Raw genomic sequence first — 57671 nt, forward strand, 5'->3', positions numbered from 1 at the left:
GTCTTGTTGTAAATTAATAAGATTTGCTGATGTATTTCTTTGTACAAACTGTCTTACATTGCCGTGTATATCATAATCATAAAAAATAGCATTGTCGTATTTGTTAATATCTACTAAGGTAGAAGCTTTATCAATATATAGAACTGCTGTAACTCTTTTTTGGTTATTATCTTCATGGCTTTTTCCTATATATTTTAGAGCATCTGGATGTTGTTCGTCATACAGGGTATGGGTAACTTGTTGTTTTAAATATAATGATTCATTGTCTTGTTCGAAATTATTAATAGCAATGCCTGATTTTAATAATCTTCCATTTTCATCAATGGTAAAACTAGAAGGAGCAATAATTTCTCCTGCTTGGTAAATTCTACCTAGACCATCATATTTTGTAAAACTAAAAGCGGTACAAATACCATTTGAACATGTTATACTTTTCTTTTGATTAGCATTTTGGGAAGCAATAATTCGTCCTAAAGCATCGTAAGCAAAACGTGTTTCACCTCCATCAGGTGTTTTTTGCCATACTAATTGGTTTAAGGAATTGTATTTGTATTCTGTATTAAAACTATGATTAGCTTCTATAGCTGTTTGTGATGCGTTTTCTGGTGTATCATTTTTTTCTCTAAAGTTGTTGATATTGATATTTAATGGATCATTATCTTTAGTGATTCCTAGCCTACTTACCCCTTTAGGAGGTATAGTTTGGGTTAAATTACCAGCTTGATCATAATAATACAAGGTGTATTGATATTCTTGATCTTTTGCTTCTTTTGTAAAAGTTTCTTTTAGATGATCAATTGCTTCTTTGATATAGTTCGTTACAAATTCTTCTTTTTTTAAGGCTTTTTCTTGACTTGCTAAGACATTTGTATAGGTTTTAGTAATAGATTCATGAAAGATTTCGCAAGGTGTTTTTGTTTCATTAACTGTAAATTTTAGATCTGGAACCATTGGAGCTGGTGGACACACTTGGTTTTCAACTACGTATATATTATTAATGTAGTTATTCCATGACATACTATAATCGTTTGATGATATGTAAAGAGCATAACTATCTATTGCGCTTATAAGATCTTTATATCCGTAGTTTAGTTTGGTAGCCCCAAATTCAGCTATACTAATGTATTTATAATTGGTAACATCCGAAATAAAGAATTTCTTTAAATAATATAAATACGGAGTTGTTATATAGGCAAATTTAGCATTACAAAAATACTCATCATTGGCTGCTAAATATTCTGGCAAAGTATAATTGGGTAGTTTTGCTTTCATTCCTTCAACATACTCTTTCCATTTTGAGCCACAAGCTAAAGGCTCTACTTCCTGAGGGACACATTTTACACAAGGAACTTCTTCTTCTTTTGTACAAGAAGGCGGTAATTTTAAACAAGAAATTTTACCTTTAAAGTTTCCAAAAGGTGCTAAATTTAATTTTTTAATTCTTTGAAATCTAAAATAATATCTTAATTTTACATTAAAAGTAGTATAGGTATCATCATCAAAAGTTAGATCATATAAACTTCCAAGATCATAATCGTCTGATAGTCCATTTAATTCTAAATTAACACCGCAGGATGAATTTTCACCAAACGCAAACGATATTTCATCTTCATTTAACATTAAATTTGATATGACTCTATTTTCAACAGGTAGCGTTAAAGGTAGAGCCAATAACGAGTTAGGGCTTGTATTTTCAGGACTTTTATTTCCTCTTTTATATAGATGATATCCCAAAACAATATTTAACAATTTAGTTAAATTAGTTTCTACATCAATTTTTTCTTTGCAAAACTCTAAACAATCAATAGATCCTGTTATTATTTTATAACCAGCCGGTTCCATTTCCATTGATGTCCCTTTGTATTGATAAGAATACGTTGGCACTGATTCATAAGGATTATTATGAGCCCAAACTGTAAAGGTTTTATTATCAGTATTTAACTTAAAATTAGAAAAATGAGTAATTGCATTAAAATAATTTCTATGCGTCTCATAATTTCCTGAATTTAAATAACTTAGTATTAAAGAAAAATCACAATTAGCAAAATTATATTGCATCCCTTGAACTTTACTACTGAATTGAGAGTCTTTAGGAGTAATCCATTCTGTTTTAAAATTATCAATGGTTGAACCATTAGGAATGATATAAGGGTCTACTTCTTGCCATTCTTTTGGATTATATGATGCGTTATTATTAGGTAATTGTCCTTTATTATTTTTTTGAGTTGACCATAAATGGTTAATCAATTTTAAAAGATTAGCTTCTGCTATCTCTTTTATAGATAGCTTTTTTGTACAAATACATTGAAAATCTTTTGTTGCAAGTTTTCCTTTAACAGAACTGATGATACCATTATTATTGATAGAGAAAAATTGAATATTATAACTATTATCAATTTTTATACTTGTGATTCTATCTGTTGGTAAATTACCTTGTAAATCCGTAACGTTGATTAAAACCTGTCCTGTAGTTGGTAATATAAATTGAAAACCATCTATCGTTTTTTTGTATTGTGCTGCAAATTGAGTATCATTTAAAAATTGTTGAATAAAATTATTTGCATAAGGATAGATGCCTGAAGCCGGTGGCGATTGAGTTGAATTATAGCCTGTGTTTAAACGGATACCTGTTGTACTATTAACTGTTTTTTCAGAAATTAATTTATTAATTATTTGTAAAAGGTTTCTTTCAAAATACATTTTATTGGTACAACCAGCAGTTGCATCAATAGTTGCTTGACCATTTACATTAATAGTTCCGTCTTCGGTACAGGTATCAAGAGGAGCTTCTGTGGTTCCTTCAATAAGAATTTCTTCAAAACATGTTTTTAAAGGATCAGGATCAAAATCAGCCTTTGCGATAATTTTAAATTTATAATTTTTCTTTTCTCCTCCAGGAACTGCATATATGTCCTTAAATTCAGTTATATAAAACTGGTTGCCATACATAGACCAGTCTGGGGCTGATGCACTGGTACCTCGTACCGTTGGACAAGAAGTAATGTAGGAGGTTGGGTTGATTATTTCTAGTTTAATTTTTTTATTACTAGCGTTTTCGTCTTCAATTTTTAAATCTAAGACTGTATTTGACACGATATAGCCTTTTATTTTAGGAATTGACGTTAAATCCTTTATAAGTGTTCCTGCTCCTAGGCTTTCATATAATTTATTAGTTAGTTGAGCTATTGTATTGGCAGGAATTTCTTCTGTATTATAGGTAGGCAACTTTCCTATTGGATTATAATCTTTTTGAATTAATCCATTTAAAAACGACTGCATATCTAAAAGTAATGGGCATTTTTTGGTTTCTAGGTATAGGCTATTATTAGCTGCTGTAATGCTGTTGTCTAAATTTTGATCATCACTGGCCCCTGAATCATAAAAATAGTCTGAATCTATAAAACGTTTTTGTTTGTCTTTATAAAAAATTCTTACGTCTGAATTGTCTATTGCTAAAATATTTTGTGGATAAACACTTACATAAGATGTTTTATAAACCTTTTTTAAATTGTCTATTGCATCGGAGAAAGGTGTAAAAGGATTTCTTTCATCTATTTCTTTTGCAATAGTATTATATTTCGCATACTTTCTTAAAGTATATCTAAATTTTTCTGTGTTATTAATATTTCCTATATAGCCATTGTATCCTTTATTTTTTATGCTATAAATATTTGAAAAAACAGTTTTTATTTTATTTTTAAAACTGGTATAATAGTTTTTGTAAGTAAGCCAGATTCTATCTTTTTGTTTTTCATTAACATTATTATTAATGTAGTTAATTAATGCGCTATTATTTTTAACGTTATGAAAAATACTTATTGGTGCTAAACCGTTTCCAAATAAAACCGTGTATGCAGCGGCTTGAAACATATTCATTTTATAATCTTGACCTTGGTATTTATAGGTCATTCCTTCATAATTTTCAGTTAGAGCCTCAATAATCAGGTTTTTTCTTAATGAACTCTGAGTTGTACTCTCTACTTTATTGTAATTTAAATTATAAAAAGGATCTTCTTCTAAAATTTTTATACCTGTAGGGGAACTTGGATTTTCGATTAACTGTTTGTTTTGACTAGCTATTTTATAGGTTTCTATTTCATTTAGAGCTAAATCATAATTATCAGTATTATTTCCGTATTTGATTAAAGTATTCTCGCAAAGTGCTTTATTATATTCGTAATAATAATACTCTGGGTGATAAGCGAGTAAAGATTTTGCCCAATTTTGTTTCCAATTTTTAATAAAATCGGCTATGTTATCAAGATATTGAGGGGATACTAGGTATTCATCTTCATTATCGCCTTTTTTCATCCCTCCTAATCTATAGTTAGAGGTTACTGATAAAATATCTGTATCGGTGATATTTTCAGGAAGTAATGGAGTATTAGGTTCAATAGGAGGCAAATAAGTGTTTTCTGCTATTTTTTTAACTGTTACCCACGCAATAGATCCATCTGCATTTTTATACACTCCATCTGATGGGTATTTCCAACTAAATTGTGATTGTTCTTTAGTTACTGTTTTATTATCTCCATACGCATCTTTCCCTATAGGATAGCTACCTCCTCTTAATAGGTAATTATATTCATTAAACACACTCAAATCATCATTAACGACTTGAATTGTATTATTAGAAGGATCTGGTGTGTTAGTATTTGTATTAGTTGATGTATTTGAATCGGGATTACTAGCATTAATTACAATATCAGTAGTACTATCATCCATATCAGGTTTAAAAATAATTCCTTTTATTGAACCGTACTGTCCATTTGGGCTTAGATCTGACAGCAAAGTTGTTTCCATAATATGACAACTTGTAACCATTTTAGGACAAAGATCACGACAAGTTTGCAATGAGAAATCAAATTCTTTTTTAAATAAATTCTCATCATTATTTATTATTATAGGATTTAATGAAAGGTCTTGATAATTTAATTTTCCTAAGGTATCATAGGTAAAGATGGTAGGAGCATATCTGGTATTTAATTTATCTAAGACATAACCGTATTTAGCAATAGCTGCATATTGATCAAAAATAGGTTCCGAACATGTTTTATTATTGTTTTTATCAAAACAATTGCTAAATTCTATTTTTTGATTTTCTTTTAAATAGTTTTCTACTAATGTCTTTTCACATAAACCACATGTTATTTCACAACCGTTTACATCGATTTGAACATTAAATAATTCTGTTTTAGGATTACAGATATTATCTTGTTTTGAAATTTCGTATAAATAATCTTCAGCATAAGCGTCTAAAGCATCTTTGTTAACAACTAGTTCTTTTGACAACAAATAACTTCCTTGTGACAAATTTTTAGCTTCTAATTTTTGAGTATTATAAGCTATTAAGGGTAAATTTCCTTTTGGATTTTGTGTATTGACAGAACCTATTGTTTTGATTGGATTTCCTTCAAAATTGAGTCTTTCATTAGCACAATCGTCTTTTAAACTTATTTTTAAATCATAAACAAAAGGATATGATTTGTTTGTTAAGCAATTTGGTTGAAAGGTATTTTTGCTATGTTCAAGACCGTAATCAAATTTAATGGTAGAGGGTAAATTTCCAACAACTTCTAATTTAGAGGTTAAATCTATTCCGTCTTTTAAAATACCAAAACGGCCACTTGATTTTTTTTTGTTATTAACTAATAAGTCTGTTTTTAAATTGCCTTCTGTTGCTAACTCGGGTAAAGGATCTAAATTTTCTGGTGATTGTCCCACTAAAGCTGTTGCTATTGTTTTTCCTTTAGGATCTATATAACTAACACTCGCTTGACCATTAGGATCTATAACTGTGTTTTTTTTATATTTATTTGCAAAACCTACTTTATACCCAAAAATACGATTTAGTTCTTCTTGACTTGGTGTAGAATAAAAATAGGTCATTTCATGACCTCGTCCTATTTGATGATCCGAGCCTACGCCTCCTTTTTTATAAATTCGCCCTGTATTATCGGGTGTGTACACTATTTGAGAATAGGGAAATCCTTTAGCATCAGGTACGTAATCCTGAAAATTATTAGATACTTTAGCAGCTGCGGAATAATAGTTACTAGCCCCCGAACTGGTATTCATTTTATTAGATGTAGATACGCTACAATCTGTTTTTTTAGGATCATCCCAATCAAAATCTAAGTGAGAAAAAACCGTAGTTTGATTTTTATTTAGTGAGTCAAAATATTTTATAGCACTATTTTCTAAAGGCACGGGTAGTACTTCTATGGCAGGACGTCCTTGATTATCATATATTACTTCTCCTACGATAGATTGGTTATTGGTATTAACTTTTGTTACGGTTTGTCTATTTCTAAGTGAACCGTCAAAATAACTTACGACTTCTTTTTTCTTACCATCTTCAGCAAATGAAGATTGGTACTGCCAATTTTTACTATCTTTTTCGTGTGGAACTACAATTTCAATTTTATCTTGCCAATCACTTAGGTTTTGAAATTTTTCTGCATTTGTTGTAGACCATTTTCCGAAATAAATTTTTGATACGTCATCTAAAAAACGACCAACAGGTCTAACTCTATATAAGAGGTATCCTTTTGAAAATATTAATGGAATTCTATAGCTCAGTTCTTTCGTTTGAATTCGGGAGCTATTGCGCTTAAAGTCTTCTTCTGTAAAAGGAATATTATTAGGCGATTTAGGTTCACTCCCTTCTCCATAATTATCAATCCAAGTCCATTCTAGCTCATATTCAACAGCTGGAAAATTAGGATCTTTGTTCCAACTAATTTGAATTTCATGTTCTCCTTTTGCTTTATCTAAAAGTGTAATTTCTTCTTGAAATCCTTTGTAGGTAACTAAACTAGCATTGGGTTTTACAGCTGTGTCTTTTATGTTAAAATATCTTTCTGTACTAAAAATTAATTCAACAAAGACATTGCTTGGACTAGTTAATGTAATAGGTTTGTCATCTAGATTGGTATACATTACTGATAATACTTTTATCTCTGCTTTATGAGTCCCTGCAAGTTTATATACCACAAAATCATTGTGTTTAAGATTTTCTGTGGTCTTATTATGGGTTATAACAAATTCTTTTATTTCAGTATTTTGAACGTTGTTTGACAGTACTCCGCTATTAGCATATCGTTTTATTTCTAATTTTACAATAGCTTTATAACTTACATTAAATTGAGATTTTACACTGGTGGAAGAAGAGGTCTCTCCAATACCATAAGCGGATTCGTCTAACCCAATGTGTATATTTATTGCCGAATTAATAGATGTAAAATCGGATAATTTAGATTCATTAGAATTGGATTTATTTAATTCTGAGAATTTTGAATCTGTAATACTTAAGGTAGGCTGACCGTTTAAAGCAGTTCCTATTAATCTATTGGATTTTTCCTCAATATATTGTGACCATCCCGCTGTAATATTTAGAATTAAAAATAACTGTAGTAAAAATTTTAAAACATTCATTTTTGAATGTGAGGCTATCTTTACTGAAGTTTTCTTTATTTGAATTGTACTCATCGCGTATTCTTTTAATAGACTTAACATACGAATTAGTTTCTATGTTTTTTAGTTTATAGTTTTGCTATTTCCTTGAATCAAAAATCTTATATGACTTGTATTTTGGTAAGGCTATAGCTGTTTTATTATTAATTTTTACATACAAATCTGAATTAATCAAATCTAACTGTACATTACGGTTATAATGGTTGTAAATCATTTCTAACCTTGGAAATTCAGACGAATCTTTTTTATAATCTCTTGAAAAGTTATATTTCGTATTATAATAAAAAACTTGTTTTTTGAGTGTATAATCTTTATTAATTTTCAATAGAATTTTTGAATATAATAGTCCTGAAAATTGTTTCGGAACATAGGTTATTTCCCAATGATCTTTATAATCTTTAAAGGAATTTTCTTCACAAAGACGCACAAGATTTTCTATATCTTTAGTTAAATTAGATGAAGATTTTGGCGCATTATTTATCAACATTGTTTTATGTTTATGATCAACTTGTATCACATACTTTGTAGTTGTAACAATATCATTATTACCTACTTTCATTAAAACTTCATTTTTTGAGTTCTTCATAAATGATCCTAAATAACTCTCATGAATTACATTTGTAAGGTGATTTTTATAAAGGTTATACTTTATTTCAAACTTCAATGGTTTAGGTTCTGTGTATTTAGTAATCATAGATTTCATTACTTGATCACTTGTTTGACACCATATAGACCATGAAATTAGAAAACAAATATGAATTAGAATATTATGTATTATTTTCATTAATTAACTTTTATATAATTACCTGAACGGGTTTCTTGTATGGTCTTAATTCCTTTTAAGGTTTCTTTTTTTACTCTAATCAAACCTCCTTCGTTATCATACTCATAAAATGTAGCATAATTATTTTCGTCTAATTCGGACATCAATTTGAAATTTCCTGGATCATATACAAAAGATTTCATACTACCATTAGTAGGATGTATACGGATATCATCAAAGAAAACAGGGGTTCCTTTACTATCGTTAACTAATTCTATAATCATGAATTCAGATCCAACAGGAACATTAAATTTTTCATTTATACGTTGCCATCCTTCTACGACTTCTCCTTTTGGTTTAAAAGCATAGGTTATTATTTTTTTTCTATCTGCATTTTCAAATGAAACTTGAATTTTTACATTGGTAAATTCTTTAACTTGAGTATTTGTATCTTCTCTTACCCAAGCTCCTAAAATATAATTTTTTGAATCAAGAATTTTTGTTGACTCTACAATTCTACTAGGTTCGGGCTGAAACGAATAACATTCACTACATTTTGTTTTTCCTCCTTCATAAGGACAGCCAAGATCTGCCAAAACAATACCTTTAGATAAAAAATCATCATTAACTTCTTCTCCTAAAAACTTGAAATCAGGTAATGGAAAGTAGTCTAATTGAAAATTAGGGTTTTCATTTGGTTTAAAGTAAGAAGGAAATATACTCGAGTTTTTTGGAATTCGTGCATTTTCAAGATCAAATAAATATTTTAACGATAAAGCTAAAGATGATGTAAGAGCTCCTTCTTGTGTGGTACCAGCAATCGACTGTTTCAATTTATTTTCTGAAAAATTAAGGGATTCTACTGAATTATCTTCTTCTAATAGATTTACTTCGCTTATATTTTCGTTCACGCTATTAGTTTCCTCTTGAATATCATTTTGAACGACCACAGGTTTTGATGTTGTATAATTAGGGTCTTTTCTCTTTAAAAGAGGGAGGGTTGTTTCTTTATTATATACATAATAACCATTCTCTACTCCTATAACAAATAGATGTGGTTTTTTTTCTTGACCACCCGACAATTTGTGTAAACTTTTGTTGTTAAATTTAAGCATTGTAGCTTGCAATTTATCTAAATCAGTGGTTTGTGAACCATCTGTAATCATTATAACCATATTTAGTTTTAAATATGATTCTTTAGCAAGAAATAAGACTGTTTCTAAACCACTTCTCCAAAAATCAGATCCTTCACTTAAGCCTGTAACATTGTCTTTTTTATTGTATTTTTTACAATAATTTGAGAGCCATGGTAAAAAGTGTGACTTCAAGTTATTAGTGTCAATCTTAATAGGTGCAATATAATCATTACGCCAAGTGTTTGGAAGTGTATTTACTGTAACTTCGCCTTCATCTGTATTAGACATTCCAATTACGGACAGATACATATTTCCTCCCTGTTTTTCGTTTATTTCTGCTTGTTGGGTAAAATAGGCTGATAATTGTCTTTTCAACTGTGCTCTTTCTCTTTCATCTAATGAACCTGACTCATCTAAAACTAAAGCTACATGATTTTTACATTTTTCGAGGAGTAATTGTTCTGGACAAAAATTAATATGACGTATTTCTACTTTGCCAGGTTTTGATCCATCTGACAAAATGAGTTTACCATCTAAATTAAGATAATCAGATGATGTATATCCCAACAAATCAAGATCGGAAAAACTGAGATCTTTATTGGTTGTATTCCAATCAGCAGCTATAAAATCAGGTTCTTTATCTATAAATTTCAAAGGACGAAACCAGAACTTCATACTTTTATCATCCATTGAAAACCCATAAATCCTAGGTAATGAATAAGTAATATAAGGTTTAAGATCAATTAATTCGTCGCAAATATATCCTGAAGGAATACTTTCTCCATTAAGTGTTTTTTGACGTAAATGATTCAATAAATTCAGAACAAGTTTTTTTACTACAGTAGAATTACCATTGGCAGTAATACATGATTGAAAACAATCTTGTGCTTCAAAAGGATAAAAGAATTCAGAAATACAACCTTCGGCAGTGGTTATTTTAAGATTTAATCTATAACTTCCCACTTTAGTAGGGGTATATTGATAATACCCTTTCATTTCTGTAACCTTATCAACAACTACCCCCGAAGGATCAACCATGCTCCAACTATATTCTACATCCTTTGCCGAAGCGGAAAAAGTAAAATGAGAAACCTTTCCAACACAGTTTACATTCATCTTTTTTAAAAGAGCTTGTGTTTTTTCTTTAGTTTTATTCAATTCTAGATCTTTGGTCGGATTTTGTCCTTTTTGAATAATGCTACACCATTCAACTTCATTAATGCGTCCTATCATCTTTCCTTCTAAATATTGACATCCATTTTCAGAACCACCCGTATAGAATTTTTTTAAATTATCATATTGGTCAACATACTCTACCCATGAGTTTACTGCTGGATTATGCTCTTTATTAGTAATACTCCATAAACTTTGGAAACTTCCTTGTGAAAAAAATTCATCATTAGTTTTAGGTTCAAAATTCAATATTACGCCAGGAAATGGGAGATCACAACATTCTACAACCTTTACTTCTAAAGGATTAATTACTTTTGAGCAACCATCTAAAGTTACCGTTAACTCAATGCTATTTGAACCCGGCATACTAAAAGTAACACCTGCATTAGGTGTATTAACAGTACTAATAATCTGACCTTTAACATCTTTGAATACCCATTGATAAGTAGCCTTACTTAAATCAATATTCTTATCATCAGGTTCAAATCTTAAGTTCTCTATAACTTTATTACCACATTTGTAATCCGTTATTCCCGAAGCAACAACAATCTTACCTTCGGGTCTCGGACCAATAACAATTTTACCATCAGGTATATTACAAGGGCATTTCTTTACCTCTGTAGTACTTTTATAATCATACACACAACCTGTGGTGGTGGTAAATTTTAATTCAATTGTATTGATTCCTACTGTGGTTAAGGTGTAATTTAAATTCTTATCAGAAGTGGTATAAACGATGTTTCCATTTGGATCTTTTATGGTCCAAAAATAAGTCCCGCTATTGAGCTGATCTATCGTTGATTGCAATAAGTCTGTTACTATCAATCTTGAACTAATAGGATTATCACCACAGGTATACGTACAGGATGGTTTGCACTCACTTCCATCATCCATATAAAGACGTGCAGCTAACGACTTACAATTGGTCACATTGAGCGTGATGGGGTTTCGTTCTAATACTAGATTCTTATGATCAACATCTGAAATTGTTATAATCGGATTTTTTGATCTACAAATATAAACTCCTGCGTCTGATGCTTTAATATTTGTAAGCTTCAATTCTCTATTATTAACGGAATCGTCTGTAATAGGCATACCATCTTTAAACCACTGAAAAGTATCTTCATTAGGTAAATATCTACCATCTTTACACATTGTAAGCGTTATATTTACTCCAATATTTGCATTTATAATCTCCACAAAATCTGTCCTTTTTTGAGGAGCATAAGAAAATCCTTCATTACGATTAGAATCATATATATTATTACCAACAGAATTCTGAAACGAAGAAAAATTTCTTTTGAAATCTATAAATCTTAAATTATTATTATCACTTAATAAAGCATGCAAGTTTTTTTTAGACACATCTGGAATTTCGCCATAAAGATCATTATTATGAAAAGTTAAAGTTGTTAATTCTCTACAATTAATCAAAGATTTTGGTAATCTTCCCGACAAATTATTTAATCCTAAACATAAACTTCTCAATGGTGAGTTTAATGGAATATTTTCAGGTATACTACCTATAATTTTATTATTAGCTAAATCGATTCCTCTTAGGCTTACCCCTTGAAATAACTTATTTGGTAATGGTCCGTTGAGGCTATTATAGGAAAGATCAAGAAACCTTAATGTAGGTGAATCAAAAAAATGCTCAGGAATTCCTCCAATAATTGCAGTTCCTCTAATTTGAATTAGATCAATCTTTTCCAATTCACCAAATTTTCCCTCAAGTGTACCATACAATTGATCTTCATTATTTAAACTCAAAATAAAAGTTTCTAAATTAGATAAGTTACTAAAACTAGGTAATTCACCTGAAAAATTAGATCTGATAATTATTCTCTTTAATTTTGATAGGGCATTTATAGATGCTGGAATAGCGCCTCTATAATTAGATCCCTCAAGTATTATTTCTTCCAAACTAGACAAATTTCCAATATTTGGAGAAATAGTAAACGGAAGATTTTCACAATGAAACACACTTAAGCTTCTTAGTTTTTTTAAATTATATATTGAATTAGGTAAATCTTTTCTTAATTTATTACATTGTGACAAATCAAGGAATTCTAAATTTTCTAAGTTATTAAAGACATCAGGTAATTCACCTTCAATATCTAAATTTGTATAATAATCTAACATACCCAATTTCAGCCCAATAACTTTTCCATTTGCAGTAAAAACTCCTTGCCAATTTGAATTTCCATACGAATCAATTACAGGTGAGTTGAAATCCCATTTATATTTCAAATTCCTATTCCATGAAGAACCATTAGTAGCATCAAAAATAGCACGCAAAGCTGATCGTTCAGCAGTAGATACGTCAGTATATATTTGTCTATTTAAGAATTTCTTTTCTTTTCCATATTTCTTGATAATATCATTTACTAACTGTTTCTCTTTTAAGATAGCATCAATTTCTTTGTCAATTTCAGATTGCGCATTTATAGAAGTTCTATTATTTGTTTTTCCTAGGTTTTGTTTATTTCTAACGAGATCAAATCCTATTTCAGCGTCGTTATAATTTTGAGCCACAACGCCAAAACCATTTAGTAGAATAAAAAGATAGAGATATATGTTCTGTATGAGTTTCATAAATTCGATTTTTTTTCAGTGGTACAACAGGAAGATCACTATTAGATTATATTTATAATAACGATATCTATATTGTATTATATGTATCTGAATTATTTTGTACTTTTTGGAACCGCTGGACCGTTACAGTTTATTAATTTTTTAGTTAGTGTTGCCTTGGTTTGAGCCTCCACACGAATACTTTTTTTACCTGTATGTGCTTGTTTATCAGTTATAGTAATACGCTCTTTTTTCAGGGCTTCTTGCCAATTAAAATGAGATTTTATTGGATTGGTACTCTCGTTAAAGTCATAATCTTCAAAACCATCAAAAGCAAGTTCTTTGTATCGGGTATTAGATCCTACAGCTATAGGAAAACGGTTGTTATAACCATATAAAGCCGTAGAATATCGATTCAACGCATCTTTGTTTTCAATTTCTTGTCCCCAAGGATTAAACTGTGAAATTTCCGAAGCAAAAGTCCAGGATTTATATCCTTCTGTAGATATTTTCCAAGTATTGGTTCCTGGGTCATATATATAAAAGGATTTAAAATCATTAAGGAATCCAGAATGCCTAGGATGATGATCTTTATTATTTCTACCTGTAAGGTAAGCGTAGGACTTTATGGGTCTGTATATACCCAGTATATTATAACAATATGGGTTGTATGATTTTTCTTCTAAAATATCAAAATCTAAATTAGAATTATCTTGATTGTACTGGAATACAAGTTGATTATTTGCATCAAAAATCATTCTAGGCATATTTCCATTGCATTGAGCTGGCCAAATATCATTATACTCTATAGCCGAAACATTAACAATTTTGTAATCATTCCAGTTTTTAGATAAAAAAGGATTGGTTCCTAACGATGTTTGATTGGTTACAGGATCTTTTACTAAGTTTTCTAATGGATTTTTCATTAGCGTTACGCTTTGCATAGAAGCACTCGCCATATTAGCATACCCTGAACGAATAACCTTAAATTTTCCTTGATCTACTACTTTTAAATTAGAATTATCATCGCTGATTTTATCACTTACTTTAACACCTTTTTCGTCAATTAGATCAAAAGTACTTTTATTATTAATAGTATTAATATTAACCACCCATGCTCTAAATTCTTTGTTTTTAACCTCTTTTGGAGAGGCAGGAGTAACCCAAACTTCATCGCCTTCAACTAGATAATTAGAGGCAATTTCACCACCTGTTAACTCATATTTCTTACGAAATGGATCAAATTGTAAGTCCCATTCTAAGCCTAAATTTAGCGAAGCTTGGTTCATACGTTTGTAAGCCCAATAAGCAGGAAAATTAAGCGAATAATACTTATCATTAAACTCATTAATGGTTTCTGTTAATATAACTTCACCAGTGTTAGCATCCCAAGCAAGATTACGTGTACTTACTTGAGAACCTAAGTCGTAAGCAATGGTTTCCCTTAAAATCCCTGTAGAGTGCACTACTTTTGTTGTAACTACAGTTTTTAAAATATTTTCATGATGAGAATATATAGGTAATGGAATGGGGACAAAAATAGGAACTATAACAGGCAACATTTCGGTATTAAAATGTATTCCTATATTTTGTGTTTCTGATTGATTAATTCTAAAATCATTGATTACATCATAATCTACTCCTACAATGTTTTTTTCTACCTTTCCATTTTCATCTATAGTAGTAATTTCATTATTAAGATTTCCTTGACCTGAAACTTTTTCTGTCAAGTTGTCGTAAATATAATCCATACCTGAAATTGGGGTGTCTTGCCCTTCTGCATACACTTTTTGGCTTTTAAGTTTTCCATCCATATCATTAGTATGAACAAAAAATCCTTGACTTAAAGATAAATGTGTTTTTACATCTAGATTTAATAATGTACCAATATCTGAATGATCCCATTCAGGAGAAATTTTTGTAAAATCAGCAATAGTAGGATACTCTCTTGAAGTATAAAACTCAGAGACTACCTGCCCTGTAGCATGTTTTTTAACAACTATTTTTTCTGAATCTGATATCTTTTTTTCTCTCGTAAGATTTTTTACGGCTACTCTTGCATAGGTAATTTTAGGAGATGGATAAAAACATTCTCCCAAAGGCATTTCAACATAGTTTTTCACATCGCCCCCTAAAAGTGTTTCTTTATGAGCGTGATCATAGAAAGGTAAGACTAACGGATTTTCTTTACACCCAATAGGTTCATAAGTAGCTACTCCTGATGAATTTCCTTTTTGATCTTTGTAAATATATTCTTGACCATAGGCCTGCATATAAGCTTCCTCATTTTTATGTTCAGTCATTACATCCCATCTGTCTTTTAGCTTTATTTCTTTTACTCTTGCTCCTCCCCCAAATTTTCGTCCATCAGGCTGCATTAAACGAATCCATGATTTGTTTGGAATAAAATACATAGCAATGCCTTTTTCTATAAGTTGGGCGTTGGGGCTTTTAAAAATATCTGCAATTTGAGGAACTAACATCATAAGATCCATTACAACCCCTTTAACATCATCTAGTTGTCTATCTTCTTCTCCTGTATTATTATAGATTAATTTATTCAAGTGTTGACGACCAAAAAACCATCCTGCCTTAGCAATTGGATTTACAGGTAAAGCAGCAGTTAAACCATCTCCTTTAGTAACTGTTTTGATTTTAAGTACTCCATAACTTACATCTCCAATTCTTACTGTATTATGTCCAGATGATTCTATATTGATATATCCTGTAACATAATCATATTTATCTTGTCCAAATCGAACATTATTCATATTGAGTAAAAATCTAAAATAAATATCTTTATCTATTAATTTTTTAATATACTTCTCCTGAAATTCTTCAAGTGTACATACTTTATCTAACCTGATGTATAAATAATTTTTTAAATTTACAAAGTCAGGCGTATAAAGCTCTCTACTATTTATTTCAGACGCGGAAGGATTTGATTTACTTCCTACACCTACCACTTTAAACATTTGCATGACTTCTTTATCTTGCACATATTTATAATCATCTGATTCATATTTTATGTCTAATATGCCTCCCGAAGGGAGTTCTACTGAATTTAGCAACCAAGCTGATGTATATAAATCAGCATTTTGTTGACTCCTTTGTTCTACATACGGATATTCAGCATTAGATAAAGGATCATATGGGCTATATCTAGAAGCCTCCTCTGGTTTATAATTGCCCCACACATCATTTGCCCTTTGATCATATTTAGGATTATATCCGTAATTAAATATATAGGGAGTATGTTTCCCCATATTTGAGTTTCTATAGGTAAAATAAATTTTTTTTAAGGTTAATTTTCCTCCTTGGTTTTCAATTTCATTAGGTTCATTGGCTGAGACTTTATTATTATTTGGTACGTCTTGACACAATGAATAATCATATACGAAATTAGCTACTTTTATAGGAATAGCATTTTCTCCTTTGGCACTATATTCTGGTTTTGAATATAAGGCAATCTTGTCTAGCTTCCACATTTTAGACCAAGGATGATTTGGATTATCATCGCGCCCTCCATTTTCATCCATTACACCATGTCCGTCTTTTCTTGCAGATATTGAAAAAATAGCTACATGCGTTTTGGTTTCTATTTTTTGAAGATAAACCATTTCTTTCTCTCCATAGAGATAATTTCCTTTATTATCTTTATCTAAAGATTTTAGCCCTTCATCATAATTTGCAAGTGCTTTTTCGTAAGGAACTCTCCATTTATATGTATAAAGTTTTCCATCTAACTTTCCTTTATTTTCGTATGAAAATTTAGTGTAATTCCCTAAATCACCATCTGTAGGCCCTTTTTTCCCATCAATATCTCTATAATCTGAAGACAAAACAGAAGTTAAAAGATAAGTATGTGCATACCCAGGAGTAGTTATTCTATTAAAGTATTGATCTCCTATTCTGTTATTTCCTGTTGAATTATCAATTCCTGGAACATAATTAATAAACCCTCTTTTATTTTTAGTTTCAGGTGTTCTTCCTGAAATATCAAAAGTGACTTCCTTCTTAACAACGTTATAAGCTGTTTTATCATAATTATATCGTTCTCCCCCCTCTTTCGTTATTCTAATAGCTGCGGTATGATGCTTTTTAGATCTTGCGAATGGATTTATTGAAAATTCACCATACTTACGAGCTTCTTCAACTGAAATTTTTTCGATGCTTTGTCCTCTATTTACACGATGATCCCCTCTTTTAATCTGTAATTCTTTTCCTAATGGTAATGTCTTATATAAAAATTTATCATAGTAAAACAAACTAGCATTCCTATTGTATTTAGCTCCTTCTATTTTAAAAGCTACAGGACTATACCCTCCTAGTTTGGTTTGATTGTTAGGATCTGATAGTGTTGAGTTATAAAAAAGTTGCTTCATGTCTTTGTCTACATGAAACCCTCCTATATTTTTGAAAAAAACTTTTTCATAGTTTGGGTTGTTTCCTGATTTTTTTTCTAACAATCTTTTTATTGGAGACGTTTGCCAAAGACCAGAAGAGCTAATGCTTTCTGTGGCATCTATATCAAAGCCAAAATGCGCACCTGAACCTGCGCCAATTTCACCTCCCAAATTTAATCCAAAACTTTCATCAGTAGTATAATTATCATATACAAGACCTACTTGCCCTCTATAAGGTCTAAACATACCTCTAATTCCCTGACCTTGTATATTATACAAATCATACGAATAATTAGTAATGGGTAATGATATAGTATTTTCGTTTAACTCTCGATCCTTTTCACGATTAAAATCTAAGATATCTGAATATCCCGCCAGAGTAGTATTTTCATAACCAAATCCTTTTTCTGTTTTATTTTTTTCAGATTCTTTAATCCCTTGTTCATTTTTATATCCAGAAAATTTTGTTCCTGGGTTTATGCCATACGTAGCAATTTCAATATTCATAGAAAAGGTATAGTTTTTAGAAGACATACCTATTCTTTTAGTGGGCGTAAACGATGTGTTTGTAAACGATAAAGATCCTCCTCCAACAGAACCTGTTTGCCCTTGAGCTTTATTTCCTTCTGTTATACTTCCGTCCTGATTTTTTACTGACCTTTGAGCCTCTTTATCTGTTTTAGTATAAGATGCCGACGCTGTAAAAGTTTCTACTCCTTTTCTACTGTTTAAACCAACTCCTAGGCTTAATCCGACACTTTTACTTTTTTCTTCAACAGTCTTAGTCTTAAGACTAAATGAAGCACTAGGTAAAACACTAACTCCCTCTGTAGAAGAAGAATTCAGATTTAATCCGACAGATAAATTCTTACTAATATCGTAACTTATTCCTCCATTAGTTGAAAAACCAACACCGTCGTAATTATTATACTTTATTCCAAGACCAAAGCCAACTCTAAGCCCTGCTTTTTCTTTTAATCCGAATGGTGAAATAAAAATATTGGCAGAACTACCAATGGTAATATTAGGTTTCATGTTATTTTCATAAGTCATAACATCCCCCTTAAAGTCATCGGGCAATCCACGTACTTGTCGTGAGATTTGACCTACACTCAAATCCCAGCCTAATCCCACCCAAGAAGCTTCTTGATCCATCGTAACTCCTGAATTATAAGCTAAGTTAATAGGATACCCCCCCACATCCATGATAGGAATATTATAATTAAAATCACCACTTGATAAATCCACCATATCTGATGTGGCAATAGGTGTAAAGGAGTTAAATTCAGGTTGTGTAGGACCTGTTGTCAAAGCATAAGCTGCTGTAGGAGTCATCAACTCTACAATTAAATTTATCAACAAGTAATACGCAACAATCTTTGAAAAACGACTTTCTCTAATTTTCCTCATAGCTTTATTTGAGTATCGGCACTATTAAATTTAAATTTTAATGTCCCTTTTTTAAATAATTTATCTTTGTATATTAACTGTACTTCCTCATCAGGTTGTATCCCTGAAAAATACAGCAGTATTTTTTGATAGGGTGTTATTTTGTATGTCCTTTCATAATTTACGCCAGCACAAGGAATCGTATCTTTTTTGGATGTTACTACATAAAAATCTTGATCTATCCCAAAAGCTAAATACTTTAGGCCTTCCTCGTAACTAATTCCCGTAAAAGAAGGATCAAGTAGTTCTTTTTCTTCTTCTTGTTGAAAAACAAACTCCATCACCCGCTCTGTTTTATTAGCCTTATAAATAGAGTCTATAGCCCATAAATCTTGGCTACCTTGATTTTTTAACAAATAGTACTGAATAGGAACTTCTGTAGCCGTAAATCCTATATCGTCTACTTTTTGAGTACGCATACGCGATTTCCATCCACGTCCCTCTAATTGGAAGAGTTGATAACGAATATCAGAATCATCTTTAGGATCTTTTTTACAAGAAATTAAAGAGAAAAAGGGCACTACGAAATAGAGTAGAACCAATTTAATTTCCTTCATATTTTTGATTTGAAAATTGGATTAAATCAAGCGTAATATCTACTTTAGGATTAGCATAAATAACTTGCTGTTCTTGTGTTGAACCTATCACAACTTGATAGTTTTGCTGAGTAGCATATTCTTGAACATACTCTTGAAGTCGTTTCCAAATTTTAGCTGATTCTTCCATAACAAATGCTTGACTTGCTTGTTCGAATTCGTTTCGCTTTAAGATAAATTCTTTGTTTAAATTTTCGTTGTTTTCATTCCCAGGTGTATTAATTTTAGCATATAAGGAGTCTAAAACCGCTTTTTGTGTTCTAAATTCACGATCTCCTGCCTTTTTCATTTCTTTGGTCATATTAAAACCTTCAAAAAGCTTTGCATTATTTACACACACTACATCAGGTGATTTAAACACCTGAAAAACAACTAATAATATTACAACAAAGGATAGAAGAATTAACCCAATAGGTAGTATTTTGTCATTGCATTTTTCCCAACTAAAACGCATTTTCTTATTTTTTCTTACAAAAGTAAGACTTTTAAAGACTTTAGAAAAATTCAAACAACTGTTTTTTATTTTTTTTCTTACAAAAATTTATTTAAAGAAAATTTAATTTAAATTGCGCTTTTTTAATCAATGCTACAAAAACCTTGAAAAAAAACACTTTTAAATTTACTTCTCTACTTTTTATCTATTCTTTATTATGCTCTTTTCAAGACCCTTTTTTGATCAAGAGAATTTCAGATAAGGACTTCCGTTATGAGTTTTTTACAACGAATAAAAAGAAAACGCCTAAAATTAACAAAGACTATTTCTGGTTTAAAGGTGGACTTATACATAATTCTCAATACGGTATTGCTGGTGAATTGTTAGATGGTAAATTTTCAAAATTTTACCATAGCAACCAATTGGCTGAACAAGGAACTTTTAAAAAAGGTCTAAAAATAAAAGAATGGAAATCTTGGCATCCTAATGGCAAAATTGCATTCATAGAACATTGGTCTTCTGGACTAAAACATGGTGAGTATTTTTCTTTTGATACAGAGGGAAAGATGATTGAGCGTGGATTTTATAAAAATGATTTAAAAGCTAAAATTTGGATTCATTTTGAACGAAAAGACACCTTATTTTACAAGGAAGGCAAAATCATATCACCCAAAAAAGCAAATAGGACTACTCAAAAAAAACCTGACACATCTGGTAAAGCTAGTTTTTTCAAACGTCTATTTTGTAAAAAAAACAAAAATCATGATGCTCAAGGCGCATAGTCTTCTTTATGCAATTTATATCTGTTTATTGATTTCCATTATTTGTGGAGCCTTACTCTATTTTTTCAATTTATATAGTTTATTAAACCTACACTATAATTTAGAAGAGGAATTATATATACAAAATCAATCTGCCTTGAATTTTGCATTGGGAAATAATTTGAATGAAACCACCGATTTTCTCACTGATGAAAACAATTCAATTCATAATAGTTATAATACAAAACCGTATGGTTTACTTAACGTAGTTACTACGCAATCTGTCTTTAAAAATGATACGATTACAGCTACCCATTTAATTGGTGGTTACAATCATCTAGAAACAGCACTCTATATTTCTAATTTCACACAAAATATTGGGTATAATGGAATCATAAAGTTACACGGAACAACTTATTTTCCTTCAAATTACATATCCCCTACTTATCTAACCAATGAAATAAACTCTTTCACACATATTGGAAGAAAAGAAATTTCAAAACTTCGTTTACCTGAAATAAATCCTAAATTTAATAAAATTTTAGAGGGATTTACAACGAATAAAAACACTTTAAATAATAACAATAAAGTAAAGGATTCCTTATTTTTTAATTCATTTACCAAACCAACTGAAGAAATAAACATAGATAGTAATTTGAGTAATATTATAATAAAAGGTAATTTTATATTACGCAACAAAGATTCTATTAAAATTACTAAAAGTGCAATCTTAGAAGATGTTATCGTCGTTTCGCCAAGAATAACGATAGAAGAAGGCTTCAAAGGAAATGCTCAATTTATAGCAACCCAAAAAATCAATGTTGGCACTAAGGTAATTCTAAATTATCCTTCCGCACTTATTCTTAAAAGCCAAGAAAACGAAGAAACTAAAATTAAAATTGGAAAAGAAACTAAAATTTTCGGCACAGTAGTTTTATTTGGGAATGGAATAGAAAATATTAGTAAAAATAGCATTAGTATTGAAGATAAGAATTTAGTAGTTGGTTCTATTTATTGTACTGGCAAACTTGATTTACAAGGAACAGTATATGGTTCTGTGTTTACTAATAAAGTTTTTAGACAAACTAGCTCCTCTGTACATGAAAATGTACTACATAATCTCACAATTAATATTACTAAAAAACCTTATTATTTCATGGATTTTCCTTTATTTATAAATCCAAATACAAAATATGGTGTCATTAAAAAACTTAAATAAAGTAAAAGCTAATTCAATTCTAGAATCTGTGGTAGCATTGTGTATCATATCAATATGCTTGTACACAGCTATGTTAATTTTTTCAGCCGTTTTAACTCCAAAGTCAGCACCTAAATACTATCAAACACAACATCAAACTAACGGTCTTTTTTATCTTACACAATTACAACTCGATTCACTTGTACAAGAAGCAGAAAATATTACTATAGAGACGAAACTAATAGATATAAATTTAAAAGAAATAAAAGTTTCATACAAAGATAGCTCTGAAACAGAGCTTACAAAAAAGTTTTACATACTTAATCATGAAGAATAATTATTTAAAAGCTTTTTCTATTTTGGAAGCTATTTTATCTATGGCTATTACAGCAATTATTATAGGACTTACTTTTACTTTATTTTCTATCATAACTGAAAGGATGTTAAATTACAAAGAACAAAATCAGGCTACCCATGACTTAAATAGACTCACATATAGTATTAATAAAGATATTTTTGATAATGATAAGATGGAAATAATTGATAATACAGTGCATTTTTCAAATTATACTGGAATGTATACTAATTATTATTTTGAAAAAGAAAATATAATTAGAAGCAATGAAACTTTTGTAGATACTTTTAAAATTACTGTTCGTCATTTTCAAATTGATTCGCTTCATGATGTTTCTGAAAAAACACATTTTCAAAGGATAAAAATAAAAATCAGTTCAGATAGTATTCTTATGGATTTAAATTTTTACAAACCTATTTTTGCCTACGATTTGATATCAAAAAAATTTAAAAATGAGTTTTGATTTAAAAATCCTTAAAAAAAAGAACACCTCAAATACAAAAAAAGCTTCAGGTGCATTCTCTTTTAGTTTACGTAAAAAAATCTCTGATAAACAAAAAGAAAATTTCTATAGAGAATTAGGTCTTTTACTAAAATCAGGAGTAGATTTCAAGAAAGCATTAGAAATTTTGAGTAATCAATCTACTCATAAAAACGAGAAAGAAATTATAATATCAGTAAAAACTAAGGTAAGCCAGGGAAGAAGCATATACGAATCTATAAAGGAAACAAATCAATTTTCACCTTATGAATATTATAGCATTCAAATAGGTGAAGAAACGAGAAAGTTAGAAGAAATTTTACATGAATTACAAAAATACTTCAACCGTAAAATACAAATGCAGCGTCAAATCGTTTCGGTATTAACCTACCCTGTAATTGTATTGATTGTAACCTTTTTAGTTTTGTATTTTATGCTGAACAAGGTCGTTCCTATGTTTAGTTCTGTTTTTAAACAGTTTGGAAATGAATTGCCTAAAAGCACTCAAATTATTATCAACTTATCTAATAATTCAGGCAAAATATTTAGTGGCATTCTATTGGTAATTATAATTTCATTAATAGCTCATTATTCTTTTAAAAAAAATACTCAATATCGTGCATTTATAACAGGACTCATTTTACGATTACCTTATTTTGGCAATCTAATTCAAAAAATTTATCTATCTCGTTTTTGCCAAGCCATGAGTTTGCTTATCACTTCGCGTACTACTTTGATTAATTCTTTATCACTTACTTCCAAAATGATAGGCTTTTACCCAATAGAAAACGCTATTGAAACCATAAAAAAAGACATTACAAAAGGTGCTTCTTTAAGCGAAAGTTTACAAAAACATCCTGTTTTTGAAGCCAAGATGGTATCTATGATTGAGGTATCAGAACAAGTTAATCAGTTAGACACCATGTTCGAAAAACTAACTGAACAATACAACGAGGAAGTCAATTATCAAACCAAAATGATTGGCGTAATTTTAGAACCTATGCTTATTATCATTATAGGTATTATAGTAGGAATCATTATGGTATCAATGTATGCACCTATGTTTGACTTAAGTAAAATTATCAAAAATTAATAGTCTTCCTTAACATAAATAACAATGAAATTAAATACTGTTTAAACGATAATATATAATACTAGTTGAACAGTGAAAACTAAAAAAATTCTGGCTCAAATTATGCGTTCGCCTTTATCTCAGATTACGCATTAGAAAAACTAATTTTTATAACTCATTGAAATAAAATGTTTTAATTTTTATCAATTCTAGTTTTTAAAAAATTAAAGTATTAGGAAATCAATAAAGTTTTTTTAAAATTCTCTAATGCGTAATTTGAGGTTATAATAAAAATAAAAGGCTCATATAGAGGGCCATTTTTTAACTTGTTTTTTATCAAGAACCTATTTATTTTCTTTTTTAGACTATTCATAACATTTATCAGTTGCTAGATAAAAATCTTTATATATTTTTGTTAAGGCTGTCCAAAAAGTAACAACGTTCTATTTAGCTTGTCTCATTATCAAAGTTATGCAATTCATTTCGGTTGAGTAACTAGATCTAAACAACTGAAACGAGTTAAATAACAATCTTGTCGTTTTGAAACACCTTTAACTAGTATATTTTTCACAATAAAAAACAAACGATATGAAACCGGATTTATTTCAATCACCCGATTATTACCAGTTAGATGATCTTTTAACAGAAGAGCATAAATTAGTACGTGATGCTGCTCGTACATGGGTAAAAAAAGAAATATCACCTATAATTGAAGAATATGCACAACGCGCTGAATTTCCTCATCAAATTATTAAAGGATTAGGTGAAATAGGCGGATTTGGGCCATATATACCTGTTGAATATGGTGGTGCGGGATTAGATCAGATTTCGTATGGTTTAATAATGCAAGAAATAGAAAGAGGAGACTCTGGTGTACGTTCTACTTCATCTGTACAATCTTCATTGGTCATGTATCCTATTTGGAAATATGGATCTGAAGCACAACGTCAAAAATATTTACCTAAATTAGCTACAGGAGAATGGATGGGTTGTTTTGGATTAACAGAACCTGATTACGGATCAAATCCCGGGGGTATGGTAACTAATTTCAAAGATATGGGAGATCATTATCTATTAAATGGTGCTAAAATGTGGATTTCTAATGCTCCTTTTGCTCAAATTGCAGTAGTTTGGGCAAAAAATGAAGAAGGTCGTATTCACGGATTAATTGTTGAACGAGGAATGGATGGTTTTAGCACACCTGAAACCCATAACAAGTGGTCTCTACGTGCCTCTGCAACAGGAGAACTTATATTTGATAATGTAAAAGTCCCTAAAGAAAACTTACTACCTGGCAAATCAGGATTAGGCGCTCCTCTTGGTTGTCTAGACTCGGCTCGTTATGGAATTGCATGGGGTGCAATTGGGGCTGCTATGGATTGTTATGACACAGCCCTACGTTATTCCAAAGAACGCATTCAATTTGAAAAACCAATTGGCGCAACTCAATTACAACAAAAAAAACTTGCTGAAATGATTACCGAAATCACAAAGGCTCAACTTTTAACTTGGAGATTAGGTGTCTTACGTAATGAAGGAAAAGCTACATCAGCTCAAATCTCCATGGCAAAAAGAAACAATGTAGACATGGCTCTAACGATAGCTCGTGATGCTCGCCAGATACTGGGTGGAATGGGAATTACAGGAGAATACTCTATTATGCGTCACATGATGAATTTAGAATCTGTAGTAACATACGAAGGAACTCATGATATTCATTTATTAATTACAGGTATGGATATAACAGGTTTTCCTGCTTTCAAATAGTACATAAATAAAAATCATATAAATGCCTCCCCTATTAGGGAGGCATTTATTATTTTTGTTGAAATTTATTAAAATAATGAGCATAGAATCTATCCATAAAAGTATCCAAACACAAAAGGATATACTATTAAACCATCCTTTGTATTCTAAAATCAAAACATTAGAATCGCTTAATATATTTCTCGAACATCACATTTACGCTGTTTGGGATTTTATGTCTTTATTAAAAGCACTACAAAATCAATTAACGTGCACTAGCACTCCATGGAAAGCCTCCCCTAACCCAGAAACTCGTTATTTAATCAATGAAATAGTTTTAGCAGAAGAGTCTGACTTAGCTCTAGATGGTAGGCGTCTAAGTCATTATGAAATGTATTTAGAAGCTATGTATGACTGTGGTGCTTCTACGAGCGAAATCAAGAAATTTTTGAAACATACTGATGAAACTCAAAATATTTTCAAAAGCATTAATGAAAGTGAATTAGGACAAGCTATAAAGGACTTTTTAAATTTTACTTTTAATGTAATTGAAAAAGGACAAGCTCATGAAATAGCAAGCGCGTTTACTTTTGGGAGAGAAGATCTAATACCTAGCATGTTTACGGCTATTTTGAAAAATTTTAAAGAATCATTTCCTGAAAAAGATTTTTCAAAATTAATTTATTATTTCGAACGACATATAGAACTTGATGCGGACGAACACGGTCCCATGGCTATGAAAATGATTGAATACTTAGCAAACAACGACCCAAAAAAATGGAATGAAATGGAAATCATTGCAATTGAAGCTTTGGAAAAACGAATTGCTTTGTGGAATGCAATTGAGAAAGCAATTGACTCTATCTAAAAAATAAAACTGCCCGAAAAATTTAATTTCTCTTAATTATCCTATTATTCGGGCAGAATAGTTTCTTATTCAGCAGGGGCTAATTCTATTTCTAATCCGTTAATTTCAGGAGTTATTAAAATCTGACAACCTAAACGACTATTTTCTTTTACATTTAAAGCTTCCCAAAGCATAGCCTCTTCATCAGGATTTTTTTCAGGTAATTCTACATTATTCAAAACATAACATTGACAAGAAGCACACATAGCCATTCCTCCACAAATACCTATAGTTCCTTCAGGGGCCAATTCATACGCACGAACAAGTTCCATAATATTCATATTCATATCTGTTGGTGCTTGTACTTCATGAGTTACTCCTTCTCTATCCGTTATTTTTATGATAATATCTAAAGACATATTTTTTTCTTACAAAAGTAACGATATTTATAGAAAAATATTAAATTTGACAAAACTTTGGGGGATTAGCTCATTTGGCTAGAGCGCTACGCTGGCAGCGTAGAGGTGACCGGTTCGAGCCCGGTATTCTCCACTTTTTATTTTTTTTAGAATATTTTTTCTAGAAAGAAAAAAATAATATATTTGACAAAACATGGGGGATTAGCTCAGCTGGCTAGAGCGCCTGCCTTGCACGCAGGAGGTCATCGGTTCGACTCCGATATTCTCCACTAAATTAACTAACCAAAACCAAAAACCGAGAGCGTCTCCTAGAGGCGTTTTTTTTATCTCATAATAAAATGAAAAATAAGACCTTATTTATTTTATTTTTATTTTGTTTCTTAAAAGCTTCTTCTCAAGAAATCATAACAACTCTTCCTGATACTGTAACACATTGGAAGAAACAAAATAAAATTTCTTTAGACATTAATCAAATAAGTTTTATTAATTGGAATGCGGGTGGTAACAATTCTATTTCGGGTCTGATTAAAGGTGATTTCAAAAGAATTTTCCAGCATAAAAACATCAAATGGCATAATGAGCTATTATTTCGCTATGGTATAAACAAACAAGATGGTCAAGAAATAAGAAAAACAGAAGATGTCTTTCTCTTAAATTCTACTTTAGGTTTTAAAAAGGATAGTATTTCTAATTGGCACTATTCCGCTAAATTAAATTTCAATACTCAATTTGCAAATGGATATAAGCATCCTAACTTTGAGAAGCCTATTTCTAGTTTTTTTGCCCCAGCTTATCTATTCATAGGTATTGGTACTGAATATATTGATAAAGATCAAAATTTTAAAATCTATTTATCTCCTTTAACTCAAAAATCTACTTTTGTCTTTAATACAGATTTAGCGAACGAAGGTGCTTTTGGCGTAGAAAAAGGAAAAAAATATCGAAACGAAATTGGAATTCTTCTAACCGCTTTTCACAAAGACGAAATATATCAAAATATTTATTTAGAAAACAAAATTAATCTTTACACAGACTATCTAAATAATTTTGGTAACATAGACGTAAATTGGCAATTACAATTTGATTTCATCATCAATAAATACGTTTCAGCAAACATTAATTCCAATTTGTTATATGATGATGATGTTAAGACTAAAAATGAGATAAATGGACAATTAATTACATCAGGAGCTAAAATTCAATTTAAGCAGATAATTGGTATTGGTTTAAATTATTCTTTTTAGAAAACTCCTAATAAAACTTTCTAAAATCTAGAAATAACGTCTATATATTATTCCTATTTTTATTATTTAGGTAGTAAAATATTTGTTTCAAGAAAATCATTTATCTCAAATTAAAACACATCTTATTTAAGTATTAAATTTATAGCGTTTAAAATTAAAATATACTGGACTAAAAAGTAAAATTCTCGATCTGTTTTTTTTATTTTAAAACAACTCTAACAAATGGTTGAGCATATAACTGAAATCATCGTTAGTTCGAGCGTGAAGCGCATCGAGAACCAACACTATTCTTTATTGCTTTTGTAGGATAGTGTCGAAATGAAAAATTACAAACTTTTTGAACAGTCTCAAGGTTAAAAAAATAGTATTATGAGAAAATTTCAAAGTTTAAATGGTATTATAGCCTCATAAGATTAATTTTAAATTTAAAATATACCTAAACAACATTGTTTTTTTCGAACATTTTGCTTTAAAAAGAAATTAAATTCAAAAGAGACGCTATACAAATAATTAACTAAATATACTTTCTTATTCTAAATCTATTTAATCATACAAAAAAATAAAATGTTTAAAATATCATTTTTATAAATAAAAAAATTATTGTCTAACTACTATCCGTTTTCTTTTTTCGAATTTTACTTCTAAAGAATCTCGGTATATTTTTCTTATTACTACACCATTACACTCTGTATTTAATCGAGTTTTAAATAGGTTATCATTAACTTTTATTAAAATTAGTTCCTCTGCTTTTCCTTGGGTTTTTATGTAACCATAAAATTTTATATCTGGAAAAGGGTTTTCTTCAATTACTTTGACTGGTTTTATAGGTTTTATCTCATTTTTCTTAAGTTTTAATAGGTTTGTCGTTATATTTGTTTGTTGTGGTTTATTATTTTCAATTTTAATAACCTTAACCGTCTTTAAAAAAGGGTCTATTGAAAGAGAACCTAGAAGAAAAGTATCCTTTTCAATTTTATCTGGTAATTTTATAGTAATATTATTTTCAAAATTGTTTTCTATTTGTTTGTCTTGAAAGAAATGGCTTATATATTTATAAATTACAGTTCCCCATAACGCTAAAACACCTATTAAAAGGATCACGTTTATTTTTTTTTTCATCATTAATTTATTAATAAACTATTTGGTTTACTGTATAAAGATCCTATATTTCCTGCTTTATCTTTGGCTTTTACTCTCCAGAAATAAGTAGCTGTAGCAGTAAATATTTTTTGGTAATTTGTCGTAGTTGTAATTTGGCTTTCAAAATTTTTAGTAAAATCAACATCCGTTGCAAACTCAATTATATAATAATCAATAGGTGATTTAATGGTCCCAGAATCAGTATCTAATTTCCAACTAAGTTCTACGGTAGAATTCACTTTACGTGTTTCAGCATTATTAGGTAATAGATTTTGTGGCGCGTTTGGCGGAGTTGTATCTAATGAAAACGTAGATTTATTAAAATCAGTAGATGACGTTGTATTTATAGCTTTTACTCTCCATTCATAAAGGGCATCTGATTTCAAAACAGTTGCATCTAAAACATAAGTTGGTGTTGTTAGACCTTCTTTAGAAAGCAATAATAAATTACTATTGGTCACGTCATATAATTCTAGAGTATAAGTAGTTGCTATTTTTATAGGATCCCAGATTAATATTAAATTATTCCTATTAGTAAAAAAACCATTGGACGGACTTTTTAGAATTACGAGTTGGTTTTCTAAACTGGTTGGTAATTTTATATCGAAGGAACTTGAGATTGTATATTTCGATTCATATCCTTGATTTTCTCCTCTAATTTTAAACTTGTATTTACCAGGTAGTAATGGGAGTTTTAAAGAGTTTTTAGTGGTTATTGTATCTTTTATTACAAGTGCATTTTTATCTTCTATTTGTAACCGATATTTATTGGCTCCTTTAAGTGGTTCCCATTGAAAACTGATTATATTACTTTCTATAACACTCCCCTCTTTTGGTGTTAAAACATTTACGACATCGGTTGTAATGTCTTTTTCTAAAATATCATCACACGCTGTAATACTTATAGCAAAAAACAAAAATAATACGTTATTAAATACCTTCATAATTTTGAAATATAAGTTTTAAATATAATTTTTCTTCTTTATCATTTTTTTGTTCTGTAAAAAACTGTAAACTTACAAGTTTTGAGCTTTGAAAATTATTTTCAAAGTTATAAATTGTGTTTAGTAATTGATTAGTATTTCCTGACAGAACTATACTATTTGTTATGATTGAAAGGTGTTCATCTTTAAAAAAATGGATAGGTTGAATCGAGTGTATCGCAATTTCTGAATGGTTTTTTGCTAAAAAATCAATAATTTCTTGTTGTATAATTTCTTTTTCTTTTCCGCTTTTACCAATTAATAGATCTAATTTGGCAACGTCATTATATAATTTATTTAAACCTGATGTTTTGGCATTTATTTCTTGCGTCTTTTCTATAAGTGCTTTATATTCTTTATATGAGCCTATTAACTGGCTAAAAGAACGTTTATAAGCAGTAATAGATAACAAACAAAGTATTACTAATAATGCTTTAAATTTTTGTTTGAAAGAATACTGATTAAACATGATGTGTTATGATTTTTATTTCAAACTGTAACCTATTTTTTTTATCTTTTTTAAAATTGACAATCTCAAATTTTCTTACCCAACTAAGTTTTTTTATATCAGTTAGCCAATTATTAAAAACCTTTTCTTCTTGTGTATGCCCTTTAATAAAAAAAGTATTAGGAGTCATTAAGATTTTTTTATTTATTTTAATTTCTTTATCTACAGGAGCATAATTTAGCTCATTTAATTTCATATCATTTGGCACTATTTTCAATAAGTCAAACACGTAATGTGATATAAAAATATTTGAAGTTATTCCTGATTCATTTACAATCATCATTTGTTGTTCTCTCCTTTTTTCTAATTTTTTAATTTGTTTATAGGATTGATTTGAATAGATGACTTCTAAATTAAGTTCGCTTATCTTTTTATTAAAATATTGTATAGAGGTATAACTTAAGAGGAGTAAGGTAAAAAAAGAGACTAGCATAATAACAGCTAGTTTATTAAAAGCTTTTTGATAAATTACTTCTTCTAAATTAATTTTATTTTCGGTTTTAGTAATTTCTTCAGGTTGTAAGAAAAAATGTATAGCGCTTGCGTATAGAGGTAAATGACTGCTTAAAAGAGTATCTTCTCCGACTTGAATGGAAGTAGTTTTATTGTTTTTAAGAAAACTTTCAAGTTTATTTTCTTCAAAAATCAATTCTAGTTCACCAGCTTTTATGGTGTTTATGTGTATATAATCTTTTAGAAAGGCTACAGGAAAAGCTCCTATATATACATCTAGTACCTGAAAATGATTTGCTTGAAAAAATTGTATGTTTTCTTCTACCAAAATACTTCTAGAAAAACTCATAAAACGGATTTCTTCATTTTGAAAAGTAGTGTGGTAGATACTATCAAAATTAATTGTTTTTAGCCAATTTATATCTATTTCATTATTGTTATCTACTTTTTTGTTTAATATCCCTTTACCATCAATTGATAGAACAACAGGAATTTTCACATCAGTTGCTTTACAAAGTTTTTCAAAACTATCAAAAGTTCTAGAATTTAATATATTAAGCTTATTTCTTTTTTTGAAGACCGTCAATACATGAAATACGTCAGCATGTTCTTTTTTAACAATGCCAATGATATTTATTTTATTAATTTTTATTATTTGGGTAAGGTATTGTAGCATTAATATACAACGGTTGGTTTAATGAATATATGAAGTTTTGAATCATTTTTTGATTTTTTTCGGCTACTTGTAAACCATTTCAAAACAGGGATTCTTGAAATCAAAGGGACACCTGTTCCTGAATTTTCTTTTTTTAATTCATCTAGTCCTCCAAGTAGTATCATTTCTCCATTTTTAACCCTTACTAATGATTCAAATTTTTGTGTAGCTTTCCCAGGAGGGGCATTTTCTCCTGCTCTACCTAAGAATGAACTTTTTTCAACTGCAATATTTAGAGTTACATTTTCATCTGTAGAAACAAAAGGTTTTATTGATACACTTAAGTTAGCATCTGTTGGTTTCCAAGTTCCTGATTGTAATATATTATTCCCTATATTATTATTACTTAAAATCTGATTATTTTGTTCAAAATAATAACTAGTTTCTCCAATTGCAAGTTTGGCTTCATGACCGCTGATTGTTGCTATTTTAGGTGTTGATTCTACTTTTAGTATTAAATTATTTTCTAGTAATTTTAAATTAGCGTAAAAACTTTCCGTTACTTTTCCTATTTTAAATAAGCCAAAACCATTAAAAGCATTTATTAAACTATTTATTGAAGTACTATTTAATGACATATCGGCTGTAGGATATAAAGTTCCTGAAGTTCCTATAGGAGCTTGTCCTTTTGCTAAAAGTCCTGCTTTAAAACCGCTTTGAATATCATATCCTTTGTTATACTGAGCAATAATTACCTCTATTTGTACCATAGGTACAACTTTATCAATTTGTTTTAAATAAAGACGAAGTTCGTCAATTGCTTTTTTGGATCCTGAAACAATCAAACTATTTAATTCTACAAATTCTTTAATTTCAAGTTTTTCAGCAAAAACTCTTGGTAAAGATTGTTGTACACTTTCGATCGAACGATTTTCTAATTGAATAATTTCAGTAGCTCTAAGTCCTTCAGTAGCATATTCTCCTATCAGATATAAATTATCTTGTTTTTTAAAGGTGTATTTTCTGCCTTTAAATACATGTTCTAATAAATCATCAAATGTTATATGCTCCACAGAAAGACTAGTCTTTTCGTTTTCAGGTTTATTATACAAAAAATAATTAATATGTAATTTTTCAGCTGCTTCTGTCAGAAGATCATTTACATCTGCAAGATCTGCATTTATATTTAAAAAACCTGTTTTATCTAATAAAACATCATAGTATCCTGGTATTCCTCGGCTGGCTTTTGCCTGTTTATTTCTGACATTATTATTTATTCCATAAGCATTTCCGTTATTATTAGGCTCTTTATTTTTTTCTAGAAAGAAAAAGCCATTTTCATCTTTTGAAACAACTAGATCGTTCGATTTAGACATCATTTGCATAACCTGTTCAAAAGGTCTGTTTAGAATGTAAGAAGATACTCTTAGTCCTTTTATATCTGGAGCTAAAACCACATTCTTTCCAGATTTATCTATGATTGCTTTTGCTACAGCAGGAAGAGAATCGTTTTCTAATTTCAAAGAAAGAAAATCATTTTCTTTATTATAAGTAACATCAATGTTTTTAGGTTGTTTTTTCTCGATAATTTTAATTTCTTTTCTCTTTTTGAAAACGATTATATTATTCAAAAAACTTACTTCTAAATCATATTTTTGTATTAAATGTAGAAAAACATCTTTAACTGTTACATCATAGAAATTATTAACTACCGTTTGATTTAGATCAGTATCTACATCAATATTAAGTTGATGTTCTTCTGCAATGGAAGCTATGAAATCATGTAAAGAAAGTCCTGAAACATTAATTTTCAAAACTTCATTTATTCCTTTTTTTTGTTTTGATAGTTCATCCAATTTATAACTTAATTGATTTAAGTCTTGTTGAGCGAAAACTGAATGGGATAAAACAATACCTAAAAGGAAATAAATAATTTTTTTAAACATTTTATTGGGTAATTAAAATTGGGTAAATTTCATCTAACGAAGTTTTTCCTTTTGCCAAAAGGGCAAAGGCTTTATAAGCCAATGTTTGATGGTTATTATTATTTTCAAACACCTCCGTTATATGATTATGTTTTATTGCTGTAGCTAATTTATTATCTATATTAATTACTTCATAAATAGCTGTTCTACCTTTATATCCTGTATGAAAACATTGATTGCAGCCTTGTGTTTTATAATGTTTTTCCAATGGATATGGGAAATGAAAACTTACTGGAAAATCGTCTTTGTCTACTTTTGTTTCTTGTTTGCAATTTTCACAAAGTTTTCTAACCAATCGTTGTGCTACCGATAGATTTAAGGTTTCAGAAATTAAATAGGCTGGAACTCCCATATCAACTAAACGCGAAATGGTTCCGATTGCGGAGTTTGTATGAATAGTTGACAAAACAAGGTGTCCTGTAAGCGAAGCTCTAATGGCCATAAGTGCTGTTTCTGAATCTCGAATTTCTCCCAACATAATCACATCTGGATCTTGACGTAAAAACGATTTGAGAGCCGAAGCAAACGTAAGTCCAATATCTTCTTTCAGTTGAACTTGATTAATTCCTTTAAGGGTATATTCTATCGGATCTTCAACCGTAACAATGTTTCTTTTTGAATCATTTAATAATTTTAAAGTAGCGTACAACGTTGTGGTTTTTCCTGACCCAGTTGGACCACTTATCAAAATTATACCATTAGGTTTCTTTACAGCTTGAAGGTATTTTTGTAATTCATCTTCTTTAAAACCTAAAGCATTCAAGTCAATATTTGAAGCATCTTGCCCTAGCAAACGCATTACTATTTTTTCACCAAAAAGCGTTGGTAAAATTGATACTCTAATATCAAAAGATTCATTTGTAATACGTCCGTCTTGTGGTAACCTCTTTTCAGTAATATTAAGTTTAGCTTTGATTTTTATTTTATTGACCAATTCTAGATAATTTTCTTTTTCTATCTTATATCTTTCTATAAGTTGACCATCAATTCTTAACCGAATTCGGGCATTATCTTCATACACTTCAAAATGAATATCACTACTCTTTAATACCTTTGCTTCTTCTAGTAGAGATTCTAAAAAATCATTTTTTTCAACATTAAAATTCTTTTTTTGGATATCAATACGTTCCTTCCGATAATAGATAGATAAGCCTTTATTTATTACATCTGTATCTACCTTAAAAAGAAGAATTTTTTTACCTGTTAAAAGTTCTAATTCCTCTTCAATACTTGAATTATGATTTATATTGTCAACATATAATTCAATACAATCAGTTTTTACTTGCTTCGGGATTACACGATAATGATTAGCTAATTCACTTGAAATAGCCAAAAGGTTTTCTGAATCAATAACGAATGTATCCTCCATAATTAGAAAAGCAATAGTGAATAAGGCTTAAAAAATAATTTAAGACATAATACGAATACTAGTAGCAAAGCGGAAAAACCCGCCAAGGGAATAGATTCTGTTTGTCTTTTTTTTAAAAATATAAAATAAAGAGTAATTGAAAATAACATCGTACTTACAATAAATACTAAAAATTTTTGTAATTCAAAAAGAGGTGCTATAGATATAAAAAATAAGACATCTCCTAAACCAAAATAAGTATTTAAAGGATTTGAGTAATTTTTATTTTTAATTCTCATATAAAAAACCATCATTCCAAAAATAAGAAGAAAGAACACGCAATTAATGAGAGTACTTTTCATTCGTAAGTAAAAAGGAAATGGAGGTATAGAGAATCCTATAATTATAATTAACAAAGGCAAGGTAATATGTATTGCTCTATGTTTTAAATCTTGAAAAAAAAGAAATAACAAAGCTAAAATAAGTCCCCAATATAAAAGTAAATTCACTTTATTCTTTAGTAACTTCGGTTAATAACTTAGTATTATTAATTTCCCACGTATTAAAACTTCCATCACCATCCATATCTGATACTGCAGTAGCTCTTGCTAAAAAACTTTCGTTGGATGATTCTATTATTTCAACTCTATACATGGCTTGTCCTCCTTCATCTACCGTTTTTTCTTGTTCAAATCCTAGTTCATCTAAATTTCCTGAAAACTTAGAATATCTATAAAAATAACTTTTTTCTAAACCATATACTTGATTTAACATGGCTTGAGCTTCAATGGATTTTGCTTGACTTATTACCGAGGTTTGATTAGGTAACACCATTAATAATAATATACCAATAATACAAAGCACAATGAGTATTTCCGTCAAAGAGTATGCTTTGACCATCAAGTGCTTATTGAAGGATAAAAACTTATTTTTCATAAATTTAAGTGAATTTTCGGGGCAAAAACAGGAATTGTATTTGAAAAAATGTGATCAAAATCTTTTTATCAGAAACAAACTCTAAAGTAAGCATCTAAAAAGAAACAACTTGGGATCTATTTTATCACCTCGAAGAAAGGCAAAGTTACATTATCAATACTATGTAATTTTATGCTTTAATCGAAATGAGAAGATTACCTCTTTTTAAACCACTCTTTTTATTGAAATAAAAATTATTTTTTATTTAATACTTCTTTTAGTTGTTTTTTAAGTTCTTGAATTTCTTTATTTTGTTGGATTAAATACAAAGTAAGTTCTTCTATTTTTTCTTGTTGTACTTTAGCTATTTCACCCAATTCTAATCCTTTCTCTGTAATATCTTTAGCAGATGGCACATTAGGTAAATGATTATTTTGTTTTATAAAAGTATCTACTTCATCTAAACTACGTAATTTATAATCTTTGGCAAAAACATAATCAGCCCAAGTATTGTATACTTTTACTTCTTCTGCTCTTATACGTCCCTTTACAGAAAGTTTATAATCTTTATTACTATCAACTGGATCTACAAATTTATCAGTTCCGATACCAATATGTGTATCTACAAAGACATCACTATCAAATTTAGAGGAACCTGTTTTAACCCAAAAAGTATGCGCAATTGGCCAAGCTTGCGCACCTCCTAGTACTACGTGAGTATCTTTTTTAGGCATTTCTAAAAACACAAAATCAGCACCATTATTAGAAACAGTAAAACAATCTTTTTGTGTTGCATCAGTAAATTTAAAATATCCATACCCTCCTTGTCTTGCTTCCACTATAAAACGACTAGCATCAGACCTATCAGTTAAACTAAACCAAAAAGATGATTCGTTTGGATTTATATTTGATTTTGGGAAATCAAACAATTGAAGAGTTCTATCTACTCCAGAAGTACTTACTGAGTAACCAGCATTTATGATTCTACTCCTATTATTTCTGTCATTTACATCAACAAAAGTTTGCCCATCTGGCAAACCACCTGCAACATCTAATTTTGAATATAAAGCATTTGTTCCTATTCCTATATTTCCTGACTTAGAATCAATATTTAGAACAGAATTACCATTTGAAGTACTTATAAAATTTATTTTTTTACTATCCATATTTACGGTTCTATCTCCTTGAAGAGTACCATCATTACCATAAATATCCGAAGATGTACCTGCTGAACCAGACATTGGAGTTAATATTACATTTCCTTGACTATCTACTGTTAAAGCTTTCCCATTAGGCTGTGATGTTGAACTTGTACTTTTTAATTGTGTCAATTTAAGTCCTGAAATTCCTTCTGTTTCACTATCTACTTCTAGTTTTACTGTTGAATTTGTTATTCCTAAAGTTACGTTATTTTTAATATCAGGGGTTGATTTTCCAATTAAGGCTTCAGTCTTAATTTCTTCTTTTTTAGAAGATACTTCTACATTCTTTGGTTTTTGTTGTAAAGTTTTACTAGCTCCATTATAAGTTTGTCCTTGTACATAGCTAAAACACATCATGGTTACAAACGTACAAACATATCTGTTGTTTTTCATTATTTATTTATTTTTCCACAAAAGTATTACAATTATAAAAAAGAACAATTTATTAAGGAATGAATTACAGCAATAAATACACTCTATAGATTATAAAATGTTGTTTTAACACTATTTCATTTCTTTAAAAATTATCAAAAAGTAAATTTTTCTACCAATTCTATTTAATACCATTTAAACTTAAAATATACTGAATTAAAAAGTAAAATTCTCGATATGTTTTTTTATTTTAAAACAACTCGAACAAATGGTTGAGTATATAATTGAAATCATCGTTAGTTCGAGCGCGAAACGCATCGAGAACCAACACTAATTTTTATTGTTTTTGTAGGATAGTGCCTAAATCAACATACAGTTTGTCACTACGAAGGAGGAGTCTCATAATCAATATTATGTAATTTATTCCTTTGGTCGAAATGAAAGATTGTAAACTTTTTGGACAGTCTCGAGGTTAAAAAAGTATTATTATGAGGAAATTTCAAGTTTAAAAGGTATAATTATAAGTAGTCCCTATAAAATATTCTTTCAATTTCCTTTTTTGTTGTATAAATAAGTTGTTTTTCAAATTAATACAAACAAAAAAGCTCCCTTTTCATACATTGCTCTCAAATGTTTATAAGCATTGAGGGCAATGTACTTCAAGGATAGCTTTTATATTTTTATAAAAAATAATAACTATTAAAAGTTATAAGAAAAAGTAAAATTCCATGTTCTACCAAATCCAAAGAAAACTTGATTTGCATCGGCCAATCCTTTATATAAGCGATTTGCACTAGCATAAGTGGTACCTATTGGAGCATTTGCTATTTGATCATCAGCAAAGATATTACTTCTGGATTCAGAAATATAAACTGTATTTAAAACATTGTTTAGATTAACTCTAAAATTAAAATAATCATTAGATTCTTTTACTCTATAGGTTTTGAATGAAAAACCTGCATCTAACAATCCATAACTAGGCAATTGTAATGTTCCTTTGTTAACGGCTTCTTTAAATTTAGTTGGATCTATACTAGCATATAGCTTGTCTACATATAAATAAGTAGCATCTACTTTTAATCCTTTAAAAATTTCATAAGTTACACCTGCACTAGCTGTAGTTTGAGCTACATCTCCTACTTTTAAATTATCTAAATATAATGTTTCAGGTTTTCCTCCAGAAATTTGGTTATTATTAGCATCAAAACGATCGCTTGTAACATTATTTTTATATCTCCAATCACCGATAGACCCCATTAAATTAATCGTGAAATTATCAGTTGGCTTTATATTTGCTTCTAGCTCAATACCTTTATGTACTTGTTGAATACCACTAAAGTTATAATAACCTCCTACGTTTGTAACGTCTGAATCAGATTGTCTTTGAAAACGATCTTTCCAACTTGTATAATAAACATTTAAATTAGCATTGAAAACAGAAGATTTAAAACCATACCCTCCTTCTAATCCTAGTATTTTCTCATTTATAAGATTTCCAGCAAGTACTGAAAGATTGTTTGGGTAAACTGCATTAAAGAAAGGCTGTTTTGAATAATATCCGCTATTAACAAAAACATTCATTTTTTCATTAATATTAAAATTCACTCCTCCTTTAACATTGCCTCCTATTAAATTTTTATAATTTGTTGAATACAAAGGATCTGATTCTTTATATGTAAATGTATCTACACGTTTAAAACCTTGCTGTGATACTGCTCCTTGAAAAAATGCTGTAAATCTATCATTTGAATACTCTAACTGTGTGAATGCGCCATACCATCTAACATGACCATCATTATTATATTCAATTCTTTCTTGATTTTTTACATTACTCCACGGATTAAAAGAAGGTTTTGCTGAATATGTTTGAAATAAAATTCTATTAGGATTATTTATATCTCTATTATCTTTAAAACCGTCTGCGCCTAATAAATCAACAACATTTCTAAAATGATAACCAATATAGGTTCTCGCATCTACACCAAAATCTAAGGTTAAAGTCTTACTTAATTTAGTATTTAAGTTTATAATTGCACCGTACCAATCATGTGAATTTATGTTAGCTCTTCTTGTAAACCCTGTAGTTCTATCCGTTAGATACAAACCATTTGAAGTAGGTGCAATTTGTGCTCCTGTTATTGGCGTTACGGACTCCCCCCTAGAGGCAACATATTCCCCTCTGTTAAATGCTACAAAATCATTAAACGGCACCAATCCGCTTGCTGTTTTAAATGTTACGGGTGTTTTTCCTGTAAATCCTGTAAGTCCTCCACGTCCCCATGAGCCATAAAAAACAGAAGATAATTTTACCTTGTCATTAAATTTAAAATCATAGTTTAATGAAGCTACTGGTTTATGATAATAATTCGTAGCCCAAGAATACTCTTGACCATTTAAATATCCCCAATCTGAATTGTATTTTATATTAGGTTCTCCATTTGAACCATATTTGATATAATCAGCAATAGTATTTGCAAAACTTCTTTGGTTATGCCATTGTGGAGCTCCCGTAAATGTAAATTGCAAACTATTTTTTTCATTAATATCATATCCTAAACCTATAAAATAGTTTTGTCCAAAATATTTAGTTCCATTAACATACCCATTTCCTTGTGTGCTACTTAATAAAACAGAAGCTGACAATCCATTTTCTAATTTACCTGTAGAATAAGATGCCAATGTTTTTATATGATCATTGTTAGCAATAGTAGCAGATAAAATACCTCCTCTTTTAGCATCTGATGTTCGGGTAACAACATTAATAGTACCTCCTACAGAAGAGATTGCTAATTTTGAAGATCCCAAACCTCTTTGTACTTGCATGGCAGTAGTCACATCTGATAAACCGGCCCAATTACTCCAGAAAACAGAACCGTTTTCCATATCGTTTACAGGCACACCGTTTATCATAACAGCAATATTTTTCTGATCAAACCCACGAATATTCACGCGAGAATCCCCATAACCACCACCTGATTTTGTTGCATACACAGATGGCGTAGTCGCTAATATTTCTGGAAATTCCTTTGTTCCTAATTTTTCTCTAATTTCAGCCGCTTTTATTGTAGAAACGGCTACAGGAGTCTTACGATCTTTTGCAACATCTACTACTGTAGACTTAATTACAACCTCTCCTAATACATTTCCTTTATCTTTTAATACTATAATACCTAAATCAGCTTTTCCATTGGAAACTGTAAAAGCTACTTTTTTAGTTTCGAAACCTAAATAAGTAATTAATAGATTTCCCTTTGTGTTTTTAGTTTCTATTAAAAACCCACCATCAAAAGCTGATGATACGTTTTGTCTTGTGCCTTCAATGACTACATTTGCACCAGGTAGTGCACCCGTCTCATCTTGAATAGTTCCCATGATCTGATTTTGTGCGAAAAAGGGAGCACAAACAAACATCATGGTCACTAAAACCCAATTTTTCATGTTCTTCATTTGTTGTGTTTTTAGATTTAAAAGTGATGCTACAAAATTCAAACATATTTAAGTAGGCAATGTTAAGGCAATGTTAATTTTTAAAAAAACTTTAACACACATATAAAGAAAAATTATTTTTTTTAAACCATAAAATCACATTTTATACTATTTCTATTTAATTTATTAAGAATTTTATTACTCTGTAAATTTACTTAACAAAAACAAAGTAGAGGAATCATGTTCTCGAAAATCATTTTCTTGAAATTCATCTAAAATTTTATTAGCTAATTCCTTACCTAACTCTACTCCCCATTGATCATAACTAAAAATATTCCAAATAATTCCTTGTACAAATATTTTGTGTTCATATAAAGCAATCAAACTTCCTAATGTTTCTGGCGTAAGTTGGTTTATTAAAAGTGTATTGGTTGGTTTGTTTCCTTCAAATATTTTATGAGGTAACAATTCTTCTTGTTTACATTTATCTACATTTTTCTTTTCAAACTCATCTAGTACTTGTTCTTTATTTTTACCATTTAATAATGCTTCTGTTTGAGCAAAAAAATTGGCCATCAATTTTTGATGATGTGTTATGTTACCATGTAATGATTTTTTAAAACCGATGAAATCAGCAGGAATTAATTTAGTTCCTTGATGTATTAGTTGAAAAAAAGCATGTTGAGAATTTGTTCCAGGTTCTCCCCAAACTATTGTTCCTGTTTGATAATTCACAGGAAATCCTGATCGACTTATTCTTTTTCCATTACTTTCCATAATTCCTTGTTGAAGATAAGGAGGTAATTTTTGTAAATATTGAGTATAAGGAATTACAGCTTCTGTTTCTGAATTAAAAAAATTATTATACCAAATACTTAAAAGCCCCATAATGACTGGGATATTTTTATCAAATGGAGTATTTATAAAATGCTGATCCATTTTATAAGCACCTAACAACAATTGTTCATATTGCTCATAACCTATAGACAAAACAACAGAAAGTCCTACGGCTCCCCATAACGAAAATCTACCGCCTACCCAATCCCAAATTGGAAAAATATTATCAGAATCTATTCCAAACTCTACTGTTTTTTTTATTTCGCTTGAGACTGCTACAAAGTGATTCTTTATAAATTTTTCTTCTGCATTTTTTAAAAACCACTTTTTGGCAACAAGGGCATTACCAAGTGTTTCTTGCGTTGTAAATGTTTTAGAAACAACAACAAATAAGGTTGTTTCAGGATTTAATTTATTTAAAATTTCAGTTGAATGGTCTCCATCTATGTTAGAAATAAAATGAACGTTAAGATGATTTTTATAATATGACAAAGCATCTGTTACCATAGCAGGTCCTAAATCAGAACCTCCAATACCTATGTTTACAATATCTGTAAATGGTTTATCAGTATATCCTTTTCTTTTTCCAACAATTACTTCTTCTGAAAATTGTTTTATTTTATCTTTTACCGCCCATATATCTTGAACAATTTCTTGATCATCTAGTTGCAATTTAACTGTTTTAGGCAATCTAAGGGCTGTATGTAATACGGCTCTATTTTCAGTTTTATTTATTTTTTTTCCTAAAAATTGTGAGTTAATTGCATCTTTTAAGGAACATTCTTCTGCTAAATCTAATAGCAATGATAATGTAGTATCATTAATTCTATTTTTAGAATAATCTAAAAGAAAATGATCCCATTCAACGTGAAATTTTTTTGTTCTTTGACTATCATTTTCAAACATTTGCTGCATTGATACATTTTGTATTTCAACGAAATGTTCTTTTAATTTATTCCAAGTATTTGTTTCAGTAGGATTTATAGAGGGCAAAATCATATTTATATAAGGTTCTATTTTTTTATCGGTTTATTTTTTTTAATGTTTAAAAGAAGAAATCGACTAGTTTTTCAAAGTTCTTCTCCCCAGTTTTTTAATTCTTCTTCAGACCATAATTCAGGGAAGAATATACGGCGCTGATAACGTGGGTGCATATATTTTTTCCAATCGCTTCCTCCTGTTGCTTCACCATTTCCTTTACCATTATCTATGTATTTTTGAGCAGCACGGTAGTGTCCCATCACCCACGTAATATTTACAGTATAATCATAATGACGCATGGCTTTAATTAATTCAGGATTAGTTTGATCTTCAATAGGGAGTTGTTTAAACTTACACCATAAATTAATTGTATTGTATTCTTCCATAACTTGAAGAAATTCTTTTTTATATTTTTCTTCAAATTGTTTTAGAAAATACGATTTTTCTCCTGTTTTATAATTTTTACCAGCAGCTTGCCAATACAAATGTTCAAAAGCGTGATTATAAGAAGTATTTCTATCAATAGTTGTTCTATAACGATAGTCAATTAAGTTGATTAAATCAGTAGAACAAAATTCTATCATACGATACTGTGCACTCTGAAAACCACTGGCAGGAGTTAGTGTATGACGGAATTTCATGTATTGTTCTACGTCCATTCCTTCTCCCATTATCGTAAATGATGTGGTTAACATATCAAAATATCGACTAATACGCATAAGTCTATCCGTAAAGAATTGTGTTGTTAGTTTTTGAGCGTAAGAAACTTGTTTTATTTCCCATAAAATCATTTTGAATAAAAGTTCATTTATTTGATGATACATGATAAACACATTTTCATCTGGAAATATAGTACGCTGGTTTTGAAGACTTAACAAAGCATCTGTTTGAATATAATCCCAATAAGTAATGGGTTTAGACCAAAGAAGCCCTTCTAGGTAGGCTTCTGTTTTTTGATCTAAAGATTGGTATTTTTGGTCTATTTTATCTACTAAATTAGAGTAATCATTCATTCTATTAACTTTTTAAAACTAAAAAAGGGTTTTTAAGTCCTTTAAAACTTTCTAAATCCGCTTTTAAGGAACCCACAGCTAGACTTGCTTTAATTCGTAATGGTATTTTATTTTCATCATCACTTACCCATACGGTTAGACTTTCTTCTTCTTTAAAAACTCTACCATGCTGAACCAATGGCCTAAAAATTAATGTTTTGACGTTTCCAAATTTAGTATTAATTGTTTCTCTACCTAAGAAACGCATTTTAAATTTATAAATTTCATCATCAAAAAACATATCAATAATTATTGATTCTCCTACAGCCAATTCACTTGCTTTGGGATGATTTCGTAAATAATAAAACGAAGAAACAATATCTTGTACATCTTCTGTAACAGAGAGGTTCTTTTCTGTTTTATTCTTATAATCTTTTACTAGTATTGTATTTTTGGTCTGATTAAAAAAACCTTCTTGATCTTTGGTATATCCACCTTCATCTATTTTTCTTACATATTGATAAGGTTTATTGGTTTCTTGATCAAAAATACTTTGGTAATGATCTTCGACTTTAAAAAAGAAACGAGACATACCTGTTGTGTAGCCATGTCCAACTGCATAAAAACATTTCCGATTATTTCTTACTGCATCTTTTAATTCTAAAGTTGCATAACCAGCATTTACTATACCGTAGTGAATCCTATATTTTAACCATTCACCTACACCAAAAGCTTCTTTTTTTTGTTCTGTAATTTGAAACGATGATAAACCTAAAGCGGCTATGAATAATAGAATATTTTTTTTCATTTTTTATATTTGTAGACAGTTTGGTTATCAGTCACTACAATTTTTATTCCAAAAGTAATAAAAAACAAAAAAACCCAATCAGAAAATGACTGAGTTTTTATGTTATTAACCAACCAAAAAACTATAAATTATGAAAATTTATAAAGTTCAGAGGGAACCACCCCTCAAATTCATAGGACAAATATAAATCGTTTTTTTAATAAAAACACAACAAAAAATTAATTTTAACAAATTTTTATCAAAATTAAGAGTTTTTTAAGGTTTGTTTTTAAACTTTATTCATCAAAATATAGTTTTAAGTATTTTTTTGAATTAATTAATCAAAACCTAATTTAACTCGAACTCTTTTTAAAACATCATTAGCAACTAAAGATGCTTTTCCTGCACCAATTTGTAATATTCTATCCAACTCTGTCAAATTATTCATATAATAACTATAACGTTCTCTTTCTACTGCAAAACGTTCAACAATTAAGTCATATAAAGCTTGTTTAGCATGTCCGAATCCAAAATTACCAGCTAAATATTTCTCCCTTAATTCAGTTGTCTGATCCTCTGTAGCTATTAACTTATATAGAGAAAAGACATTACAGGTATCTGGATTTTTAGGATCTTCAAGTGGTGTACTATCTGTTTGAATCGTTTTGATTTGTTTTAACAAATCTTTGTCATCTAAAAATATATTAATTGTATTATTCCTTGATTTACTCATTTTTTCACCATCAGTACCAGGAATCAACATAGAATCCTCCCCTGTTTTAGCTTGTGGCAAGACAAATGTTTCTCCCATTTGATGATTAAAACGAGAAGCTACATCACGTGTAATTTCTAAATGTTGTAATTGATCTTTTCCTACAGGTACAATTTCTGCATCATAAGCTAAGATATCAGCAGCCATTAACATTGGATATGTAAACAATCCTGCATTTACATCTTCTAACCTATCTGCTTTATCTTTAAACGAGTGCGCTAACGTCAATCTTTGAAAAGGAAAAAAACAACTCAAATACCAAGTTAGCTCCGCAACTTGCGGAACGTCACTTTGACGATAAAAAGTTACTTTATTAATATCTAAACCGCAAGCTAACCAAGCTGCAGCTGTACTATATGTATTATTTTTCAAAACTGTACCTTCTTTTATTTGAGTTACAGAGTGTAAATCTGCTATAAATAAAAAAGATTCGTTTTCAGGCTGATCAGCCATTTTTATGGCAGGTATAATTGCGCCTAAAAGGTTTCCTAAATGTGGAGTTCCTGTACTTTGTACTCCCGTTAATATTTTTGCCATTATATTCTTAAAAATGATATTTTCGCAAAGGTAATTTTTTTTAATTCATATTTGAAGTAAATAACAACTGTTATGCGAATGTTAAAAATTCTTTTTTGGTGTATCTGGCGTTTATGGTTTTATGTATTAGTTTTAATACCTATCCTTATCATGTCTCCTTTTTTGACCCTCTCTCTTTCTAAAGATTCTTGGTATCCTTATTTTTTTAAAATGGCTCGTTTGTGGGCTAAAATTGTTCTTTACGGAATGGGGTTTCATTATAAAATCAAAAGCGAACAACCTGTTTTACCCAACCATAGTTATATGTTTATTGCAAATCATACTTCAATGACAGACATTATGCTGATGTTAGCCGTGGTTAAAAATCCTTTTGTTTTTGTAGGAAAAAAAGAATTGGTTAAAATCCCCATATTTGGCTTTTTTTATAAAAGAGCTGCCATTATGGTAGATCGTGATAGTATGCGAAGTCGATCGGAAGTCTATGAAAGAGCTAAAGCGCGTATTAATCAAGGTTTAAGTATTTGTATTTTTCCTGAGGGAAAGGTACCTGACGATGAAAGTGTGATTTTAGATGAGTTTAAAAGTGGAGCTTTTAATATTGCTATTGATCATCAACTAACAATTGTACCTATCGTTTTTTATGATAATAAAAATCTTTTTTCCTATACTTTTTTTAGCGGCAAACCAGGATGCCTAAGAGTTCAATTCTTATCCTTTGTAAAAACAACAGGAATGACTCATGAGGACAAAAAGATTATTAAAGATAAATCTAGAAAATTAATCCTCAATAAACTGTTAAATGATCCCGCATACATGAGACATTCTAACAAAAATACCCATCAAAAATAATTTTGTTTTTCATAAAAAAATCATTTTTTTTATGAAAATATTTAACATTATATTTAAAATATCTATATATTTGGCAAATATTAACCCAAAAATAGACTAAATATGAAAAAAAGAATACTACCCAGTTTCTTTCTTTTGTTTGGAGTAACTGTAGGTTATTCACAACACTTCGGAGACGTGAGTATTACAAGAGAAACACAAGCAAACCAAAAGCTTTCTAAAAAAGAAGCCAAGATTCTCAGAAAAAAGCACGAACATTTTTTAGCTAATAATAAAATAAATAAAACTTTTTATTTATCTAAACAACAAAGGAAAGAAGAAGGTATTCCACCTAATAAATACAATGAACAAGAATGGTTACTAACCATGAATCCTAGTTTAGGTAGGCCAACTAACGAAAACATTGAAACCATTCGAAAAGATCTAGAAAAAGCACGTCAAGAAGCTTTGGCATACCGTATACCAGGTGATGCTACTACAAATAATTGGGTAGAACGAGGACCTAATAATGTAGGAGGACGTACAAGAGCAATTATTTTCGACCCAGGAGATACAACTGGAAATACTGTAGTAGCTGGAGGAGTTAGTGGCGGATTATGGAGAAATAGCAATATTTCAAGTACAACCTCTGCATGGACAAAAATTGATACTTTCCCTGAACATATAAATGTTCAAAACATAGCAATAGATCCTAATAACAGAGATACTTGGTATGTAGGCACAGGTGAATCTTACGTGTTTGGAGATGTAAATGGTAATGGCATTTGGAAAACTACTAATAGAGGAGCTACATGGACTAGAGTTTATGGAGGCGGATCTGTATCATCAACTGTTAAAAATTTACAAAACCTTGAAATAATAGCTCCTTCCAATGCTGCTACAATAAGAGCTTATTCTACAGGTTCTGCTACATGGCCTGGCGGTGCTATTAATAACACCTTCACAGCGTCAATCGTATTAATGAATGATGGAGTAGCACCAACAGATGATGCTTGTGGCGCAACTTCACAAAATTATGCCGGTAAAATTGTTTTAATAAGAAGAGGCACTTGTTCTTTTGAATCAAAAGCAATGGTGGCTCAAAATGCGGGTGCAATAGGCGTAATTATAATGAACAATGCTGTAGGTGGTTCCGTATTTAATATGTCAGAAGATGCTGCTATTACAGGAACTATACCTACCATTATGATTTCTAAAGAAGATGGCGATCTACTCATCGCTAATTTAGCAAACTTAACTGGAACTATAAAACCTTCTGGTCCTCTTGAATTTTCTGGGTTAGAAGTTTCAGGTGTTCAATTTGTAAATGATTTAGTGGTTAAAAACAATGGTGGGGTTTCTGAAATTTATGCTGCTATGGGAGATGGCCAATACTCAGAATCTCGTAATGGTACCCTATTTAATGCTTCTAATTTCGGCCTGTATAAATCTATTAATGGAGGAAGTACATGGACCAAACTAAGTTTACCTTCATCAGTAGCTGGACACCCTACTTGTCCTAATGACATTGAATTGGGAGCAGACGGCGACATTTGGGTATCATCTACCGATAGTTGGACGTATGGTGATGGCGGCGGTAGAGTATTTCAATCAACAGATAACGGAGGTACTTTTAACTTACGCCATACGGTTGTTGCTGAAGGGGGAGGAAAACGAGTAGAAATTGAAGCTTCTAATACAACTCCTGATAAAATTTATGTATTATCACAATTAAAAGATGATCCAAATACCTCTACAAAAGTAGAAGTACAATTAGCCTTAACCACTAACGGATTTAATACAACTCCTACTATTTTATCGTTACCTGCTGGAAATGAAACACGCGAGACCACTTATGGTTTTACTGGTCAACAAGCTTTTTACGACATGATGATTGAATCAGACCCTATAGATGATAAAATTTTATATCTAGGAGGTATTGATCTTTATAGAACAGCTAATGCAAATGGCCCTTCTGTAACATGGAATACTATTTCCAATTGGACAACCAATGTACATTCTGATCAACATGCTATGGTTTTTAAACCAGGTAATAGTAACATAGCCCTTTTTGGCAATGATGGAGGAGTATATTACACAAGTAATGTAGCTAGTACTACAACTCCAGCTACAGCTAGAAATACAGGCTTTAACGTTACTCAATTTGTAGGAGTAGCTGTAATGCCAAATGGTGTTTCTGGTGCTGCGGGTGATTTTTTTGTTGCGGGAGCTCAAGACAATGGCACTCAATATTATTCAGGCTCTTCTACTGCTGCCAATTCAACTTTAGGGGCTTCTATAGGAGTTAACAACACTTTTAGAGTTCAAGGAGGTGATGGAGGAAAACCTTTATTTGACCAAGGATCCGATAAATATTATATTACAAATTATGTATATAATGACAATATGATTCTTAGAAATATAGGAAATACTACAACTAAAACTCTAAATGACAACACTTCTGGAGCAGGTTTATTTTACCCTGCTATGACTCTAGATTCTACAAATGATATTGTGTATTCTGATTTTACCCAGAATGGAACTTATCAAGTAAGAAGATATTCTAATATTAAGGGTAATACACAGGTATCTAGAACTAATTTAGCCAATGCTTTATTAACAGGGTATGCAACAGCTCTTGCTACAGGTAAAGTAACACCTACTACTTTATACATAGGAACTATGAATGGTAAATTACTAAAAGTTACTGGAGCTAACGGTTCTTCTCCTGTATGGTCTAACATAAGTGGTCCTAATTTTGTTGGTAGTGTTTCTGACATAGAGTTTGGAGCTAATGATAACCAAATTTTCCTAACTATGCACAATTATGGTGTAAACAATATTTGGTATACATCGAACGGAGGAACTAATTGGTATCAACTAGACGGCAATTTACCTGATTTGCCAGTAAAAGCAATTTTACAAAATCCATTAAATACCGCAGAAATTATGATAGGTACTGATTTGGGAGTTTGGTATGCTAATAATTTTAACAATGCTGCAACTTCTGATCAAGCATTAAACTGGAAACAAGCTTATAATGGAATGAGAAATGTAAAAGTTACAGACTTAGATATTCAAGCAAATTCTCCAACAGCACCTAACGCGTATAAGGTATATGCCGCTACGTATGGTCGTGGTGTTTTTTCAGGCAATCTAACAGGTGCTATAGGAGCCAAAATAGATGAATCAGTTACAGAAAAAGTAAATACAATTAGAGTTTACCCAACAGTTTCTGAAGGAAATATAAAATTAACTTCTTCTAACGACTATGGTAGCGTAAAAGTTGAAGTATTTGATATTACTGGTAAACTGGTTCTAGAAAATTCCGTAATAATTCATAACAATACAAATGAATTAGACTTATCAAACTTAACCCCAGGAAATTATTTCTTAAAAATGTCTGGTGATCATTTTCAAGAAACCGAAAAAATCATAATCCAATAGCGATTTTTCTAATACAAAATATGAGGTTGTCCTAAAAAATATTTTAGGACAACCTCTTTTTTAGGCACATTCATAATAACATAAATACCTACATATCAACAAAACAAGTATTATATTAGGAGAAAGAAACCCAAAAAAAGCTCAAAAAGAGTCTAATATCATTTAAACTTAAAATATACTTGGATTAAAAAATAAAGTTCTCGATACGTTTTTTTATCTTAAAAACAACTCGAACAGAGGGTTGAGTATATAATTGAAATCATCGTTAGTTCCAGCGCGAAGCGCATCGAGAACCAACACTAATTTTTATTATTTTTGTAGGTAGTGTCTAAATCAACATGCAGTTTGTTACTCCGATAACAAGCTACCAAAAACAAATTCCATTCCAACAAGAAATGAGAGGCTCAGCCGAAATCATCACCGAAGATCTTAGACTCATAGAAAGAATATTCTATCAGTTTAGAGAGATCTTTAAAAGTAATGAGTGATTAAAAACCTAAAATAATCCTCGCAATGGTAAAATAAATTAAAATTCCCAAAATATCATTACTTGTAGTAATAAAAGGTCCGGTGGCTAATGCAGGATCTACTCCATTCTTATTTAAAACAATAGGTATAAAAGTACCTATTAGGGACGCAATTACGATAACTGATAATAAAGCGGTAGTAACTGTTAAGCCGATATGAATTTCAAAACCTAGTAAATAATAGCTTCCTAATAATAAGATCGTAGAAAGAATCAAACCGTTTAACAAGCTCAATGATAGTTCTTTTAATAAACGTTGCAAAATAGTTCCGCTAATTGAATTATTAGCCAAACCTTGTACAATAATGGCCGATGATTGTACTCCTACATTTCCTCCCATAGCAGCAATTAAAGGGGTAAAAAAGAATAACTGAGGATGTTCTTTCATGGCCGGTTCAAATAAACCTAAAACACGAACACTGACAAATCCCCCTAATAAGGCTAAAACTAACCAAGGCAAACGAGCTCTCGTAAGTTCTAAAATACTATCATCTGCCTCTACATCTTGGGAGATACCAGCCGCCATCTGATAATCTTTATCTGCTTCTTCCTTGATTACATCTACAATATCATCAATCGTAATACGCCCCACTAAACGCCCCATTTCATCGACTACAGGAATGGCTTCTAAATCATATTTTTGCATGATACGTGCCACTTCGGTATCCATTGTATCTACTTTTACGTAATCTACTTTTTTGATATATACATCGCTAATGGGGGTTTTGGTAGATGTTGTTAGTAAATCTTTTAGGGAAAGTCGTCCTTTTAGGCGATCCTCATCGTCTACTACGTAGATAGAATGTACACGTGTAACGTGTTCTGCTTGCATACGCATTTCTTTAACACAGGTCAGCACATTCCAATTTTCATTTACTTTTACTAACTCCTTCCCCATCAAACCACCTGCTGTATCTTCATCGTAACGAAGTAATTCTACGATATCTTTTGCGTGTTCAACGTCTTCTAGCTCTAAGATTACTTCTTCTTTTTTAGACTGTGGTAATTCCGCTATAATATCGGCTGCATCATCTGTATCTAATTCGTCAATCTCTTCTGCAATTTCTTTGGCAGAAAGGTTTTTAAGGATTTTTATACGTACTTCATCGTCTAACTCTAAAAGAGCATCAGCGGTTTTTTCTGAATCTAATATTTTAAAAACATAATTAGCCCGATATTCATCTAGTTCATCTAAAATTTCAGCAATATCTGCAAAGTGAATGTCCTGCAACAAGTTTTCTAGTTCTTGTGCTCGGTTTTCATTCACTAAATGCTCGATCTGAGCGATGAATTCTGGGGTAATTTTAAACTCCATCTGCTGCTATTTTTTGGGTGAGCTCTATGAATTGCTCTACTGATATTTGTTCTGGGCGAAGGTCAAAGATACTATCTTCTCTTAAATTATCCGAAAGATTAAAGCTTTTTAAACTATTTCTTAGTGTTTTTCTTCTTTGATTAAAAGCTGTTTTTACTACATTAAAGAATAATTTTTCATTACAAGGTAACTGAGCATTTTCTTTACGACGCATACGCATAACACCTGATTTTACTTTAGGAGGAGGTGTAAATACAAATTCTGAAACTGTAAACAGGTACTCTGTTTCATAAAAAGCTTGTGTTAGTACGGATAAAATCCCGTAAGTTTTACTTCCTTTTTTTTCGCAAATACGCTCTGCTACTTCTTTTTGAAACATTCCTGCAAACTCAGGAATTTGATCACGCATTTCTAATACTTTAAAAACAATTTGAGAAGAAATATTATACGGAAAATTTCCAATAACAGCAAAAGGCTCATTGCCAAAAACTTTAGTCAAATCAAATCTTAAAAAATCCTCAGAGAGAATCTTATTAGATAATTTTAAATAATGTGTTTTAAGGTATTCTACTGATTCAGTATCTATTTCGATTACATAAGTATCAATTGGTTTTTCAAGGAGGTACTTAGTTAAAACGCCCATTCCTGGACCAATTTCCAATACTTTATCATACCCTTGTAAGGTTAGTGCATCGGCTATTTTACCCGCAATATTTTCATCATTTAAGAAATGTTGACCTAGGTGTTTTTTTGCTCTTACTTTATCCATTTTTTTGTTTCAGGTTTCACGTTAATTTGTGTTATGTGAAAAGTTTCAGGTTGGGTTAGTACTTACCTTTTATTTCCTTTAATTATTGAATGTTTAATAGAGGTCTTTAGGTTTACCTAATTTAACCTTGCTAATGATTAAATCTTCTAAAGATAAAAACATTCTATTTTAAGACTGTGTTTTCTTCCACTATGGCTTGAACGCTTTTCATTGTAAGCATCTTCAAAATACCTATTAACAGAAATTCTTGTTATGAGTTCTATATTCAAGCTAATTGAGAAAATTTAATTGAAATATTTTGATTTTAACATCATTTTGAAATTTTTCAATTTCATTAAAGACAGTAACCTTTTTTCTGAAATTTTCTCCTTTTGTTTCTATCCAAAAATCAACATTAACGGAAAATGTCTTTGGTATTGATGGATATTTTACTGCTCGATTGCTTACCATTAACTTTTTACTTTACAATCATTACGGAGCTCAATAAATTATTGAATTTCGTTATCTCAATTTCTATCATTTTTTATAAAATCAATAATAAAATTATTCTACTTTTCTTGTTTATGTTTCGTAGGAAAAATATTAATTTGTTTCAATAATTCGATAAAGTATGAATAGGTATCTAGTTCCTGATAATTTTAAGAATACTTCTCGTCGTTGTCTATTGCTTTTCTTATTCGAAACTCAATTTGCATAATTCTTAATGTTCTGAAATAATTTCTAACTCAGTTCTAAAAGCTAACATCTTGTCTCCAAAAAGGCGTAAGCCTTCTTCGCGTAAAGCAGGAGCGTCTTCGTCATAATAGCGTTGTAAGGTTTCTTTACTATCGGTAAAATATTGTACTGCATACGTTATTCCTCCCATTTCTTCTTCTACTAAAACTTTTACCATTTTAGCTGATGTAAATTTACCTGTTCCGATTACTTCTGCAATATGTTTGTTTTGCATCCAATCTAACCATTGGTCATGAATACTTTCGTGAATATTTACAGTAACATTATATATGATCATTTTTATTTTTTTTAGGATTATATATTTAAAAATCTAAAAGTTTATTTATGCAAAGATAGCCAAAAGTCTTTAAAGCCTATCTTCTACAAATTACCGTCTCCCCTTAACTTTCGGTAATTGTGTTGTGACTCTACAAAATAAATACTATCGGGATGATTTAGAATAATTTTTTCATAGAGTTCTTTTGCTTTATCTGGTTTTTGAAGGTGTTTTCTAAGAATTTCGGCACTAAAAAACAAGGCTTCATCTATGTAAATTTCCTCTGAATGATTGTCAATAATCTGTTGATAGCTATTTAGTGCTTCTGAATATTCTTGTTTACTTTCATACAATTCTCCCATTTTTAGTAAAACGTCATCTTCAATACTTTGTCCTTTATGTTCTATCAAAAGTTTCTTAAATGCTTCTAACGCTTCTATTTGTTTGTTCTGATATGCTAAATAATCGGCTCTTGAAAATTTCTTTAAGGCTACTTGTGTTGAGTCTTCTACTGTATTATCGGATATAAGCAAAAACAACTTCATGGCATCATTTGCAATAAGTTGAGAAGTAGATGATTTTAGTACTTCAAATTGCTTTTTAGCCCATTGAAAATCACCTTTGTAATAACTTGCTTTTGCCATTTTTAGGTTTGCATCATGCGCTATTTCATGATTTTCTAATTCCGCTTCTACTTGTGCGTAATAAATAATGGCTTGATTAAATTTTTGATCTAGAAGTAATATGTCAGCTAACTCTAATTTAACATCTGCTAAGCCATATTGACTCAAAGGTAATTGTAGTGCTTTAAACAATAAAGTTTTAGCATTTTCAAATTCTTTTAAATAAAAGGCTTCAAAATGTGCTTTTAAAATTTGAATTTTAATCGTATTGGATCCCGTTCCATAGTCAGACAAAAGTTTATTAAGCCTTTCTAATATGAATGGATATTCTTCTTTTTTAGCGCGATCAATATCTATTTTTAATAAACTATAATTAACTTGTAATTGCACATCTGGGTGGGTAGCATATTCTAATACAAAATTTAAAATTTCACGTTCCGTATCAGTTTCTTTTTCTTGTGAAGCTAATCGTGCTAAGTTAAACAGGTTGTTGAAATTTTCGGGATTACGGCGATAAATGGCTTTTTCTTGTATAAAAGCTTTATTATATTCTTTTTGATTAATAAAAAACCAACTTATAAATTCATTCCAAAATAGATCTTGATTTTTTTGTGTTCTTAACAATAATGATTTTCGTAATGTGTTTGCGAAGGTTTTGCTATGATCCTCTGTTAGAAAACGATTAAGTTGATTTTGGACTAATACTAGATTATTAGGGAATTTATGAGCATAATCTACTAATGATTCAATCATAAAGTCAATATTGCCCAATTGTCCTTGTAACAAAGCTATCTGATAATCAAAATTAGCTTCTGGATTTATTTTTTGCGCCAATGTATAAGCTTCTATGGCTTGCGCGAGTAGTATTTTTTGCTCAAATTCTCGTGCAACACTATACACATTATTAAGATTTTCATTTATTTTATTAATTGCTATCTTATAATTTTTATCTGCTAAATCCTGTTGTTTTTGCAGTTGATAATTATACCCTAATTCTACATATAAATTAGGATATTTCGTTTTTTTAAGTTTTTCTTGTATCAACACATCTGCTTTTTCAAATTGTTTTAATTGTTGATAACATGTGACTACTTTTTGAAAAAAAGGATAATTATGTGGTTGTCTTTTCAATAGTTCTTCATAGATGACTATAGCTTTATCAAACTCACCTCGATCAAAATAATTTTGAGCTAAATATTCGTTAGGATTATTATTTTGAGGCATTGTTACTTGCGGATTTCCTCCAGAAGGAGGGCTTACCGTATATATTTGACCCACGACTAATAAAGGCCAAAATAATAATATTTGAATTATCTTCTTCATTTCATCTAAAAAAACAATGTACTAAAGTTACAATAATTTTGCTACTTTAGTACATTATAAATATTTCTTATATAGTTTAGTCTATAATATCAAAACCTGTATATTTTCTTAATACTTCGGGAATTACAATTCCTTCTGGTGTTTGATAATTTTCTAAAATTCCGGCTAATACACGAGGTAAGGCTAATGAGCTACCGTTTAGAGTATGGGCTAATTGTGTTTTACCATCTTTTCCTTTAAAGCGTAATTTCAAACGGTTTGACTGGAAGGTTTCAAAGTTAGATACAGAAGATATTTCTAACCAGCGTTCTTGTGCTGTTGAAAATACTTCAAAATCATAGGTTAATGCTGAAGCAAAACTCATATCACCTCCACATAAGCGCAAAATACGGTATGGTAATTTCAACTCATTTAAAATTCCTTTTACGTGTTCTACCATTCCGTCTAAAGCTTGATAAGAATTATCTGGGTGTTCAATACGAACAATCTCTACTTTATCAAATTGGTGTAAACGGTTTAATCCTCGCACATGTGCTCCATACGAACCTGCTTCGCGGCGGAAACAAGGAGTATAACCTGTTAGCATTACGGGCATTTCTGTTTCTTGTAGGATGACATCACGGTATAAATTCGTTACGGGAACTTCTGCGGTTGGAATTAAATATAAATCGTCAATTCCTACGTGGTACATTTGTCCTTCTTTATCAGGTAATTGTCCTGTTCCATAACCCGATGCTTCATTAATTAAATGAGGTACTTGTACTTCATTATATCCTGCTTCTGTATTTTTGTCAATAAAGTAATTAATTAAAGCACGTTGTAATTTGGCTCCTTTTCCTTTGTAAACGGGAAAACCAGCACCTGTAATTTTAGTCCCTAATTCAAAATCAATAATATCATATTTCTTAGCTAATTCCCAATGAGGAAGCGCTCCTTCATATAAAGCTGGAATTTCGCCTTCTTGAAAAATATTTAAATTATCATCTGCTGTTTTTCCTTCTGGAACAATTTGAGCAGGAATATTAGGTAACTGATACAATTGTTGCGTTAAATCCTCTATAATAACATTTAATACTTCTGTCAGTTCTTTACTTTGATCTCGTAATTGAGTTGTTTTCTCCTTAATGATTTCTGCCTTGGCTTTTTCGCCTGCTTTCATCATAGCTCCAATCTCTTTGGACAGTTTATTAGATTCCGCCAATACATTATCTAACTCTACTTGAGTAGCACGACGCTTTTCGTCAAGAGCTACCACATTTTCTATCATGGCTGTGGCATCTATATTTTTTTTTGCCAAAGCATTGATTACCATTTCTTGGTTTTCTCTAATAACTGCTATTTGTAACATATTATAATTTTTAACAATCGCAAATTTAAAAATTCTATTACACCTATCCCTATCTAAATCATTTATTTTTCAATACAAATCGTTTAGTTTTTAAATCCATATAATAGTTATTAAAAAAATCTAAAAATTAACCTAATAATTTCTTAATTTTACAAAACTAAGCCTCTCATCTTGTTTTATTTAAATTACTTGGCATATTTTTTGACCATCGAAACTAATGTAGCTTTTTATTTTTAAAAAAACAATCAACAATCAAATATTTATTTTAGGTTTATGAAATCATTCTATACTTTTATATTACTATTAGTTTATTTTACAGGATATCCACAAAAAACAAATAAACAACTTTTTGTTATTCAAGAGTGTTACTATCAGTCTTGGATAGCTGGTATAAAAGGAGGTGGTTCGGGTACGGATTTGCATATTCTTTTTGAAGAAGAATTACCAAAAGATATAGTGTTGAGTAAAATTTATTTTAA

General features: G+C 30.1%; 37 protein-coding genes, 2 tRNA genes and 1 pseudogene (2 of these 40 running past the window's edge). 14 read left to right on the forward strand and 26 right to left on the reverse strand.

The genetic code is table 11. The annotated features are described in order from the left end of the window. From AWN65_RS12905 to AWN65_RS12930, 6 genes are all read right to left on the reverse strand, one after another. Window positions 1-7491, reverse strand: the 5' portion of a protein-coding gene (locus tag AWN65_RS12905; protein ID WP_060383521.1) for a DUF6443 domain-containing protein. It extends 4101 nt beyond the left edge of the window; the window shows 7491 of its 11592 coding nt (coding positions 1-7491); the start codon lies at window positions 7489-7491; the stop codon falls past the left edge of the window. A gap of 64 nt (window positions 7492-7555) precedes the next feature. Continuing rightward, window positions 7556-8260, reverse strand: a complete 705-nt coding sequence (locus AWN65_RS12910) for a hypothetical protein (protein ID WP_063743569.1) — start codon at window positions 8258-8260, stop codon at window positions 7556-7558. Beyond that, window positions 8260-13143 (reverse strand): hypothetical protein, encoded by a 4884-nt coding sequence (locus AWN65_RS12915; protein WP_063743568.1) that lies wholly within the window; start codon window positions 13141-13143, stop codon window positions 8260-8262. Before AWN65_RS12915 ends, AWN65_RS12910 begins: the two co-directional genes overlap by 1 nt. 92 nt (window positions 13144-13235) lie before the next feature. Beyond that, a complete protein-coding gene (locus tag AWN65_RS12920; protein WP_063743567.1) occupies window positions 13236-18938 on the reverse strand; it encodes a hypothetical protein in 5703 nt (1900 codons plus the stop codon). Beyond that, window positions 18935-19534 (reverse strand): hypothetical protein, encoded by a 600-nt coding sequence (locus AWN65_RS12925; RefSeq protein ID WP_060383525.1) that lies wholly within the window; start codon window positions 19532-19534, stop codon window positions 18935-18937. The genes AWN65_RS12920 and AWN65_RS12925 overlap by 4 nt, the downstream gene beginning before the upstream one ends. Beyond that, window positions 19521-20027 carry an OmpH family outer membrane protein gene (locus AWN65_RS12930; RefSeq protein WP_060383526.1) on the reverse strand — a complete coding sequence of 169 codons (507 nt, stop codon included), beginning with the start codon at window positions 20025-20027 and terminating at the stop codon, window positions 19521-19523. The genes AWN65_RS12925 and AWN65_RS12930 overlap by 14 nt, the downstream gene beginning before the upstream one ends. Window positions 20028-20245: 218 nt before the next feature. Between AWN65_RS12930 and AWN65_RS12935 the strand changes: the two genes are divergently transcribed. From AWN65_RS12935 to AWN65_RS12965, 7 genes are all read left to right on the forward strand, one after another. Next, window positions 20246-20788, forward strand: coding sequence for a toxin-antitoxin system YwqK family antitoxin (locus AWN65_RS12935; protein ID WP_145902568.1), 543 nt, complete (start codon window positions 20246-20248; stop codon window positions 20786-20788). Between the two features lie 136 nt (window positions 20789-20924). Then, window positions 20925-21986 (forward strand): hypothetical protein, encoded by a 1062-nt coding sequence (locus tag AWN65_RS12940; RefSeq protein WP_145902569.1) that lies wholly within the window; start codon window positions 20925-20927, stop codon window positions 21984-21986. Then, complete coding sequence (locus AWN65_RS12945; protein ID WP_060383529.1) at window positions 21961-22302, forward strand: hypothetical protein; 342 nt, start codon at window positions 21961-21963, stop codon at window positions 22300-22302. Before AWN65_RS12940 ends, AWN65_RS12945 begins: the two co-directional genes overlap by 26 nt. Beyond that, window positions 22292-22783: a PulJ/GspJ family protein gene (locus AWN65_RS12950; RefSeq protein ID WP_060383530.1), complete on the forward strand. Its 492-nt coding sequence runs from the start codon at window positions 22292-22294 to the stop codon at window positions 22781-22783. Before AWN65_RS12945 ends, AWN65_RS12950 begins: the two co-directional genes overlap by 11 nt. Then, window positions 22773-23894 (forward strand): type II secretion system F family protein, encoded by a 1122-nt coding sequence (locus AWN65_RS12955; protein WP_060383531.1) that lies wholly within the window; start codon window positions 22773-22775, stop codon window positions 23892-23894. The genes AWN65_RS12950 and AWN65_RS12955 overlap by 11 nt, the downstream gene beginning before the upstream one ends. Before the next feature lie 567 nt (window positions 23895-24461). After that, window positions 24462-25640 carry an acyl-CoA dehydrogenase family protein gene (locus tag AWN65_RS12960; RefSeq protein WP_060383532.1) on the forward strand — a complete coding sequence of 393 codons (1179 nt, stop codon included), beginning with the start codon at window positions 24462-24464 and terminating at the stop codon, window positions 25638-25640. A gap of 76 nt (window positions 25641-25716) precedes the next feature. Beyond that, complete coding sequence (locus AWN65_RS12965; RefSeq protein WP_060383533.1) at window positions 25717-26487, forward strand: DUF3050 domain-containing protein; 771 nt, start codon at window positions 25717-25719, stop codon at window positions 26485-26487. A gap of 65 nt (window positions 26488-26552) precedes the next feature. Here the strand turns inward: AWN65_RS12965 and AWN65_RS12970 are convergent, their stop codons facing one another. Then, window positions 26553-26885, reverse strand: coding sequence for a 2Fe-2S iron-sulfur cluster-binding family protein (locus tag AWN65_RS12970; protein WP_060383534.1), 333 nt, complete (start codon window positions 26883-26885; stop codon window positions 26553-26555). Between the two features lie 59 nt (window positions 26886-26944). Between AWN65_RS12970 and AWN65_RS12975 the strand changes: the two genes are divergently transcribed. The 3 genes from AWN65_RS12975 (at window position 26945) to AWN65_RS12985 (ending at window position 28129) form a co-directional block, all read left to right on the forward strand. Continuing rightward, window positions 26945-27018 (forward strand) — tRNA-Ala (locus AWN65_RS12975). A gap of 62 nt (window positions 27019-27080) precedes the next feature. Beyond that, a tRNA-Ala gene (locus AWN65_RS12980) sits at window positions 27081-27154 on the forward strand. Between the two features lie 69 nt (window positions 27155-27223). Beyond that, window positions 27224-28129: a DUF3078 domain-containing protein gene (locus AWN65_RS12985; protein WP_060383535.1), complete on the forward strand. Its 906-nt coding sequence runs from the start codon at window positions 27224-27226 to the stop codon at window positions 28127-28129. Window positions 28130-28726: 597 nt separating this feature from the next. On the opposite strand, the gene AWN65_RS12990 is transcribed toward AWN65_RS12985, so the two are convergent. The 14 genes from AWN65_RS12990 to trpS form a co-directional block, all read right to left on the reverse strand. After that, on the reverse strand, window positions 28727-29251 hold the full coding sequence (locus tag AWN65_RS12990) for a hypothetical protein (RefSeq protein ID WP_060383536.1): 525 nt from the start codon (window positions 29249-29251) through the stop codon (window positions 28727-28729). Beyond that, complete coding sequence (locus AWN65_RS12995) at window positions 29251-30213, reverse strand: phage tail protein (RefSeq protein WP_060383537.1); 963 nt, start codon at window positions 30211-30213, stop codon at window positions 29251-29253. The genes AWN65_RS12990 and AWN65_RS12995 overlap by 1 nt, the downstream gene beginning before the upstream one ends. Further along, entirely contained in the window at window positions 30200-30721 is a 522-nt protein-coding gene (locus AWN65_RS13000; RefSeq protein ID WP_060383538.1) for a hypothetical protein, read from the reverse strand. The genes AWN65_RS12995 and AWN65_RS13000 overlap by 14 nt, the downstream gene beginning before the upstream one ends. Then, entirely contained in the window at window positions 30714-31889 is a 1176-nt protein-coding gene (locus AWN65_RS13005; RefSeq protein ID WP_060383539.1) for a hypothetical protein, read from the reverse strand. The genes AWN65_RS13000 and AWN65_RS13005 overlap by 8 nt, the downstream gene beginning before the upstream one ends. Then, complete coding sequence (locus tag AWN65_RS13010; RefSeq protein ID WP_060383540.1) at window positions 31889-33814, reverse strand: type II secretion system protein GspD; 1926 nt, start codon at window positions 33812-33814, stop codon at window positions 31889-31891. Before AWN65_RS13010 ends, AWN65_RS13005 begins: the two co-directional genes overlap by 1 nt. Before the next feature lies 1 nt (window position 33815). Continuing rightward, window positions 33816-35222, reverse strand: coding sequence for a GspE/PulE family protein (locus tag AWN65_RS13015; protein ID WP_060383541.1), 1407 nt, complete (start codon window positions 35220-35222; stop codon window positions 33816-33818). A 2-nt stretch (window positions 35223-35224) separates the two neighbouring features. Next, window positions 35225-35710, reverse strand: coding sequence for a prepilin peptidase (locus tag AWN65_RS15455; RefSeq protein ID WP_060383542.1), 486 nt, complete (start codon window positions 35708-35710; stop codon window positions 35225-35227). Between the two features lies 1 nt (window position 35711). Then, on the reverse strand, window positions 35712-36101 hold the full coding sequence (locus AWN65_RS13025; RefSeq protein ID WP_060383543.1) for a type IV pilin protein: 390 nt from the start codon (window positions 36099-36101) through the stop codon (window positions 35712-35714). 269 nt (window positions 36102-36370) lie between these two features. Continuing rightward, on the reverse strand, window positions 36371-37711 hold the full coding sequence (locus tag AWN65_RS13030; RefSeq protein WP_145902570.1) for a hypothetical protein: 1341 nt from the start codon (window positions 37709-37711) through the stop codon (window positions 36371-36373). 678 nt (window positions 37712-38389) lie between these two features. After that, the gene (locus tag AWN65_RS13035) at window positions 38390-41137 is read right to left on the reverse strand and encodes a TonB-dependent receptor (protein ID WP_060383545.1); all 2748 of its coding nucleotides are present in this window, start codon (window positions 41135-41137) and stop codon (window positions 38390-38392) included. Window positions 41138-41314: 177 nt separating this feature from the next. Next, window positions 41315-42952, reverse strand: a complete 1638-nt coding sequence (gene pgi / locus AWN65_RS13040; protein ID WP_060383546.1) for a glucose-6-phosphate isomerase — start codon at window positions 42950-42952, stop codon at window positions 41315-41317. Window positions 42953-43023: 71 nt separating this feature from the next. Further along, window positions 43024-43947, reverse strand: a complete 924-nt coding sequence (locus tag AWN65_RS13045; RefSeq protein WP_060383547.1) for a tryptophan 2,3-dioxygenase family protein — start codon at window positions 43945-43947, stop codon at window positions 43024-43026. Window positions 43948-43951: 4 nt separating this feature from the next. Further along, the gene (locus AWN65_RS13050; RefSeq protein ID WP_060383548.1) at window positions 43952-44734 is read right to left on the reverse strand and encodes a DUF3108 domain-containing protein; all 783 of its coding nucleotides are present in this window, start codon (window positions 44732-44734) and stop codon (window positions 43952-43954) included. A 316-nt stretch (window positions 44735-45050) separates the two neighbouring features. Next, the gene (gene trpS, locus AWN65_RS13055) at window positions 45051-46022 is read right to left on the reverse strand and encodes a tryptophan--tRNA ligase (RefSeq protein WP_060383549.1); all 972 of its coding nucleotides are present in this window, start codon (window positions 46020-46022) and stop codon (window positions 45051-45053) included. Window positions 46023-46094: 72 nt separating this feature from the next. Between trpS and AWN65_RS13060 the strand changes: the two genes are divergently transcribed. From AWN65_RS13060 to AWN65_RS15295, 3 genes and pseudogenes are all read left to right on the forward strand, one after another. Next, window positions 46095-46871 (forward strand): lysophospholipid acyltransferase family protein, encoded by a 777-nt coding sequence (locus AWN65_RS13060; protein WP_060383550.1) that lies wholly within the window; start codon window positions 46095-46097, stop codon window positions 46869-46871. A 102-nt stretch (window positions 46872-46973) separates the two neighbouring features. Continuing rightward, the gene (locus AWN65_RS13065) at window positions 46974-50297 is read left to right on the forward strand and encodes a PA domain-containing protein (protein ID WP_060383551.1); all 3324 of its coding nucleotides are present in this window, start codon (window positions 46974-46976) and stop codon (window positions 50295-50297) included. A gap of 359 nt (window positions 50298-50656) precedes the next feature. Continuing rightward, window positions 50657-50785 (forward strand): annotated as a pseudogene (locus tag AWN65_RS15295) (HlyD family secretion protein); the annotation flags it as partial. On the opposite strand, the gene mgtE reads toward AWN65_RS15295, so the two are convergent. The 5 genes from mgtE to serS form a co-directional block, all read right to left on the reverse strand. Next, window positions 50786-52138: a magnesium transporter gene (mgtE, locus tag AWN65_RS13075; protein WP_060383552.1), complete on the reverse strand. Its 1353-nt coding sequence runs from the start codon at window positions 52136-52138 to the stop codon at window positions 50786-50788. Next, entirely contained in the window at window positions 52128-52907 is a 780-nt protein-coding gene (gene rsmA, locus AWN65_RS13080; protein ID WP_060383553.1) for a 16S rRNA (adenine(1518)-N(6)/adenine(1519)-N(6))-dimethyltransferase RsmA, read from the reverse strand. Before rsmA ends, mgtE begins: the two co-directional genes overlap by 11 nt. Window positions 52908-53607: 700 nt before the next feature. Further along, on the reverse strand, window positions 53608-53919 hold the full coding sequence (locus AWN65_RS13090; RefSeq protein WP_060383555.1) for a DUF4286 family protein: 312 nt from the start codon (window positions 53917-53919) through the stop codon (window positions 53608-53610). Between the two features lie 83 nt (window positions 53920-54002). Further along, window positions 54003-55844 carry a tetratricopeptide repeat protein gene (locus tag AWN65_RS13095; protein ID WP_081078450.1) on the reverse strand — a complete coding sequence of 614 codons (1842 nt, stop codon included), beginning with the start codon at window positions 55842-55844 and terminating at the stop codon, window positions 54003-54005. Window positions 55845-55920: 76 nt separating this feature from the next. After that, a complete protein-coding gene (gene serS / locus AWN65_RS13100) occupies window positions 55921-57192 on the reverse strand; it encodes a serine--tRNA ligase (protein ID WP_060383556.1) in 1272 nt (423 codons plus the stop codon). A gap of 273 nt (window positions 57193-57465) precedes the next feature. On the opposite strand from serS, the gene AWN65_RS13105 reads away from it, so the two are divergent. Continuing rightward, a protein-coding gene (locus AWN65_RS13105; protein ID WP_060383557.1) for a hypothetical protein crosses the window boundary here: on the forward strand, window positions 57466-57671 show its start. 274 nt of this gene lie beyond the right edge of the window; only the first 206 of its 480 coding nucleotides appear in the window; the start codon lies at window positions 57466-57468; its stop codon lies off the right edge, out of view.

This window comes from Flavobacterium covae (assembly GCF_001534645.1).
GTDB classification, from domain to species: Bacteria; Bacteroidota; Bacteroidia; order Flavobacteriales; family Flavobacteriaceae; genus Flavobacterium; species Flavobacterium covae.

What these genes read in the sequence shown, in the direction of transcription:
- AWN65_RS12995 (WP_060383537.1), bottom strand. Translation starts at nt 30,213, where the DNA reads ATGAAGGTATTTAATAACGTATTATTTTTGTTTTTTGCTATAAGTATT.
- AWN65_RS12955 (WP_060383531.1), top strand. Translation starts at nt 22,773, where the DNA reads ATGAGTTTTGATTTAAAAATCCTTAAAAAAAAGAACACCTCAAATACA.
- AWN65_RS13065 (WP_060383551.1), top strand. Translation starts at nt 46,974, where the DNA reads ATGAAAAAAAGAATACTACCCAGTTTCTTTCTTTTGTTTGGAGTAACT.
- pgi (WP_060383546.1), bottom strand. Translation starts at nt 42,952, where the DNA reads ATGATTTTGCCCTCTATAAATCCTACTGAAACAAATACTTGGAATAAA.
- AWN65_RS13035 (WP_060383545.1), bottom strand. Translation starts at nt 41,137, where the DNA reads ATGAAGAACATGAAAAATTGGGTTTTAGTGACCATGATGTTTGTTTGT.
- AWN65_RS13095 (WP_081078450.1), bottom strand. Translation starts at nt 55,844, where the DNA reads ATGAAGAAGATAATTCAAATATTATTATTTTGGCCTTTATTAGTCGTG.
- AWN65_RS12920 (WP_063743567.1), bottom strand. Translation starts at nt 18,938, where the DNA reads ATGAGGAAAATTAGAGAAAGTCGTTTTTCAAAGATTGTTGCGTATTAC.
- serS (WP_060383556.1), bottom strand. Translation starts at nt 57,192, where the DNA reads ATGTTACAAATAGCAGTTATTAGAGAAAACCAAGAAATGGTAATCAAT.
- AWN65_RS12915 (WP_063743568.1), bottom strand. Translation starts at nt 13,143, where the DNA reads ATGAAACTCATACAGAACATATATCTCTATCTTTTTATTCTACTAAAT.
- AWN65_RS13005 (WP_060383539.1), bottom strand. Translation starts at nt 31,889, where the DNA reads ATGCTACAATACCTTACCCAAATAATAAAAATTAATAAAATAAATATC.
- AWN65_RS12985 (WP_060383535.1), top strand. Translation starts at nt 27,224, where the DNA reads ATGAAAAATAAGACCTTATTTATTTTATTTTTATTTTGTTTCTTAAAA.
- AWN65_RS12910 (WP_063743569.1), bottom strand. Translation starts at nt 8,260, where the DNA reads ATGAAAATAATACATAATATTCTAATTCATATTTGTTTTCTAATTTCA.
- AWN65_RS12950 (WP_060383530.1), top strand. Translation starts at nt 22,292, where the DNA reads ATGAAGAATAATTATTTAAAAGCTTTTTCTATTTTGGAAGCTATTTTA.
- AWN65_RS12945 (WP_060383529.1), top strand. Translation starts at nt 21,961, where the DNA reads ATGGTGTCATTAAAAAACTTAAATAAAGTAAAAGCTAATTCAATTCTA.
- AWN65_RS12925 (WP_060383525.1), bottom strand. Translation starts at nt 19,534, where the DNA reads ATGAAGGAAATTAAATTGGTTCTACTCTATTTCGTAGTGCCCTTTTTC.
- mgtE (WP_060383552.1), bottom strand. Translation starts at nt 52,138, where the DNA reads ATGGAGTTTAAAATTACCCCAGAATTCATCGCTCAGATCGAGCATTTA.
- AWN65_RS13045 (WP_060383547.1), bottom strand. Translation starts at nt 43,947, where the DNA reads ATGAATGATTACTCTAATTTAGTAGATAAAATAGACCAAAAATACCAA.
- AWN65_RS13060 (WP_060383550.1), top strand. Translation starts at nt 46,095, where the DNA reads ATGCGAATGTTAAAAATTCTTTTTTGGTGTATCTGGCGTTTATGGTTT.
- rsmA (WP_060383553.1), bottom strand. Translation starts at nt 52,907, where the DNA reads ATGGATAAAGTAAGAGCAAAAAAACACCTAGGTCAACATTTCTTAAAT.
- AWN65_RS13015 (WP_060383541.1), bottom strand. Translation starts at nt 35,222, where the DNA reads ATGGAGGATACATTCGTTATTGATTCAGAAAACCTTTTGGCTATTTCA.
- AWN65_RS13050 (WP_060383548.1), bottom strand. Translation starts at nt 44,734, where the DNA reads ATGAAAAAAAATATTCTATTATTCATAGCCGCTTTAGGTTTATCATCG.
- AWN65_RS13010 (WP_060383540.1), bottom strand. Translation starts at nt 33,814, where the DNA reads ATGTTTAAAAAAATTATTTATTTCCTTTTAGGTATTGTTTTATCCCAT.
- AWN65_RS13025 (WP_060383543.1), bottom strand. Translation starts at nt 36,101, where the DNA reads ATGGTCAAAGCATACTCTTTGACGGAAATACTCATTGTGCTTTGTATT.
- AWN65_RS13030 (WP_145902570.1), bottom strand. Translation starts at nt 37,711, where the DNA reads ATGAAAAACAACAGATATGTTTGTACGTTTGTAACCATGATGTGTTTT.
- AWN65_RS12965 (WP_060383533.1), top strand. Translation starts at nt 25,717, where the DNA reads ATGAGCATAGAATCTATCCATAAAAGTATCCAAACACAAAAGGATATA.
- AWN65_RS12930 (WP_060383526.1), bottom strand. Translation starts at nt 20,027, where the DNA reads ATGCGTTTTAGTTGGGAAAAATGCAATGACAAAATACTACCTATTGGG.
- AWN65_RS12960 (WP_060383532.1), top strand. Translation starts at nt 24,462, where the DNA reads ATGAAACCGGATTTATTTCAATCACCCGATTATTACCAGTTAGATGAT.
- trpS (WP_060383549.1), bottom strand. Translation starts at nt 46,022, where the DNA reads ATGGCAAAAATATTAACGGGAGTACAAAGTACAGGAACTCCACATTTA.
- AWN65_RS13000 (WP_060383538.1), bottom strand. Translation starts at nt 30,721, where the DNA reads ATGTTTAATCAGTATTCTTTCAAACAAAAATTTAAAGCATTATTAGTA.
- AWN65_RS12990 (WP_060383536.1), bottom strand. Translation starts at nt 29,251, where the DNA reads ATGATGAAAAAAAAAATAAACGTGATCCTTTTAATAGGTGTTTTAGCG.
- AWN65_RS12970 (WP_060383534.1), bottom strand. Translation starts at nt 26,885, where the DNA reads ATGTCTTTAGATATTATCATAAAAATAACGGATAGAGAAGGAGTAACT.
- AWN65_RS13090 (WP_060383555.1), bottom strand. Translation starts at nt 53,919, where the DNA reads ATGATCATATATAATGTTACTGTAAATATTCACGAAAGTATTCATGAC.